Origin of the sequence: Mesorhizobium sp. ESP7-2, from assembly GCF_020164715.1 — a bacterium.
GTDB lineage: Bacteria > Pseudomonadota > Alphaproteobacteria > Rhizobiales > Rhizobiaceae > Mesorhizobium.
The window spans coordinates 1-55,403 of the sequence record NZ_JAIUGQ010000025.1; the positions used below are offsets into that span (position 1 = coordinate 1).

The 55,403-nt window shown below is 63.1% G+C and carries 57 protein-coding genes, 1 tRNA gene and 1 pseudogene (1 of these 59 running past the window's edge); 32 read left to right on the top strand and 27 right to left on the bottom strand.

The genetic code is table 11. The features are described 5' to 3' along the window. On the bottom strand, positions 1-295 hold a 295-nt coding region (locus LB543_RS21605), incomplete at its 3' end, for a transposase family protein (RefSeq protein ID WP_224615490.1). A gap of 127 nt (positions 296-422) precedes the next feature. Between LB543_RS21605 and LB543_RS21610 the strand changes: the two genes are divergently transcribed. Both LB543_RS21610 and LB543_RS21615 read left to right on the top strand, forming a co-directional pair. Next, positions 423-1,577, top strand: a complete 1,155-nt coding sequence (locus LB543_RS21610; protein ID WP_224615491.1) for a helix-turn-helix transcriptional regulator — start codon at positions 423-425, stop codon at positions 1,575-1,577. 146 nt (positions 1,578-1,723) lie between these two features. Next, positions 1,724-2,419, top strand: coding sequence for a DUF1013 domain-containing protein (locus LB543_RS21615; RefSeq protein WP_015315358.1), 696 nt, complete (start codon positions 1,724-1,726; stop codon positions 2,417-2,419). 64 nt (positions 2,420-2,483) lie between these two features. On the opposite strand, the gene LB543_RS21620 is transcribed toward LB543_RS21615, so the two are convergent. From LB543_RS21620 to LB543_RS21635, 4 genes are all read right to left on the bottom strand, one after another. Then, a complete protein-coding gene (locus LB543_RS21620; protein WP_013529238.1) occupies positions 2,484-3,203 on the bottom strand; it encodes a helix-turn-helix transcriptional regulator in 720 nt (239 codons plus the stop codon). Positions 3,204-3,275: 72 nt separating this feature from the next. Then, on the bottom strand, positions 3,276-3,683 hold the full coding sequence (locus LB543_RS21625; RefSeq protein WP_224615492.1) for a hypothetical protein: 408 nt from the start codon (positions 3,681-3,683) through the stop codon (positions 3,276-3,278). Positions 3,684-3,749: 66 nt separating this feature from the next. Beyond that, a complete protein-coding gene (locus LB543_RS21630; RefSeq protein ID WP_224615493.1) occupies positions 3,750-4,340 on the bottom strand; it encodes a DJ-1/PfpI family protein in 591 nt (196 codons plus the stop codon). Positions 4,341-4,424: 84 nt separating this feature from the next. After that, complete coding sequence (locus LB543_RS21635; RefSeq protein WP_224615494.1) at positions 4,425-4,592, bottom strand: hypothetical protein; 168 nt, start codon at positions 4,590-4,592, stop codon at positions 4,425-4,427. 265 nt (positions 4,593-4,857) lie between these two features. Here LB543_RS21635 and LB543_RS21640 point away from each other — a divergent pair, with 265 nt between their 5' ends. Then, entirely contained in the window at positions 4,858-5,811 is a 954-nt protein-coding gene (locus LB543_RS21640; protein ID WP_224615495.1) for a ring-cleaving dioxygenase, read from the top strand. A gap of 116 nt (positions 5,812-5,927) precedes the next feature. After that, positions 5,928-6,089, top strand: a complete 162-nt coding sequence (locus LB543_RS21645) for a hypothetical protein (RefSeq protein WP_140754587.1) — start codon at positions 5,928-5,930, stop codon at positions 6,087-6,089. Between the two features lie 26 nt (positions 6,090-6,115). Here the strand turns inward: LB543_RS21645 and LB543_RS21650 are convergent, their stop codons facing one another. From LB543_RS21650 to tkt, 7 genes are all read right to left on the bottom strand, one after another. Continuing rightward, complete coding sequence (locus tag LB543_RS21650) at positions 6,116-6,832, bottom strand: SGNH/GDSL hydrolase family protein (RefSeq protein ID WP_224591398.1); 717 nt, start codon at positions 6,830-6,832, stop codon at positions 6,116-6,118. Positions 6,833-6,986: 154 nt separating this feature from the next. Beyond that, positions 6,987-7,730: a DUF899 domain-containing protein gene (locus LB543_RS21655; protein WP_140809679.1), complete on the bottom strand. Its 744-nt coding sequence runs from the start codon at positions 7,728-7,730 to the stop codon at positions 6,987-6,989. Positions 7,731-7,908: 178 nt separating this feature from the next. Continuing rightward, on the bottom strand, positions 7,909-8,934 hold the full coding sequence (locus LB543_RS21660) for a class I fructose-bisphosphate aldolase (RefSeq protein WP_224615496.1): 1,026 nt from the start codon (positions 8,932-8,934) through the stop codon (positions 7,909-7,911). Positions 8,935-9,082: 148 nt separating this feature from the next. After that, positions 9,083-10,279, bottom strand: a complete 1,197-nt coding sequence (locus LB543_RS21665) for a phosphoglycerate kinase (protein WP_224615497.1) — start codon at positions 10,277-10,279, stop codon at positions 9,083-9,085. A gap of 156 nt (positions 10,280-10,435) precedes the next feature. Further along, positions 10,436-12,316 carry a potassium/proton antiporter gene (locus LB543_RS21670; RefSeq protein ID WP_224615498.1) on the bottom strand — a complete coding sequence of 627 codons (1,881 nt, stop codon included), beginning with the start codon at positions 12,314-12,316 and terminating at the stop codon, positions 10,436-10,438. 187 nt (positions 12,317-12,503) lie between these two features. Beyond that, positions 12,504-13,514, bottom strand: a complete 1,011-nt coding sequence (gene gap, locus LB543_RS21675) for a type I glyceraldehyde-3-phosphate dehydrogenase (RefSeq protein WP_224615499.1) — start codon at positions 13,512-13,514, stop codon at positions 12,504-12,506. A 213-nt stretch (positions 13,515-13,727) separates the two neighbouring features. Next, positions 13,728-15,719 carry a transketolase gene (tkt, locus tag LB543_RS21680; RefSeq protein ID WP_224615500.1) on the bottom strand — a complete coding sequence of 664 codons (1,992 nt, stop codon included), beginning with the start codon at positions 15,717-15,719 and terminating at the stop codon, positions 13,728-13,730. A gap of 260 nt (positions 15,720-15,979) precedes the next feature. On the opposite strand from tkt, the gene LB543_RS21685 reads away from it, so the two are divergent. The 4 genes from LB543_RS21685 (at position 15,980) to LB543_RS21700 (ending at position 18,512) form a co-directional block, all read left to right on the top strand. Next, positions 15,980-16,252 carry a DUF4164 domain-containing protein gene (locus LB543_RS21685; RefSeq protein WP_224615501.1) on the top strand — a complete coding sequence of 91 codons (273 nt, stop codon included), beginning with the start codon at positions 15,980-15,982 and terminating at the stop codon, positions 16,250-16,252. A gap of 11 nt (positions 16,253-16,263) precedes the next feature. After that, positions 16,264-16,629, top strand: coding sequence for a cell division protein ZapA (locus tag LB543_RS21690; protein WP_140754571.1), 366 nt, complete (start codon positions 16,264-16,266; stop codon positions 16,627-16,629). A 204-nt stretch (positions 16,630-16,833) separates the two neighbouring features. Further along, complete coding sequence (locus LB543_RS21695) at positions 16,834-17,493, top strand: peroxiredoxin (RefSeq protein ID WP_224615502.1); 660 nt, start codon at positions 16,834-16,836, stop codon at positions 17,491-17,493. 146 nt (positions 17,494-17,639) lie between these two features. Then, complete coding sequence (locus tag LB543_RS21700) at positions 17,640-18,512, top strand: MBL fold metallo-hydrolase (RefSeq protein ID WP_224615503.1); 873 nt, start codon at positions 17,640-17,642, stop codon at positions 18,510-18,512. A gap of 84 nt (positions 18,513-18,596) precedes the next feature. On the opposite strand, the gene rpoH is transcribed toward LB543_RS21700, so the two are convergent. Both rpoH and LB543_RS21710 read right to left on the bottom strand, forming a co-directional pair. Then, on the bottom strand, positions 18,597-19,508 hold the full coding sequence (gene rpoH / locus LB543_RS21705; protein WP_015315375.1) for an RNA polymerase sigma factor RpoH: 912 nt from the start codon (positions 19,506-19,508) through the stop codon (positions 18,597-18,599). A gap of 189 nt (positions 19,509-19,697) precedes the next feature. Next, positions 19,698-20,753, bottom strand: a complete 1,056-nt coding sequence (locus LB543_RS21710; protein WP_224615504.1) for an RluA family pseudouridine synthase — start codon at positions 20,751-20,753, stop codon at positions 19,698-19,700. Positions 20,754-20,779: 26 nt separating this feature from the next. Between LB543_RS21710 and LB543_RS21715 the strand changes: the two genes are divergently transcribed. The 4 genes from LB543_RS21715 to LB543_RS21730 all read left to right on the top strand — a co-directional run bounded on the left by LB543_RS21715 (position 20,780) and on the right by LB543_RS21730 (position 22,937). Next, entirely contained in the window at positions 20,780-21,163 is a 384-nt protein-coding gene (locus LB543_RS21715; RefSeq protein ID WP_224591387.1) for a fimbrial protein, read from the top strand. Between the two features lie 36 nt (positions 21,164-21,199). After that, the gene (locus LB543_RS21720) at positions 21,200-21,607 is read left to right on the top strand and encodes a VOC family protein (protein ID WP_224591385.1); all 408 of its coding nucleotides are present in this window, start codon (positions 21,200-21,202) and stop codon (positions 21,605-21,607) included. Between the two features lie 91 nt (positions 21,608-21,698). Continuing rightward, positions 21,699-21,773 (top strand) — tRNA-Glu (locus LB543_RS21725). 798 nt (positions 21,774-22,571) lie between these two features. After that, the gene (locus LB543_RS21730; protein WP_224615505.1) at positions 22,572-22,937 is read left to right on the top strand and encodes a hypothetical protein; all 366 of its coding nucleotides are present in this window, start codon (positions 22,572-22,574) and stop codon (positions 22,935-22,937) included. 105 nt (positions 22,938-23,042) lie between these two features. Here LB543_RS21730 and LB543_RS21735 read toward each other — a convergent pair whose 3' ends face one another. Then, the gene (locus tag LB543_RS21735; RefSeq protein ID WP_224591381.1) at positions 23,043-23,258 is read right to left on the bottom strand and encodes a hypothetical protein; all 216 of its coding nucleotides are present in this window, start codon (positions 23,256-23,258) and stop codon (positions 23,043-23,045) included. 590 nt (positions 23,259-23,848) lie between these two features. Here LB543_RS21735 and LB543_RS21740 point away from each other — a divergent pair. The 9 genes from LB543_RS21740 to phoB all read left to right on the top strand — a co-directional run bounded on the left by LB543_RS21740 (position 23,849) and on the right by phoB (position 35,731). Next, the gene (locus LB543_RS21740) at positions 23,849-24,427 is read left to right on the top strand and encodes a DUF2865 domain-containing protein (protein WP_224615506.1); all 579 of its coding nucleotides are present in this window, start codon (positions 23,849-23,851) and stop codon (positions 24,425-24,427) included. Between the two features lie 194 nt (positions 24,428-24,621). Then, positions 24,622-24,858, top strand: a complete 237-nt coding sequence (locus LB543_RS21745; RefSeq protein ID WP_140754557.1) for a hypothetical protein — start codon at positions 24,622-24,624, stop codon at positions 24,856-24,858. 586 nt (positions 24,859-25,444) lie between these two features. Next, positions 25,445-29,995, top strand: coding sequence for a PAS domain-containing protein (locus LB543_RS21750; protein ID WP_224615507.1), 4,551 nt, complete (start codon positions 25,445-25,447; stop codon positions 29,993-29,995). Between the two features lie 533 nt (positions 29,996-30,528). Further along, positions 30,529-31,584: a phosphate ABC transporter substrate-binding protein PstS gene (pstS, locus tag LB543_RS21755; protein WP_140754551.1), complete on the top strand. Its 1,056-nt coding sequence runs from the start codon at positions 30,529-30,531 to the stop codon at positions 31,582-31,584. A 66-nt stretch (positions 31,585-31,650) separates the two neighbouring features. Beyond that, complete coding sequence (gene pstC / locus LB543_RS21760) at positions 31,651-32,634, top strand: phosphate ABC transporter permease subunit PstC (protein WP_224615508.1); 984 nt, start codon at positions 31,651-31,653, stop codon at positions 32,632-32,634. 3 nt (positions 32,635-32,637) lie between these two features. Next, positions 32,638-33,489: a phosphate ABC transporter permease PstA gene (pstA, locus tag LB543_RS21765; RefSeq protein ID WP_140809652.1), complete on the top strand. Its 852-nt coding sequence runs from the start codon at positions 32,638-32,640 to the stop codon at positions 33,487-33,489. Next, positions 33,486-34,289 (top strand): phosphate ABC transporter ATP-binding protein PstB, encoded by an 804-nt coding sequence (gene pstB, locus LB543_RS21770; protein ID WP_140809650.1) that lies wholly within the window; start codon positions 33,486-33,488, stop codon positions 34,287-34,289. Before pstA ends, pstB begins: the two co-directional genes overlap by 4 nt. A 25-nt stretch (positions 34,290-34,314) precedes the next feature. Further along, entirely contained in the window at positions 34,315-35,022 is a 708-nt protein-coding gene (gene phoU / locus LB543_RS21775) for a phosphate signaling complex protein PhoU (RefSeq protein WP_224615509.1), read from the top strand. A 19-nt stretch (positions 35,023-35,041) separates the two neighbouring features. Beyond that, positions 35,042-35,731 carry a phosphate regulon transcriptional regulator PhoB gene (gene phoB, locus LB543_RS21780; RefSeq protein WP_010911896.1) on the top strand — a complete coding sequence of 230 codons (690 nt, stop codon included), beginning with the start codon at positions 35,042-35,044 and terminating at the stop codon, positions 35,729-35,731. A gap of 284 nt (positions 35,732-36,015) precedes the next feature. On the opposite strand, the pseudogene LB543_RS21785 reads toward phoB, so the two are convergent. Together LB543_RS21785 and LB543_RS21790 are read right to left on the bottom strand one after the other, a co-directional pair. Then, positions 36,016-36,348, bottom strand: a pseudogene (locus LB543_RS21785) (sugar kinase); the annotation flags it as partial. Positions 36,349-36,400: 52 nt separating this feature from the next. Next, positions 36,401-37,372 carry a sterol desaturase family protein gene (locus LB543_RS21790; RefSeq protein ID WP_224615510.1) on the bottom strand — a complete coding sequence of 324 codons (972 nt, stop codon included), beginning with the start codon at positions 37,370-37,372 and terminating at the stop codon, positions 36,401-36,403. A 112-nt stretch (positions 37,373-37,484) separates the two neighbouring features. Here LB543_RS21790 and LB543_RS21795 point away from each other — a divergent pair, with 112 nt between their 5' ends. Next, a complete protein-coding gene (locus LB543_RS21795) occupies positions 37,485-38,366 on the top strand; it encodes a LysR family transcriptional regulator (RefSeq protein ID WP_224615511.1) in 882 nt (293 codons plus the stop codon). 238 nt (positions 38,367-38,604) lie between these two features. On the opposite strand, the gene LB543_RS21800 is transcribed toward LB543_RS21795, so the two are convergent. Next, positions 38,605-39,849, bottom strand: a complete 1,245-nt coding sequence (locus LB543_RS21800) for an ROK family protein (RefSeq protein ID WP_224615512.1) — start codon at positions 39,847-39,849, stop codon at positions 38,605-38,607. A 269-nt stretch (positions 39,850-40,118) separates the two neighbouring features. On the opposite strand from LB543_RS21800, the gene xylF reads away from it, so the two are divergent. The 4 genes from xylF to LB543_RS21820 all read left to right on the top strand — a co-directional run bounded on the left by xylF (position 40,119) and on the right by LB543_RS21820 (position 45,262). Further along, positions 40,119-41,159, top strand: coding sequence for a D-xylose ABC transporter substrate-binding protein (xylF, locus tag LB543_RS21805; protein ID WP_224615513.1), 1,041 nt, complete (start codon positions 40,119-40,121; stop codon positions 41,157-41,159). 143 nt (positions 41,160-41,302) lie between these two features. Further along, complete coding sequence (locus LB543_RS21810) at positions 41,303-42,655, top strand: sugar ABC transporter permease (RefSeq protein ID WP_224615514.1); 1,353 nt, start codon at positions 41,303-41,305, stop codon at positions 42,653-42,655. Positions 42,656-42,665: 10 nt separating this feature from the next. Then, a complete protein-coding gene (locus LB543_RS21815; protein WP_224615515.1) occupies positions 42,666-43,490 on the top strand; it encodes an ATP-binding cassette domain-containing protein in 825 nt (274 codons plus the stop codon). A 149-nt stretch (positions 43,491-43,639) separates the two neighbouring features. After that, on the top strand, positions 43,640-45,262 hold the full coding sequence (locus LB543_RS21820) for a CHASE domain-containing protein (protein WP_224615516.1): 1,623 nt from the start codon (positions 43,640-43,642) through the stop codon (positions 45,260-45,262). A gap of 127 nt (positions 45,263-45,389) precedes the next feature. Here the strand turns inward: LB543_RS21820 and LB543_RS21825 are convergent, their stop codons facing one another. From LB543_RS21825 to LB543_RS21850, 6 genes are all read right to left on the bottom strand, one after another. Then, positions 45,390-45,635, bottom strand: coding sequence for a YMGG-like glycine zipper-containing protein (locus LB543_RS21825; RefSeq protein ID WP_140754527.1), 246 nt, complete (start codon positions 45,633-45,635; stop codon positions 45,390-45,392). 82 nt (positions 45,636-45,717) lie between these two features. Next, positions 45,718-46,044 carry a hypothetical protein gene (locus LB543_RS21830; RefSeq protein WP_140754525.1) on the bottom strand — a complete coding sequence of 109 codons (327 nt, stop codon included), beginning with the start codon at positions 46,042-46,044 and terminating at the stop codon, positions 45,718-45,720. A 150-nt stretch (positions 46,045-46,194) separates the two neighbouring features. After that, positions 46,195-46,371, bottom strand: coding sequence for a hypothetical protein (locus LB543_RS21835; protein WP_224591354.1), 177 nt, complete (start codon positions 46,369-46,371; stop codon positions 46,195-46,197). A gap of 134 nt (positions 46,372-46,505) precedes the next feature. Beyond that, positions 46,506-47,540: a sensor histidine kinase gene (locus LB543_RS21840; protein ID WP_140754523.1), complete on the bottom strand. Its 1,035-nt coding sequence runs from the start codon at positions 47,538-47,540 to the stop codon at positions 46,506-46,508. Between the two features lie 161 nt (positions 47,541-47,701). Further along, positions 47,702-47,866: a DUF1328 domain-containing protein gene (locus LB543_RS21845; RefSeq protein ID WP_006203859.1), complete on the bottom strand. Its 165-nt coding sequence runs from the start codon at positions 47,864-47,866 to the stop codon at positions 47,702-47,704. Between the two features lie 209 nt (positions 47,867-48,075). Next, positions 48,076-48,870, bottom strand: a complete 795-nt coding sequence (locus tag LB543_RS21850; RefSeq protein WP_140754521.1) for a response regulator — start codon at positions 48,868-48,870, stop codon at positions 48,076-48,078. A 221-nt stretch (positions 48,871-49,091) separates the two neighbouring features. Here LB543_RS21850 and LB543_RS21855 point away from each other — a divergent pair, with 221 nt between their 5' ends. Both LB543_RS21855 and LB543_RS21860 read left to right on the top strand, forming a co-directional pair. After that, on the top strand, positions 49,092-49,295 hold the full coding sequence (locus LB543_RS21855) for a NepR family anti-sigma factor (protein ID WP_140755009.1): 204 nt from the start codon (positions 49,092-49,094) through the stop codon (positions 49,293-49,295). Between the two features lie 3 nt (positions 49,296-49,298). After that, on the top strand, positions 49,299-49,850 hold the full coding sequence (locus tag LB543_RS21860) for an RNA polymerase sigma factor (protein WP_010911883.1): 552 nt from the start codon (positions 49,299-49,301) through the stop codon (positions 49,848-49,850). Positions 49,851-49,894: 44 nt separating this feature from the next. Here the strand turns inward: LB543_RS21860 and LB543_RS21865 are convergent, their stop codons facing one another. Further along, the gene (locus LB543_RS21865; protein WP_224591352.1) at positions 49,895-50,275 is read right to left on the bottom strand and encodes a response regulator; all 381 of its coding nucleotides are present in this window, start codon (positions 50,273-50,275) and stop codon (positions 49,895-49,897) included. Positions 50,276-50,679: 404 nt separating this feature from the next. Here LB543_RS21865 and LB543_RS21870 point away from each other — a divergent pair, with 404 nt between their 5' ends. The 3 genes from LB543_RS21870 to LB543_RS21880 all read left to right on the top strand — a co-directional run bounded on the left by LB543_RS21870 (position 50,680) and on the right by LB543_RS21880 (position 51,810). Continuing rightward, on the top strand, positions 50,680-51,006 hold the full coding sequence (locus LB543_RS21870) for a YqjD family protein (protein ID WP_140754519.1): 327 nt from the start codon (positions 50,680-50,682) through the stop codon (positions 51,004-51,006). Positions 51,007-51,016: 10 nt separating this feature from the next. Then, the gene (locus LB543_RS21875; RefSeq protein WP_224615517.1) at positions 51,017-51,478 is read left to right on the top strand and encodes a hypothetical protein; all 462 of its coding nucleotides are present in this window, start codon (positions 51,017-51,019) and stop codon (positions 51,476-51,478) included. Between the two features lie 155 nt (positions 51,479-51,633). Then, on the top strand, positions 51,634-51,810 hold the full coding sequence (locus LB543_RS21880) for a hypothetical protein (RefSeq protein ID WP_224615518.1): 177 nt from the start codon (positions 51,634-51,636) through the stop codon (positions 51,808-51,810). A gap of 65 nt (positions 51,811-51,875) precedes the next feature. Here the strand turns inward: LB543_RS21880 and LB543_RS21885 are convergent, their stop codons facing one another. Further along, positions 51,876-52,796, bottom strand: a complete 921-nt coding sequence (locus LB543_RS21885) for a diacylglycerol/lipid kinase family protein (protein ID WP_140809632.1) — start codon at positions 52,794-52,796, stop codon at positions 51,876-51,878. Between the two features lie 300 nt (positions 52,797-53,096). Between LB543_RS21885 and LB543_RS21890 the strand changes: the two genes are divergently transcribed. Then, complete coding sequence (locus LB543_RS21890; RefSeq protein ID WP_140754513.1) at positions 53,097-54,401, top strand: PRC-barrel domain-containing protein; 1,305 nt, start codon at positions 53,097-53,099, stop codon at positions 54,399-54,401. 46 nt (positions 54,402-54,447) lie between these two features. Here LB543_RS21890 and LB543_RS21895 read toward each other — a convergent pair whose 3' ends face one another. Continuing rightward, positions 54,448-55,403, bottom strand: partial view of an alkaline phosphatase family protein gene (locus LB543_RS21895; protein WP_224615519.1) — the 3' portion only. It continues 604 nt past the right edge of the window; the window shows 956 of its 1,560 coding nt (coding positions 605-1,560); its start codon lies beyond the right edge, outside the window; it ends in the stop codon at positions 54,448-54,450.

Here is a 55,403-nt window from a genome sequence, read left to right on the forward strand (position 1 = left end):
CGGCAAACAGCGCCGGATCGATGCGGTTCATGAGCAAAGTCAGCCAGCGGCCGCCCGGCACGCCGTGATGGTAGGGCAGATAGCGGCGCAGGAAGTCAAGATGGGCATTTCCCCACGCTGCTATCAGGTCGTAATCCTCGCAGTCGCAGATCGTGCCGCAGACGACCAGAAGCAGCACCTCGGGCAGCGGATGGGCAACCCGCCACGGCTCACGCGGGTCTTCGATCTCGCCAAAATGCTCGAGAAGCGACCTCAGGCGGGACTTTTCGAATCCTTCAAGGGCGACAGTGGTCATGGCGAGGCTCCGAATCATGGGACCCCCATGGAATCAGATCAGCCGCAATCCCCAAAGCGCGTTAACCCGAGTTCGCAGCCCTGATCGGTCGCCGAGCAGGCTTGACCTCTATTTTCGGCATGGCATCTTGACGGATGGGGACCGGTTGCCGCGTGAGCGCGTGGCCGGCAGGACAGGCATCGACGAAGGCTTCCACGCCGTGTTGGACGATCTTACCGACAAGATCTACGAGGCTGCTTTCGTTCCGGACCTATGGCCGGAGGTGCTGGAAGGCATCAATGCCGCCTCCGCCTCGGTGGGCGCCGCGGTGTTCCTGTTTGCCGACGAGCAGCCGGTGCGCGGAAGGACGGTGCCGCTGCTGCAGGACTTGTTGAGCGAATTCCTTCTGGGCGATACGCTGCAGTTCTCCACGGCGGTCTCGCGCATGTGCGCGGTGCAGCCGGCGAGCTTCGTCGATGTCGAGAGCTTCCTGACAGCCGAGGAAATCGAGAATGATCCGATCCGGGTCCGCCTGCGGGCGCTCGGGATCGGCGCGCATACCTGTACCGCCATCCCGATGCCTAGCGGCGAATTGGCTATCTTTGTCTTCCAGCGAAGGCTTGGTGAAGGCGGCTACGACGCGCGGAGCTTCGACATTCTCGACGGTTTGCGGCCGGCAATGGCGCGCGCAAGCCTGATCGCCGCACGGCTTGGCCTGGAGCGCGCCAAGGGAACCGTGGCCGTCATGACGGCCATGGGACTGCCGGCGGCAATTCTCTCGTCGAGGGGACGTGTGCTTGCCGCCAATCCGTTGTTCGAGAGCATGGGCTCGATCTTCCTGCCGGTCGCCTTTGGTGGCATGGCAATAGCCGATGCGGACGCCAATCGCCTGTTTCAGCAGGCCGTCGTCGCCGCGCGCGGGGATACCGAACCCTCGGTCCGATCCATCCCGGTTCCGGCTGCCGCCCAAAGGTCGCCACTGATCCTTCATGTCCTGCCCCTGCGCCGTTCCGCCCACGAGATATTCTCGGGCGCCGACATTCTGATCGCGGCGACGGCAGTGAATGCCAGCGCCATGGTTCCGTCGCCAACGCTGCTTGCCGGCTTGTTCGACCTGACGCCGGCCGAAGCGCGCCTGGCCTCGGCACTTTCGCAAGGACGAACCCTGATGGAGGCGGCGGCAAGCGCCAACATCACCGTGAAGACCGGACGAACCTATCTCGAACGGATATTCGCCAAGACCGGAACACGCCAACAGAGCCAGCTTGTCGCGTTGCTCAAGGGCACGGAACCGTTCCGGTAACTGCCGGTTCGCGGTTTCCGGTGGGCTTCTCCAAAGACATTGCGAAACAGGCAGGGAACGGTTATACAGGCCCCGAATTTCCCATTTTGGTGGCTCTAAACCACCGCCCGCGCGGGAACGCGGGCGAACGAGAAGGATTTTTAAAAATGGCCAATACGCTGCTGATGCCCAAGGCGACCGCCGTCTGGCTGGTCGACAACACCGCGCTTTCCTTCGAGCAGATCGCGCAGTTCTGCGGGCTGCATCCGCTCGAGGTCAAGGCGATCGCCGACGGCGAATCGGCGCAAGGCATCAAGGGCATGGACCCGATCATGACCGGTCAGCTGACCCGCGACGAGATCGCGCGCGCCGAGAAAGACCCGAACCAGCGCCTGAAGCTTTCCGACCCCAAGGTGCGGGTGCCGGAATCCAAGCGCAAGGGTCCGCGCTACACGCCGCTGTCGAAGCGCCAGGACCGGCCGAACGCCATCCTGTGGCTGGTGCGCAATCATCCCGAACTCAAGGACGCGCAGATTTCGCGCCTCGTCGGCACCACCAAGTCGACGATCGAGCAGATCCGCGAACGCAAGCACTGGAATTCGGCCAATCTGCAGCCGATGGACCCGGTGACGCTGGGCCTCGCCTCGCAGATCGACCTCGACATGGAAGTCAACCGCGCCTCGCGGGGCCGCGAACAGGCGCAGCCGGTCGGCGACACGCTGCTGCCGGCGGCATTGACCGAGCGGCTGGTACCAGCGCCGGAGAAGCCGAAGGACGAGGATGCGGAGCTCGACGCCAATGCGGTCTTCGCCAAGCTGTCGGCGCTGAAGTCGAAGGATACCGACACGGACGACGAGGAATAGGCCTTTCGCCTACGCAACAAAAAAGCCCGCTTCGAGCGGACTTTTTTGTGCGGTCGGGCAAATCTCAGCTTCGCGCCGCGCGGTCCGGCGCCATGCCGTAATCCTCGCTGCGCTCCACCGCCCGGTAGAAATCGGCAAGCTGCTTGCCGCGTTCCGGCTTGAAGATGCGCCCTGCGATGACCACCGAGGCGATGCGGTCGATGCGGAAGGCACGGAAATCATCGCGCATCTCACACCAGGCGACCAGCGTCCACACCTTGCCCCAGAACCACAGGCCGAGCGGCCTGATATCGCGCGCGGTGCCGCGGCCGGCTTCGTCCGAGTAGTCGATGGTCAGCACCTGGCGCTTTTCGACCGCGCGTTCGATCAGATCGATCGCCTCGCGGGCGGCGTCGCTGACCACCCACATCGGCGTATGGATCTCGGTGCGGGCGATGCGGTCCTTTTCTGCATCGGGCAACACGGCACCGATCTTGACCAGCGCCTCGTCGGCGGCCCGCGCCATCGCGGCGCCGCCAAAGGCACGCACCATTCGCGCGCCGGCGACCAGCGCCACGATCTCGTCACGCGTGAACATCAGCGGTGGAAGGTCGAAACCCTCCCTCATCATGTAGCCAACGCCGGCCTCGCCGTCGATCGGCACGCCCGTCGACTGCAGGTCGGCTATGTCGCGATAGATGGTTCGCTCGGAAACCTCGAGCCACGTGCCGAGCTTCTGGGCGGTGACCAGACGGCCACCACGCAGATGCTGCACGATCTGAAAGAGCCTGTCGGCGCGGCGCATCGTTTGCTTCCCCAGTATCGTTCCCATGCATGCCGTGGCTCCCGGACCGGATCCACTTCCACATGGCATGCATTACGGTTTCAGCCCTTCGCGCTTGCGCTGCGCGGCGACGAAATCCGCGCCGAAGGACAGTTTACTCGTTGTCGGCGTCGTCGCATCGAGCACGCGCCAGAAGGGTGCGATGTCGCGGAGAGTCATGCCGCGCTCAAGGTCCTCATTGGCGGCTTCGGCGACCGTGCGCAGATGATAACCCATGGTGACCGGGCATGTCACTTCGGCGCCGTGCTCGATGGCAAGGGCCGTGCGCAACGCGCGGACATCCATCTCGACGCCTTCGGGAATCGAGCGGATGAAATCGTCGACCTGGCGCGCGGTCGGCACCAGCATCGGCTGGCCTTCGAGGACGTCCCCCACCGTGCGCGGCGTTGGTTTCACGCCGCTGATGCCTGGTGTGTTCAGCCTGTCGTTCCAACTCTTCATCGATCGTCCTTTCGGCCGGCCAGGCGCATCATCCCACCATCGCACGCACCTCCTGACAGCATACTGTCAGGAGGCTTCAGCATACTCCTTGGCGAACAGCGTCCGCATCTGCGCGAGTTGGCTGCCTTTCTCGGGATAGAGCGTCTGCAGGAAGGCAAGGGCGAAGGTGCCCGGTGCCGAACCCGGCGCGGACACGATCTTGCCGTCAGCCACGGCATGCGGCACATCCTGATAGTTCAGGTCGCCGGCATAGCCGGCTTCGTGACCGTTGATCCAGTCACGGCCATTGCTGGTGTGCCTAGCGTTCTCGAACATGCCGGCGCGGGCCAGCGCAAGCGTTCCCGCACAGATGCCGCCAACGACACCGCCGCGCCTGGCGACGGCCGTCAGCAGTTCGGAAGCATCCGGCGGCGCCTTGCCCGCCCACTGGTCGGAACCGATGACGGCCACGGCATCGAGATCGGTATTCTCATCGACGCTGGCTGACCGGTCTGGCGTCAGCCGAAAACCGCTGATTCCGGTCACCGGCTTGCCTTCGGGCGTAATCGACACGGCGCGAGCGCGGAACCATTCGACCGCCGAGGCTGCCAGCAGCCCGTATTCCCAGTCGGCAAAACCTTCGATGAACAGAAAGCCGATTATCTTCTGATCGGGCATGAACTCGCTCCATCCCTCGCGCGCCGGACCTGATATCTGGGTGCCGATGGGTCAGCATCCAACTGCTGCGCTGAAAATTTCGTCTCAATTGCCGTGACGGCGACGCTCGGCATACATGTCAGGCCAGCCGATATCCTTGCGAATGTCGGCGGGCAGCGCATTCATGAACCGCTGGGTCCGGATCTCGTTGCGCATCGTGCGGATCTTACCGACATAGTGCTGCATGCCGCGCAGAATGGTAAAACCGTTCATGACCAATCTCCTCTCTCTGACTGGGAACAGTATCGCACACCCCTCCTGACAGCAGTCTGTCAGGAGGATGGCAGGTCGTGCGACGACGGTTCCGTTCTTGCCGTGACGGGTCAGGCGGGCGCGGATTGTTCACCGGAGGGCAGCTAATCGGGGCAGTATTGTTCATCGCGTGGTGACGGACTGTCGGGATAGGCGGCCTTCAGCGGCGTGACGGGAGTTCTGATATGAAGGGAGAAAATCCTTCCCCAAAAACAGGGAGACGACTATGAGCTTGCAACTGACGGGAATTCACCATCTGACCGCCATCACCGCCAATGCGCCCGGTAATCTTCACTTCTACACGAGGGTGCTGGGGCTGCGGCTGGTCAAGAAGACGGTGAACCAGGACGACACATCGGCCTACCACCTCTTTTATGCCGACGGCGAGGCAACGCCGGGTACCGACCTCACCTTCTTCGACTGGCCGGTCGGCCGCGAACGGCGCGGCACGCACAGCATCGCGCGGACCAGCCTCAGGGTCGGCAGCCGGGAGAGCCTTGCCTGGTGGAAGCAGCACCTTGCCAGCGAAGGCATCGTGACAGGAGAGATTGCCGATATCGGCGGCTACTCCAGCCTGGATTTCGAAGATCCCGAGGGCCAGCGTCTGCGGCTCGTCAGCGATGGCGGCAAGGGCGGCAGCCATCCCTGGGCGCAGAGCCCGGTGCCGGCGGAGCATCAGATCCGCGGGCTCGGGCCGATCGTCATCAGTGTTCCCGACATCACCAACACCGAGGCGGTGCTGACCAGCGTGATGAACATGCGTAAGGCCCGCGACTATGCTTCGCCGGACGGTGAGGGCCAGGTCCACGTCTTCGAAATGGGCGCGGGCGGGCCGGCGGCGGAGCTTCATGTAGCCGTGCAGCCTGGGATTGCGCCGGCTAGGCAAGGCGCCGGTGCGGTTCATCATGTTGCCTTCAGGGCGCCCGACCAGGAGACGTTGCATCAATGGACGGCACGCCTGGCCGAATTCCGGCTTCCATCGAGCGGCGAGGTCGAGCGCTACTACTTCCGCTCGCTCTATTTCCGTGAGCCGAACGGCATCCTGTTCGAGATCGCCACCGACGGACCGGGGTTCACCGCCGACGAGCCGCTGGAAACGCTCGGCGAAAGCCTCGCCCTGCCGCCGTTCCTGGAGGCAAAGCGCGCTTCGATCGAGGCTGGCCTCAAGCCGCTGAAGTAGATCGCTGCGCGGTCAAGGCGGGCGCCGCGTTCCGGTTCGGGATCGCGACGCCCTTTCTTTCCCGGAGACGGAACGAACCGCTTTGACAGGTGACAGCGTTGCTGGTCAAAGGCGGCATGACCAAACTCCTCGCCCTTGTCATTGTCGGGTTCATGGTGATCCAGATCATCAAGCCGGTCGGTTGGCCCGGGCTCAAGCGCCGCGCCGATTTCTGGAAATTGGCATTGCTCGCCATGGCGGCAATCTCGCTGGCGGCCGTGCTCGGGCATTTGACATAGGCCCTCGCGACACCTGTCGTCGGCTTTCAGTCCGCAAGCACAGGGCCGACGAGATGTTCCGCCCAGGCCCGGTAGCCGGCCTCCGAGGCATGGAACCCGTCGGAGGCAAAACCGGCCTCGGGATTGGTGATCGGCAGGCGCGGCGCCGGCACCGCGCCGCGTTCCAGGCAGAGGCGTTCGCCCATCCGGTTCATCGCGGTGGCGCGGATCTCGAGGATCTTGCCGAGCAGCGACGGCATGGCCGGCGCACGCGTGAACTCCAGCACCGGTGACCATACCACGCGCGCCTCCGGCCATTTGGCGCGCAGCGCATAGAGCAGGCCGCCGAACTCCTTCTTGAAACGCGGTACTGAATGGAAGTTCTTGGTATCGTTGGTGCCGATGGCGAGCACGATGTGCGTCCACGGATCGGCCGACAGATTGGGCAGGACATGGTCGCGAATCTGGCCCGATGTCGCCGAATTGAAGCCGGCTGCACGCCAGCGCACAGCGCTGCCGGTGCGCTGTGCAATCAGGACGGCGAGCTGCGCGGCAAGTCCGTTTTCGGAATTGCCGATGCCGACCGACGCGGCTGAGGAATCGCCCAGCACCAGCAGCGAGATCACCGGCGGGTTGCCGGCGAGATCGTGCATGACCGGGCCTCGCGCCGGCAGCATGCGCGAGGTGCGGCGGCGCACGCCCAGCCCCTGCCAGACATAGACAGGGAAGGCGAGCCAGGTGAGAATGGTCGGAAAGCGTCGCATCGCTGGTCCATTGAGCTGGTTTGCGACCAGCATCTAATGCATGTCACGGGCGAGGTGAACGAGCATTTCCGGCGAAAACAGAATCGCCTCGAACGCTCTACCCCTTTGCTTTACGCTATTCCGAACGCAAAACCGCTCCGCACTTCGGTGGACTCTAGCCGTCGTGGCGATCGCGCTCCGCTTGCGGCTCGCCTGCATATTCGTCGTGCAGCCGCACCCAATCCATCAGGTTGCGATAGAGGCCGGTCTCATCGCGGCCCTTCGGCGTCAGGTCCAGATAGTGGTAGGCGCCGATCAGTTGTTCGCCGCCGCGGGCACGCGAAACGAATGTCAGGAAGGTGTCGCCGTTCTCGTCCCTGTAGAAAACGCTGATGCCGGGGAGCTCCTTCGATGTCCGGGGACGGGTTTCGAAATTATAGGTGGTGTCGCCAGCCGCGATCTGCCTGTCGGTGAAGGAAACCTGCATGTCAAAGTTGAAATCCGACGCATAGGACGACACCCAGTCGAACTTCCAGCCCATGCGCTGCTTGTAGGGCAGCAGTTCCGCCAGCGGCGCGCGTGAAACCACGACCACCGACACATCGTGATGCCTCAGATGCTGATTGGCTCCGTCTATATGGTCGGCAAGGAACGAGCAGCCCTCGCAATGATGCGTACATCCCGGTCCAAACATGAAGTGGTAGACGATCAGCTGGCTGTTGGCGCCGAACAGGTCGGAAAGTTTCTTCGGCCCCTGTTCGGTTTCGAAGACATAGTCCTTGCGGATTTTCAACCAGGGCAGTTCGCGCCGCTCGGCCGCAACGCGCTCGCGTAACCGTGTCAGTTCCTTCTCGCGGGCCAGATGTGCCTTATGAGCCTCGAACCAGTCTTCGCGCGAAACGACCTTGTTGCGATGCATGAACTTCTCCCTGTCTGCATCCCAAGGACGTACGGGATGGGCGCAAGCCGACATCGCCGCTGCCAGGAATGCCCAGAGCAAATAAGAATGCGAACGCCTTGCCCCAAGGCCGGTGCGCCAAAACAAAAAACCCGGGCATGTCGGCCCGGGTTTGAAGGAAAGGAATAGCAGGGGGTCTTCAGGCAGCCTGTTCCAGGCTCGCCTTCCATTTACCCAGTGCCGCCAGGTGATTCATGTGGGCACGGTGGGTGAAGGCGGCCTGGCCGGCGGCGACGTTCGAGGCCTTGCCGCTCCAGGCCTTCTGCGGCGCGGCCTGCAGCGCGCGGCCATAGGAGAAGGTCAGCTTCCACGGATGCGGGCCGATGGCGTTGATGGCATTGAGGTTGGCGGTCGCCTCCTCGTCCTCCTGGCCGCCGGAGAGGAAGGCGATGCCCGGCACCGCCGCCGGCACCGTCTCGCGGAACAGTTTTATGGTTTTTTCGGCTACTTGCTCGGGGCTGTCCACCGTGCCTGATTTTTTTCCCGAGAGCACCATGTTGGGCTTCAGGATCGTGCCTTCGAGCACGACACGGGCGGCGTAGAGTTCGTCGTAGAGCTTCGTCAGCGTCGCCTTGGAAACCTCGTAGCAGGTGTCGATGTCGTGGGCGCCGTCCATCAGCACTTCAGGCTCGACGATCGGCACGATGCCGGCTTCCTGGCAAAGGGCCGCATAGCGGGCGAGGGCATGGGTGTTCGCGCCGATCGACGTGACCGAGGGCACGCCCCTGGTCGTGTCGATGTCGATCACCGCGCGCCATTTGGCGAAGCGGGCGCCGAGCTTGTAATAGTCGGCAAGGCGCTCGCGCAACCCGTCGAGGCCTTCGGTAATGGTGTCGCCGGGAAAGCCGGCCAGCGGCTTGGCACCGGCATCGACCTTGATGCCGGGAATGGCGCCTGATGCCTTGATGATGTCGACCAGCGGCGTCCCGTCGGCGGCCTTCTGGCGGATGGTCTCGTCATAAAGGATGACGCCGGAAATGTACCGGGTCATCGCGTCCTTGGTGCGGAACATCATCTCGCGGTAGTCGCGGCGGCTGTCGGCGGTCGATTCGACACCGATGACATCGAAGCGCTTCTTGATGGTGCCGGAGCTTTCATCGGCGGCCAAAAGGCCCTTGCCGTTGGCCACGATCGCGGCGGCAATGTCTTCGAGACGTTCGCTCATGGTTGCTCTCCTTGACGGTATCGTTCGCGTTTAACGGAACTCTACCGCCAAAGGAATGATGCCGGAAAGCTCGAATCGATTGAAAGTCGCCGGCGCTGCCGCCGGCTCCCCTCGAGTTGATCGGATTGTCGGCGAGCCGACGAACGCCTCAGCGCTTGAGCACGTCGACGCCGGGCAAGGGCTTGCCTTCCATCCACTCCAGGAAGGCGCCGCCGGCGGTCGAGACATAGGTGAAGTCGTCGGCGACACCGGCGTGGTTGAGCGCGGCCACCGTGTCGCCGCCGCCAGCGACCGAAACCAGCTTGCCGGACTTTGTACGCGCGGCCGCATGCTTGGCTGCAGCCACCGTGGCGTGATCGAACGGCTCGATCTCGAAGGCGCCGAGCGGACCGTTCCAGACCAGCGTCGCCGCGCGATCGATCCACTCGCCGATCGTCGTCACGGTTCTGGCGCCGACATCGAGGATCATGCCATCGGCTGGCACGTCCGAGATGGCGACGGTCTCGCAGGCCGCACCCGCCTTGAATTCCTTGGCGACGACGCCGTCGACCGGCAGGATGATGGCGCAGCCGGCCTCGGCGGCCTCGATCATGATCTGCTTGGCGGTCGGGGCGAGATCGTGCTCGCACAGCGACTTGCCGACATCGGTGCCGCGCGCGGCGAGGAAGGTGTTGGCCATGCCGCCGCCGATGACCAGCGCGTCGACTTTCTTCACCAGGTTCATCAACAGGTCGATCTTGGTCGAGACCTTGGCGCCGCCGACGATGGCGACGACCGGACGCACCGGATTGCCCAGGCCCTTCTCCAGTGCCTCGAGTTCGGCCTGCATGGTGCGGCCGGCAAAGGAAGGCAAGAGATGCGCCAGCCCTTCGGTCGAGGCATGGGCGCGGTGGGCGGCGGAAAAGGCATCGTTGACGAAGATGTCGCCATTGGCGGCGAGCCGTTCGGCAAAGGCCGGGTCGTTCTTCTCCTCGGCCTTGTAGAAGCGGGTGTTTTCCAGGAGCAGCACGTCGCCCTTGTCCATGGCGGCGATAGCGCTGCCTGCCGTGTCGCCGACGCAATCGCTGGCGAAGCCGACGGGGCGGCCGAGCACCTCAGCGGTTGCCCTGGCGATAGGCTCCAGCGAGAATTCGGGCGAGGGGCCATCCTTGGGCCGGCCGAAATGGGCGAGCAGGATGACCTTGGCGCCCTTCCCGGACAATTCGGCGATGGTCGGTGCGATGCGCTCGATGCGGGTGGCGTCGGTGACCTTGCCGTCTGCGACGGGAACGTTGAGATCGACGCGCACCAGCACGCGCTTGCCGCTGATGTTGCCGATATCGTCCAGTGTCTTGAAGGCAGCCATGCCGGTCCCTTTCGTCTGAAAATCGCCGGGACCATACCCCGCATCGGCGGCGATGCAAGGCTTTGGCCGGGGTCGGATGCGAAATTTTGAGACGGGCGGGGACATAGTCCGTGAAGACGCCCGGCTTATGTCGGGGTGGTGCAACGATCGCCCGCGTCAGCTTTCGGCCGATGCCTTCTCGACCGGCGGCTCAGGGCCGTCATCCGCCTGTGCCGTTACCTGCGCCCCGGCCGGCTTGCGCCACTTGCGGATAAAGGCACCGAGACGGTCGCCGATCTCGCCGGCGCTCAGGAAGACAGGCACGCGCGCCACCGGTGCGGTCGGCTCGAAAGAGAGGCCGAGACCTGTGATCCTGCCCTTGTCGTCGACATCCCTGACGATCAGCTCGATCGGGCCAAGCAGAACCCGGTCGGCATATTCGGCATGGCCGCCGAGCCGCGCCGTGACCAGGGCGCCGACTGTTTGCTTCTGCTCGGCCTCGGTGAGACCGGGCGCATAGGCGACTTCCAGTTCGGCGGCGGAGCGTTCGGGGTCGACGGCGAAGGCGCCGAAAAAATCGGCATCGTCCGGATCGACCACGGCGCGGCTGGCGAACAGCTTGTCGAGCAGGCGCGGATAGCGGTCGGGCACGAAGATGTAGACCTGATCGCCGGCAGCGAGCCGGCCCATGTCCTGGAAACGCATCGAGCGGCCGTCACGCAGCACCAGCGAGGGCCGCGCCCAGCGCGGGATGCGCTCGCCGCGCGCCACCGGGCTGCCTGGCGCCACACGATAGGCAAGGAGTTCGTGATGCGCGGAGCCGGGCAGCTCCAGTTCGACCTTGTCCAGAGGTCCGAGCCGCGCCGGCACGATCAGGCCCAGGCGACGCGCCAGCGGACCGACGGTCCAGCCCTGGATGACCAGCGACACCAGAACGATGATGAAGGCGGCGTTGAAGATGGTGCGGCCGTTCTCCAGCCCGCCGAGCAGCGGTGTGATGGCGAGCAGGATGGATACGGCACCGCGCAGCCCGACCCAGGAGACGAAAGCGACTTCGGGACGCGGCAGGCGGAACGGGACCAGGCAAAGCCACACGGCGACAGGTCTGGCAATGAACATCAGGAACAGGCCAAGGGCTATCGCAGGCACCATGATCGCCGGAAATTGCGAGGGCGTCGCGAACAGGCCGAGGATGAGGAACATGATGATCTGCGCCAGCCACGACATGCCATCCTGGAAACGCTTCAGGATGGTGACGGCGCGGATGTCGGAATTGCCTGCGATGAGCCCGGCGATATAGACGGCCAGGAAGCCCGACCCGCCAATCGCGCCGGCGGCGGCGAAGACCATCAGCGACAGGGTCAGCACGAAGATCGGCAGCAGGCCATGGTCGAGGTTGAGCCGATCGACTAGGCGCACGATGGCGAGGCCGCCAAGCACGCCGACGATGGCGCCGAGGCCCATGTTGACGAGGAAGCCGAGGATCAGATTGGTGACCAGGACATTGGCTTCGGGATTGGCATGGGCGGCAATGACCTCGACCAGCGTGATGGTCAGGAAGATGGCGATCGGATCGTTGGTGCCCGATTCCACCTCGAGCGTGGAGCGCACGCGCTCGCGCAGATTGATCTCGCCGGCGCGCAGCAGGAAGAACACCGCGGCCGCGTCGGTCGAGGCGACGGCGGCACCGAGCAGGAAGGATTCCAGCCAGCTGAGGTCGAGCAGGTAGTAGGCGGCGGCGCCGAACAGGCCGGTGGTGAGAAGCACGCCGAAGGTCGCCAGCGACAGGGCTGGTCCTGCCGCCTGCCGCAAGGCGTTGAGCGGCGTGCCGAAACCGGAATCGAACAGGATGACGGCGAGCGCCAGTGAGCCGGCAAAATAGGCGATACGGGCGTTGTCGAACTGGATGCCGAGGCCGTCGGTTCCGGTGGCGAGCCCGATGCACAGAAACAGGAGCAGGAGCGGGGCGCCGAAGCGGAAGGCGATCAGGCTCGAAAACGCGGCGGCGACGACAAGCGCTGTGCCAACCAGCGTGACGAGATAGATCGCATGCTCCATCCGTGATTTGCCCCTCGAATTCCTCTGCCTCCTGGCTTTACGGCAGAGTGGGGCGAAGGCGTGACCAGTGCAAGGCGGGAGGGTGGTTTTTTGCCCAGCGCCACTGATTTTCGCGCTGCTGCTCCGGTAAACGAAAAACGCCCGGACGAAGCCGGGCGTTTCGAGTGTCGAGAAGACGGATCTTCGATCAGGCGATGGTCTTGCCGAAAGCGACGGCGGTGTCGCCCATGCGGTTGGAGAAGCCCCATTCATTGTCGTACCACGACAACACCGAAACGAAGTTGCCGTCCATCACCTTGGTCTGGTCGAGCGCCATGATCGAGGAGCGCGGATCGTGGTTGAAGTCGATCGACACGTTCGGGTGATGGGTGACGCCGAGGATGCCCTTCAGCCTGCCGTTGGAGGCGGCGATCACCGCCTCGTTGATTTCCTGTACCGTGGTCGAACGCTTGGCGATGAACTTGAAGTCGACGACCGAGACATTCGGCGTCGGCACGCGGATCGAGATGCCGTCGAGCTTACCCTTGAGGTCGGGCAGGACGAGGCCGATGGCCTTGGCGGCACCGGTCGAGGTCGGGATCTGCGACAGGGCGGCGGCGCGGGCGCGGTAGAGATCCTTGTGCATGGTGTCCAGCGTCGGCTGGTCGCCAGTGTAGGAATGGATCGTCGTCATCATGCCCTTTTCGATGCCGACCGTCTCGTGCAGGACGGCCGCGAGCGGCGCCAGGCAATTGGTGGTGCAGGACGCATTCGAGATGACGATGTGGTCCTTGGTCAGCTTGTCGTGGTTGATGCCGTAGACGACGGTCAGATCAGCGCCGTCGGCAGGCGCCGAGACCAGCACGCGCTTGGCGCCGGCGGTCAGGTGCGCGGCGGCCTTGTCGCGGGCGGTGAAGATGCCGGTGCATTCGAGCGCGATGTCGACGCCGAGTTCCTTCCACGGCAACTGCGTCGGGTCCTTGATCGCGGTGACCTTGAACTTCTCCCTGCCGACGGTGATCTGGTCGCCGTCGACCGACACTTCATGGGGGAAACGGCCGTGCACGCTGTCAAAGCGCAGCAGGTGGGCATTGGTCTCGACCGGGCCGAGATCGTTGACGGCGACGACATCGATGTCCCTGCGGCCGGACTCATGGATGGCACGCAGGATGTTGCGGCCGATGCGGCCAAATCCGTTGATGGCAACTCTGACGGTCATTGTTCTCTCCCTGGGAGCTGGAAGGCAGACGATTGGTCCGCAGCTTCATAGCGGCGGACGGGCGAAGAATCCAGCCGCAGCGGGCTGGATTTAAATCGATTAGGTTAGGCCAGTCCGGCGAAACCGCTTTTCACGCGATCTCGCCGGTAATTTTGTTTCGTGCATGTCGTTATCCCAAAACCGCTATACACTTTTGGGCGACATGCCCGGGCCTCATTTGCCGTGCAGGCGGGCTTCCGCTGCCTTGGCAGCCGCATCGGCGGTGATACCGAAATGCGGATAGAGCTGCTCGATGGTGCCCGAGGCACCGAAGCTGGTCATGCCGATGAAGATGCCATCGGATCCGATGAGATGATCCCAGCCCTGGCGGATGCCGGCCTCGATCGCCATCTTGATCGGTGCCGAACCGATCGTCTTCTTGCGATAGGCGTCGCTCTGCTTGTCGAACAGTTCGAAGCAAGGCACCGAGACGACACGGGTCGGGTGGCCATGCTTTTCCAGAAGGTCGCGGGCGCCGAGCGCGATCTCGACCTCGGAGCCAGTGGCGAAGATCGTCACCGCGGCTTCACCGCTGGCGGCGGCGAGTTCATAGGCCCCCAGGCTGCTCAGGTTGTTTTCGGTGAACTCGGTGCGCACGGTCGGCAGGTTCTGACGGGTCAGCGCCAGCGTCGACGGCGTCTTTTCGGATTCGAGCGCGATCTGCCAGCATTCAGCGGTTTCGACCGCGTCGGCCGGACGGAACACATTGTGATTGGGAATGGCGCGAAGGGCCGCCATGTGCTCGACCGGCTGGTGGGTCGGGCCGTCTTCGCCCAGACCAATGGAATCATGGGTCATGACGAAGATCGAGCGGATGCCCATCAGCGAGGCAAGCCGCATCGACGGGCGGGCATAGTCGGAGAAGCACAGGAAGGTGCCGCCATAGGCGATGAGGCCGCCATGCAGCGTCAAACCGTTGATGGCCGCGGCCATGCCATGCTCGCGAATGCCGTAGTGAACATAGCGCTGGCCGTAATCGTCCGGCGTGATGTTCTTGGTCTGGCTGGTCTTGGTGTTGTTGGAGCCGGTCAGATCGGCCGAACCGCCGATGGTTTCCGGTACCGCGCCGTTGATGACTTCCAGCGCCATCTCCGAGGATTTGCGGGTGGCGACCTTCGGCTTGTCGGCCGTAAGCTTCTTCTTGTAGTCGACGATGACGGCGTCGAAGTTCGCCGGCAGCTTGCCCGCGGTGCGGCGCTCGAACTCTGCCTTCAGCTTCGGATCGGCCTTGGCGAGGCGGCCTTCCCAGTCTGTGCGCGCCTTGACGCCGGCCTTGCCGGCGGTGCGCCAGGCATCGAGGATGTCGGCCGGGATTTCGAAGGGCGGAGAATCCCAGTTGAAGAACTTGCGCGCGCCGGCGATCTCGTCGGCACCGAGCGGCGAGCCGTGCGCCTTGTTGGTGCCGGCCTTGGTCGGCGCGCCGAAGCCGATGGTCGTCTTGCAGGCGATCATCGTCGGCTTGTCGGAATGGCGGGCGGCCTCGATGGCATAGGCGATCGCTTCGGGATCGGTGCCATCAATGTGGCTGGCGTTCCAGCCGGAGGCCTGGAAGCGCGCGACCTGGTCGGTGTTGTCGGCGAGCGAGACCGGGCCGTCGATCGAGATGTTGTTGTTGTCCCAGAAGACGATCAGCTTGTTGAGCTTGAGGTGACCGGCAAGCGCGATGGCTTCCTGGGAAACACCTTCCATCAGGCAGCCGTCGCCGGCCAGCACGTAGGTGTAATGGTCGACGAGGTCGTTGCCGAAGGCGGCGTTCATGATGCGCTCGCCGAGCGCGAAGCCGACCGAATTGGCGAGGCCCTGGCCGAGCGGGCCGGTCGTGGTTTCGATGCCGGTGGCATGACCGTATTCGGGATGGCCGGCCGTTTTCGAACCCAGCTGGCGGAAGTGCTTGATCTGATCGATGGTCATGTCTTCGTAGCCGGTCAGATGCAGCAACGAGTAGAGCAGCATCGAGCCATGGCCGGCCGACAGGATGAAGCGGTCGCGGTCGGCCCAGTGCGGGGCCTTGGGGTCATATTTCAGGAAGCGGGTGAACAGCACCGTGGCGACGTCGGCGCAGCCCATGGGCAGGCCGGGATGGCCGGAATTCGCCTTCTCGACGGCGTCCATGGAGAGGAAACGGATCGCATTGGCCATCCGGTCATGTTGTTCACGCGACGTCATGGTACCTCCAGGGTGGGGGTTTGGGGGCTTGGGAGAGCCCTTGAAAAGGGTGCGCGACACATAGCAGGCGCGGGCTTTTAGTCAACAAATCGGGTGCAGATTTGCCGGTCTTGTGATGCCGCAGGCAGGCCTACTTTAGCGTTAGCGGGGGACAGTCGCGAGAGCTTTGTTGACGTTGCCTTCACCCGGTGCCTAATGTTTCCTGGATAACGCGTTCTGAACGCGAACGATTCGGTGATGGGCAGGGCAGGACGAAGGCCATGACCGGGGAAACCACGCTCAAGGAAGTAATCGTCAGGCTGGGTAAGGCCATAGAAGGGCTGGAAAACGCCGTCGCGGCCAAGCTCGAGCATGAGCGGGACTATTCGGAAGCCGAGGCCGAAGTGCAGCGGATGAATGCCGATCGCTCCCGGCTGGCGCAGGAGCTCGACAATTCCGAAGCGCGCGCCGAACGGCTGGAAGACGCCAACAAGGAAGTATCGCGACGGCTGGTGACCGCGATGGAAACCATCCGCGCCGTGTTGGACAGATAGGAGCTGGCCCGATGGCACAGGTCACGGTTTCAATCGACGGCAAGCAGTACCGCATGGCCTGCGACGAGGGCCAGGAAGAGCATCTGATCGACCTCGCCGAACGCTTCGACCGTTATGTCTCGCATCTGAAGGATTCTTTTGGCGAGATCGGCGACCAGCGGCTGACCGTCATGGCCGGCATCATGGTGATGGACGAGCTCTCCGAGCTGCAGAAGCGCGTCAAGGGCATGGAGAGCGAGGTGCTGACCTTGCGCAAGACGCGCGACGAGGCGCTGACCAAGGCCGACAAGAGCGACAGCGTGCTGACCAACGCTCTCGGGGCCCTGGCGCAGCGCATGGAAGATCTGGCGACGTCGCTGGCGATCAACAAGGCCTGAGGCGCGCCTCCCCGATCCCTGACGTCTGTCTCATGCCCGATGTCACGCTCTATTTTTCGCCCCGCAGGCGCGGAAAAATTTTGCCCGTCGGGCGATAGCCGTCATCTCCGGCGTTTAATCAGTCACGCTGCGGTGGTACGATTAGGTGCCGGCGCCGGCCGGCAAAAGAATGCCGGCTATATTTCACAAGGGTAGGGATAGGTCATGAGTCTTCGTATCAACGACATCGCGCCGGACTTCACCGCCGAGACCACGCAAGGGACCATCAAGTTCCATGACTGGATCGACGACGGTTGGGCGATCCTGTTCAGCCATCCGAAGAATTTCACGCCGGTCTGCACGACCGAGCTTGGCACGATGGCGGGGCTCGAGGGCGAGTTCAAGAAGCGCAACGTCAAGATCATCGGCATTTCGGTCGACCCGGTCGAAAGCCACGGTAAATGGCAGGACGACATCAAGACGGCGACCGGCCATTCGGTGCATTATCCGCTGATCGGCGACAAGGACCTCAAGGTCGCCAAGCTCTATGACATGCTGCCAGGCGGCGCCGGCGAAACCTCGGAAGGCCGCACGCCCGCCGACAATGCTACCGTGCGCTCGGTCTACGTCATCGGACCGGACAAGAAGATCAAGCTGGTGCTGACCTACCCGATGACGACGGGGCGCAACTTCGACGAGATCCTGCGCGCGGTCGATTCCATGCAGCTCACCGCCAAGCACCAGGTGGCGACGCCGGCGAACTGGAAGCAGGGCGAGGACGTCATCATCACGGCCGCCGTTTCCAACGAGGATGCAACCAAGCGCTTCGGCGCCTACGAGACCATCCTGCCCTATCTCAGGAAGACCAAGCAGCCTTCCGCCTGAAGCCAGCGTGTCGGAACAGTTTTTGGCTTTTCCGCTCCTGCGAGCCAAGTCATGCTTGACTGGCCCGCAGGAGCGGACAACGATGCTCCCAATGGGTTCCGGTAGAGAAAATCGTTCCTGCCGGCCTTGGGGTAAGGGAGCCGGATGTGGATGTAGCTTTGGCCAGGCCTTTGGTCAGCGGCTTCTATGACAAGCCGACCGGGGCCATCCAGTATGTCGTCGCGGACCCCGCGACGAAGCGATGCGCCATCATCGATCCGATCCTTGATTTCGACGAGAAATCCGGCGCAACTGGTACGAGGAGCGCGGATGCCCTGCTCGATTTCGTCGGGGAAAATGGGCTGGAGCTCGAATGGATCCTCGATACCCATCCGCACGCCGACCATTTCTCGGCGGCGCATTACCTGAAACAGAAGACCGGAGCGCCGATGGCGATCGGCGACAGGATCGTCGACGTCCAGGCGCTGTGGAAGGTCATCTACAACTGGCCGGATTTTCCCGCCGACGGAACGCAGTGGGACAGGCTGTTCGCGGAGGGCGAGACGTTCCGGATCGGGACCCTTCCGGTCAAGGTGCTGTTCTCACCCGGACATACGCTGGCGTCGATCACCTATGTGGTGGGGGATGCGGCCTTCGTGCATGACACGATGTTCATGCCCGACAGCGGCACGGCGAGGACGGATTTCCCCGGCGGCAGCGCCGCGCGGCTCTGGCGCTCGATCCAGGGCATCCTGGCGATGCCGGACGAGACGCGCGTCTTCGTCGGCCATGATTATCAGGCCGGTGGCCGCGAGCCCCTGTGGGAAAGCACCGTGGCAGCGCAGAGGGCCACCAACATCCATCTTGTCGCCGCGCGCACAGAGGCTGAGTTCGTCGCGCTGCGCGAGGCGCGCGACCGCACATTGCCGATGCCGCGACTGATCCTGCATGCGCTGCAGGTCAACATGAACGGCGGGCGGCTGCCGGAACCTGAAGCCAATGGCCGGCGGTACCTCAAGTTTCCGCTGGATGGGCTTTGAGGCAACCGTGGCTCCGGCTGCGGCGTACAAAAAGGCGGCGCCAGTTTCCTGACGCCGCCGTTTGTTTCGTAGCCGATCCCGGCTTTACGCCGCTGGCTGTGCCTCGATGGTGCGCAGCGCCTGCATCTGGCGCTTGGCGGCGGCCTTGACGGCATCCTGCACCTTTTCGAAGGCGCGCACCTCGATCTGGCGAACGCGCTCGCGGCTGATGTCGAACTCGGCCGACAGTTCCTCAAGCGTCAGCGGCTCCTCGGCGAGGCGACGCGCCTCGAAGATGCGCCGCTCGCGATCGTTGAGCACGGCCAGCGCGCCCGACAGCATGCCGCGCCGGTTTTCCAACTCGTCCTGCTCGATCAGCATTTCTTCCTGGCTTTCGTGGTCGTCGACCAGCCAGTCCTGCCATTCGCCGGACTCGCCTTCCGTCGCCCGGATCGGCGCGTTGAGTGACGCGTCGCCGGACAGGCGGCGGTTCATCGACACCACTTCGGCCTCGGAAACGTTCAGCCGCGTGGCGATCTCGGCGATCTGGTCGGGCTTGAGGTCGCCATCGTCCAGCGCCTGGATCTTGCCCTTCACCTTGCGGAGATTGAAGAACAGACGCTTCTGGTTGGCGGTCGTGCCCATCTTGACCAGGCTCCACGAGCGCAGGATGTATTCCTGGATCGAGGCCTTGATCCACCACATGGCGTAGGTGGCGAGGCGGAAACCGCGCTCGGGTTCGAATTTCTTGACGGCCTGCATGAGGCCGACATTGCCTTCCGAGATCACTTCGCCGATCGGCAGGCCATAGCCGCGATAGCCCATGGCGATCTTGGCGACGAGCCTGAGATGGCTGGTGACGAGCTTGTGCGCGGCCGTGGTGTCTTCATGCTCGGCATAACGCTTGGCGAGCATGTACTCTTCCTGCGGCTGAAGCATGGGAAAGCGGCGGATTTCTTCGAGATAGCGGCTGAGGCCGCCTTCGCCGGAAACGATACTGGGTAATGACTGGGCCATGATAGCGCCCCCTCTCTATTGGAGTGATGCCCCCGAAACGCGGCGGGCATGTGACGCGAGCACCAAAGGCTCGCCCGCGACAACAGATCCTATACAGGAACAAAACCAGAAAAGACAGGCATTTGTTCAACACGAAACAGTGTGTCACGCTGAAGTGAACAATGACAGTCAGGTTTTTTGATGGTCGGTTCAGAGTTTGCTGAAGCCGTCGACGAGTTTCTCCATATCCCTCGGCATCGGTGCCTCGAACCTCATCGTTAGATGGGTAGTGGGATGCCGAAATGCAAGGAGCCAGGCATGCAAAGCTTGCCGGGAAAATGCCTTGACCTGACTTTTCAAGAGCTCCGGCAGCCGATTGGCCTTGGTGCGGAATGCCAGGCCGTAATCGGGGTCGCCGATGACGGGATGGCCGATATGGGCCATGTGAACGCGGATCTGGTGGGTGCGGCCGGTTTCCAGTCGGCATTCGACGAGGCTTGCGGTGGCGAATTCCCGCTGGTCCTCGCCGAAACGCTCCTGCACGGCAAAGCGGGTGACGGCGTGGCGCGCGTCGTCGCGGCCTTCCGGCACGACAGCGCGGCGCACCCGGTCGGCGGCGCGGCCAAGCGGCGCATCGATCGTTCCGGTCGGCCTCTGCGGTATGCCCCAGACCAGCGCCAGATAGGCGCGTTCGAGGTCGCCCGTCAGGCCGTGGTCGGCAAAGGCTTCCGACAGGGCCTTGTGGGCGCGGTCGGTCTTGGCGACCACCATTACGCCGCTGGTCTCCTTGTCGAGGCGGTGGACGATGCCCGGCCGGCGCACCCCGCCAATGCCCGACAGGCTGTCGCCGCAATGGTGGATCAGCGCATTGACCAGGGTGCCGGTCCAGTTGCCGGCGCCGGGGTGCACGACGAGCCCCGCCGGCTTGTTGATGACGATCAACTCGTCGTCTTCGTAGAGCACGTCGAGCGCTATGTTCTCGCCCCGCGGCTGCGCCGGTTCCGGTTCCGGCATGGCGACCGACACATTTTCGCCCGCGCTCATCTTGCGTTTGGTTTCGTCGACCGGCTTGCCGTCGATGACGACGGCGCCTTGCCTGATCAGCATCTGTACGCGACTGCGTGACATGTCCGGGCCAAGGGCGGCTGCCAGCCACTGGTCCAGGCGTTGGCCCGCCGCATCCGCGCCCGCGACCAGCAAGGTGGGCGCGGCCTCCATCAACAGGTCCTCTATCAATTCGGGGGCCTCTTCGCTATGAGCGCTCATCGAAAAACCATTCCGGAATATTTGCCATGGCCCGGCCCGATGCCGACGAAGACCAGGAAAAGCCGCTTGACCCCGAGGTCGACAAGCTGCGCGGCAAGCTCATCCGCTTCATGGTCATCAATCTCGGCCTCTTGTTTGTTGCTCTTATGGTGGTGATCGGCGCCCTTGTCTACAAAGCCCGCAAGGCGCCATCGGCCAACCCGCCGCTGTCCGGCGACGTCCAGACGCCGGCTGGCGAGCCGGCCAGCGGCGATATCGTGCTGCCGGTGGGCGCCAGGGTGGTCAGCCAGTCCTTGTCGGGCGATCGTCTCTCTGTCGATGCCGAGCTTGCCGACGGCAGCCGTGCGATCTTCGTCTATGATATCGCCGAGCGCCGCCTGATCGGCCGTTTTGCAATCCGCAACAAATAGGCAGGCAGCAATGCCGCAAACGAGCTTGCCGCAGACATGACCGGATTCGCCGAACATCGCCGTGTCGCGACCGTGACGCTGGTCGTCGCCGATTATGACGAAGCGATCGCATGGTATGTCGGGCGGTTGGGCTTTCTGCTGCTCGAGGATGTCGATCTCGGCGGCGGCAAGCGCTGGGTGATCGTCGCGCCGACCAACGGGCAGGGCGCCAGGCTGCTGCTCGCCGAGGCGTCCGACGAGAGGCAGAGGAATAGCATCGGCAACCAGACCGGCGGCCGGGTCTTCCTCTTCCTCGAAACCGACGACTTTGCCCGCGACCATGCCGCCATGCTGGACAAAGGCGTCGAATTCCGCGAGGCGCCGCGTTTCGAACCCTATGGTACCGTGGCCGTTTTCGCCGATCTCCATGGCAATCTCTGGGACCTGATCGAGCCCAGGCGGTAACGCGGAGGACCGCTTTTTACTCGATGCGGTAAAGCCGCCGAACCCCAGTTGCTTTTTCCTGGCCGTCAGCCTATATCGCCGGTTCTTGAACGCGCCCATCGTCTAGCGGTCAGGACACCGCCCTCTCACGGCGGGAACAGGGGTTCGATTCCCCTTGGGCGTACCAAGCAACGGCGCGGTCGTTGATCTCCAGACAATCCAACGATTTCGGACCAGTCCCGCATGGGCTCTGCATACGTCCAAAGAGCGCGCAATGCCCGGCGAGAGTCCGGGAATTTCCCATGCCCGAATCCACCCAATTTAAGTCAGGCCGCGGCGCTTGAAAGCACTGCGATCTCTGATACTTGCGTGCGGGGGGTAGCTTTCGCGGCAACGCGGATTTTGGGTTCGGGTAGAGTTTGGAATGACTTCCGTGAAGATGACATGCGCGCACTGCCATGGCGGCGGCAAGGTTTTCGATTGCTCCAGATGGCATGCGTCAAAAGGGCATTGCTGCCCGCATGGGACGCATCAAAGCGGTTGTCCCGGAAAGACCGTGGTGTGCGCGGAGTGCGCCGGGCTCGGGACGATGCCGGAAGCCGAGTTCAGGGCGGTCGCATAGGCCATCCTACCGCAAAGAGGCGATCTTCGCGGCTATCGATTCGTGCTTGGTGCGTGAGACGGTCGGCACGTTAAGGTTTGGTTTACCAATAGCCTGTCTACTGGAAACAATTCGCTTTCGGCCCGCGACCACGGATGTACTGGCGCAACCGTCGAGGCGGAAAGGAAAGGTCGGCTCAGTGCCGGCCTTTTTGCTTTCGGCATTGGCTCGCATCGGCCACGGTCAGGCGCCCCGGCGGCTTCGCGGTAGGCTCTCTCCGAACAACTTTTTGGCAAGGGATATTGCCATCGCCTCAATCGGCCCTACCATCGATTCCGGCAGTCCGACGCGGATTGCCGGCTGGTCGTGACGATGAGGCTTGCGATGAAAAGCATTGCAAAGCTGGTGATTGCGGGTGTGCTGTCGGCAGGTGTCGTATGCACATCGGTTGCCGCAACGCTCCACACCATGGACGATGTCGGGGCCGCGATCCAGTCGTGCTGGACGCCGCCTGGCGACGCCGGGAATTCGACTGTAACCCTGAGCTTCAGTTTCAAGCGCGACGGTACTCTGATCGGACAGCCGCGACCAACCGCCGTCAAGGTGGCCGGCGACGACAAGGCGCGTCAGTCGTTCATCGATGCGGCAATAACTGCGGTGAAGAATTGCACGCCGCTGAGTTTATCGCCGGAACTGTCGCAAGGAATTGCCGGCAACGTGTTCACGCAGCAATTCGTTTCGCCCAAGTAGCGGCACACCCAAAAAAGCCTGCGATGGAGTGGGCATCAGCGTGGGGCGTGGCTGGTTCGTCTGAATCGGAGAGCGGGGTCGAACGTCTTTCCCCCGATCGCCGGATCAACGGCTCAGGCGCCGTACTTCGGCATGCCGTGCCAGATCCGGAGTCTCGAAGACATAGTCGCTCCAGGCCGATTCCGGAATCTGCCCGGCCAGATAGCACTCAAGCAACAGGTTTTGCTCGGGATTGAGCGGCCGCGGGGCACGTTCGTGATCCAGCCCGAGAGAATGAAAAAGATTTCTCGTCAGTTCCGATACCGTGAAGTGGATCGACATCTGCGTTCTCCTTCGCGCTTCAACGCAGCAATGCGGGCAAAGGTTTCAAGGCCAGACACCGGTAACGCCTGATTGATCGCATGGCTCGACGCATCGGTCTGCCGACGGCCGCAGGTCTGTCTCCGTTGTTTTCCGATTCGTCTCAATCTTGAAATAAAAATGTAATGTCGAATTTATAGGCAGGATTATATTGCACTAGATGAAGCTCTTCTCGGTCAGAAGTCTTGTAATATTAGGTATATCTCATTTATTGGTAATTTACCCAAGTCGAAAGAGCGTGGTTCCGGACCATCGGCGACAAGGACCGTGGCATTCAGATGACCCGTTTCTGTCTTTTCATGATGATCGCGCTGGTATCGATCGTTGCGTTTGGGTTCGGCACAACATCTTCCTACGCGGACAGTTGTGGTGCGATCAGAAATCAGTTGCTGTCCGCTGGCCGCGGCGGAGGCGCGAGCCCGGCACTGGCTTAGCTTCGTCGCCAGCTCGCGGCAATTCAGGGCCTGGAGAGGCAGCGCAAGTGTACCGCGCAAAGTGCCGCGGGCAGCTTCTTCAACGCCTGCGCCGACCTGGCTCGAAACCGGACGGAGGTGCAGCGCCAGATTGCGGCTGCGTCCAATTCCGGGCGTGACAATTCCGGCCCGCAGGCGCGGTTCGCAGCGCTCGGCTGTCCGTCGGGGGCAAAGCAGGAGCGCCCGGCGCCGAAGGCCCAATCCGAGACGGCGGCGGCCGGGGCCACGACCGGCGGCAATGCGATGCTGCTTTGCGTCCGCCTTTCGGACGGGTATTTCTTCCCCGCGCCAAAGTCGCAATTCGCCGGCAGCGGCGATCTCAAGGAAATGGCCGATCAATGCCGTTACATCTGCGACGATCCGGCGGTCGATCTCTACACGCTGAGCGATATCAGCCAGGAAACCGACAGCATGGTGGCGCTCGACACGCGCAAACCATACACCGAGTTGCCGGCAGCTTTCCGGTATCGTGACGATGCCAATTTCAAGGCCTGTGACGTCAAGCGTTATTATCAGCGGGTTGCCGAACCGAGGGCCAGGACGGTGACGCCCACGAACATGACCAATGCCATCATCCCTTTGCCTCAGGCAAAGTCGGACCTCGGCAGCGTCGCGGCAATTCCAGAATCCGATATCGAGGCTCCGGGTGCCGCCTAGCCGCAGTCGATAGGGGCCGGCAAGCGGACCGTGCGTGTGGTCAGTCCCGCCTTCTTTCCGGCTGAATGACCACAGGCGTTTTCGAGCGCGTAGCCGTCTCCGATGAGCCTGCCGCGTGTCCGCTGGAACCAAGATCCGGCTGGAACAGGGACCTGCTCCCGGCGTTGTGGTCGGTATCAGGCAGGAGGAACGCCATGGCCACGTTCAGGGAAATGAGGATACTGGAGATCGTCGAAGACGGCTCCCTGACTTCCGACCAGAAGATCGCTGAATTGCGCAAGATCGAATCCGAGGCGCGCGGGCTGCAGCGGGCGGCGACGGAGGGCCCGATGGGCGACGACGACGGCTGGCAGGACGATCTGCGCCAGGTTCGGCTTGCGCTCGACAGACTGGGGGCCAAGGAACCGAGGAAGGGCGCGGCATCGCTGTAGACGCTGTCCGCTGGAGCAGTTCGGCGATCCTGTCAAATGCAAAGCTGTCCTAGTCGCAGACCATGCGAACCCTATGGCCGGGTGCGCTCACGTTCCGGCATGCGAGTTGTTTTTCGGGACCCGATGACGGGGGAGGCGGCGGCGACGCCCTGGTCGGATGCCGTCTATGCGGCGCAGGTTTCAGGACCTTGCGCTCGGAAACCCGTCCGGGTGGCTGGGGTGGCCCCGGAAAGGCGCCATTGTCCACCTGAGGCTGGTAATCGACATTGGGCGGCGGCCGGTCCCAGATCCGCCGGGCGTCGAGCGGCCGCGGGATAATGACCGTGCCGTCATAGCTGCGCGAGCAGCCGCCGCTGAAAAGCAGCGCCACGCCCAGCAAGAAAGGCACAATCCGTCCATACATTAGCAACACCCCTGCACATGCTTATAGCGCGGCCTCGCTGCGCGCCACAACCGGACGGAATAACGCAGAAGGAACCGGCCCGTTGCGCCGTTAAGGTTAGCGGATCGTTAATGCTTCTGCGGCACATTTCGCCGACGAACCGCGGAGGGAAGGTTCGACCTTGATTTTCGGGGTGGGGACAGCATGGCGGAATCGGACGAAGCAATCGGCGCGCGCGGCAAGCGCGAGCCCGGCAAGGCAGCCGCGCATGGCGGCGATGGATCGTCCGGCGTCGACATGGATTGCGCCGGCGCGCTTCGCCAGCTCGTCGAAGCGGCTTCGGACTGGACCTGGGAAACCGACGCGGAACTTCGCTTTTCCTGGCTTTCACAAGACTACCAGGCGGCGACTGGTATCGATCCGGCTGATGTGCTTGGCCGGTTCCGCTTCGATTTTCTCAATCAGGTCCTGAAGGGCAACCGCAGCGCGGCAGCGCATCTGGAGGATTTGCAGGCGCACCGGCCGTTCCGCGACTTCGTCTACGAACTGAAGGGTGGCCGCCCCGACTGCCGCTGGGTGCTGACGTCAGGCTTCCCGCGTTTCGACAGCGACGGAAAATTCGCCGGCTATCGCGGCATAGGCCGCAACGTCACCGCGCTGGCCAGCGCCTTCGAGGCCATGGAACCGCCAGCTGACGGCGAGTCCGTCCAGCATCTTGGCGATCTCGAGCGGACGATGGATGCCATGCATATGGGCGTCGTACTTCTGGATGCCAGGCTCGACACGCTGATCGTCAACAAGGCTTATCGCGATCTCTCCGGGATTCCGGATGGGGCCGTGACCGTCGGCGCTCCGTTCAGTCTGTTGATGGAACTCAACCGCCGCAATGGCATCTATGGCGACATCGACGAAGAGCAATGGCGGCGCTACCTCGCCACCCGCGTCGAGGAGATCAGGGCCGGTACCGTCGCACCTCGGGAGTTTGTCCGCGCCGACGGACGGACCATGATGTTCTCCGTCACCGCTCTGTCGGGAGGCAAACGCCTGCTGACCTACTATGAGGTCACCGAAATCAAGCGCCGTGACGCCGAGATCGAGAACGCCAACGCCAAGATCGCCGAGACGTTTGCCAACCTCCGCACCATGGTCGATCAGATGCCGATCGGCGTTCTCGTCCTCGATGCCGCCATGCGTGTCGAGGTCATCAACCGCGCCTTCTACGATTTCTGGCAGATCGACGCCCAGGACGCCGAGACCGGCTGCAGCTTCCGCGATCTGATGAACGCGAGCCGCGACACCGACCCCTATGGCTCGGACGACGCGACATGGCAGCGGCATGTCGCCGAGCGCGAGGCCGAAATCAGAGCCGGCACCGCCGGATCGTGGCAGTTCCCGCGCAAAGACGGCGGGACGCTGATCGCGTCGATGGCGCCGCTGGCCGGCGGCAAGCTGCTCATTTGCTATGTCGATGTCACCGACATGAAGGACCGCGAGGCCGAACTTGCCGAAGCGCTGGAAAAGGCGCGGCTGGCGGAGACCGTGATCAACGCCGTCGAGGATCCGATCTTCGTCAAGGACGACAATTTGCGCTTCGTCTTCGTCAACGAGGCCTTCGCGGCGCTGTTCAAGCAGGCGCCGCAAGCCATGCTTGGCAAACCGGGGAGCGATTTCCTCGGGCCGGCCGACGTCGCGTTGTTCGAAAGCAGCGAACGTGAGGTGCTGGCCAGCGGGCGGCAATATGAAGTGGAGGAAAACTTCGAGGCGGGCGGCGCCAGCCGTTCGCGCATCGTCAGGAAGAACCGCGTCCGCATGGCAAGCGGCCGCGACTATGTAGCCGGCTTTCTCTTCGACATCTCCGACATGAAGCGGCGCGAGACCGAAGCGCAGGAAGCGCGGAAGCATCTCGCCAACGTGCTTGAATCGCTGCCGGCCGGCGTTATCATCTACGATCGGGACGACAAGTTCGTCTTCGCCAACCACAGGCTGCAGAATACGCTGCCGGCGCTGAAGCCCTTCTGGCAGCCCGGCCGCACTATCCGCGAAGCGCTGGAGTTCGGCCATTCGGTCGGCTATTTCCGTTCGAGCGGCGATCCTGGGATCGACAGCCTGTACGAAGTCGATTCCGAACGCTGGCTTGACGGCATCCTGGCCCGTTACCGTCTGCCGAATTCCTCCTATGAGCGCCTCAATTCGGATGGACGCTGGTACCAGGTCTATGACATGCGCACCGACGACGGCACGTTCATCGGCGTGCGCGTCGACATCACCGACCTGAAGAGTCGCGAGGCTGCGCTTCATCACTCGATGCGCCAGATCGATCTCTTCCGGCATGTCATGGACGAGTTGCCGGTAGCCGCCTTCATCAAGGCGCAGGACCTGAGCATCGAATTCGTCAACAAGGCCTGGTGCGCGCTGACCGGTCTCGCCAAGGACGATGTCATCGGCCGGACCGACCGCCAGTTGTTCAGCGGCGAGGAAGCAGAGGGCTTCAGCCAGGACGACACCGATGTCGTGACGAACGGCAGTGTGCGTGAGGTCGAGGAGCCCGTCACCCATCGTGACGGAACCGTGCGGCAGTTGATGACGCGCAAGAGCCGTCTGGTGGCCACGGACGGATCGGTGCATCTGGTCGGCTCCAGCACCGACATCACCGACGTCAAGGCACGCGAGCAAGCTCTGGAAGAGAGCATGCGCGAGAACGAGGTGTTCCGCAGCCTGATCGACAATGTACCGGTGTCGATCTACGCCAAGCGCTCCGATCTCAGGCAGTTCTATGTCAACAAGGGCTGGTGCGACCTCACCGGCTTCAGCAAGCAGGAGGCGATCGGCAAGACCGACGTCGAAATCTTCGGGCCGGATGGCGAGGCCTTCGTGGCCAGCGATCTCGCCGTGCTGCGTACCGGCGAGACCCAGGAGATCGAGGAGACGGTGCGCCTTCCCGACGGCAGCGTCAGGCATCAGTTCGCCCGCAAGGGCGCTATGATCGCCTCGGACGGTTCGCTCTACCTGATCGGTTCGACCACGGACATCACGGAGCTCAAGCAGCGCGAGGCGGAGCTCAGCGAGGCGCGCCAGCGCGCCGTGCTCGCCGACCGCGCCAAGTCGGAATTCCTCGCCAATATGAGCCACGAGATCCGCACGCCGATGAACGGCGTGCTGGGCATGGCTGAACTCCTGGCCAAATCCAATCTCGACCCGAAACAGAAGACATTCACCGACATCATCGTCAAATCGGGCAATGCGCTCCTGACCATCATCAACGACATCCTGGATTTCTCCAAGATCGATGCCGGCCAGCTGGTGCTCGACCCGGCGCCTTTCAATCTCGCCGAGGCGATCGAGGACGTGGCGACGCTGGTGTCGACACGGGCCAAGGAAAAGGATCTCGAGCTCATCGTGCGCATCGAGCCGCGGCTCGAAAGCCTGTTCATCGGCGATGTCGGCCGGATCCGGCAAATCGTCACCAACCTGCTCGGCAATGCGGTGAAGTTCACAGAAGAAGGCCACGTGTTGGTCGATGTGACAGGCGAACGGGTTCCGGCGGGAACCAGGCTGACGATCTCGGTCACCGATACCGGCATCGGCATCCCCGAGGAAAAACTGAAACTGGTGTTCGAGAAATTCAGCCAGGTCGACACGTCGTCGACACGGCGCCACGAGGGCACCGGGCTTGGCCTTGCCATCACCTCGCGGCTGGTCGACCTGATGGGTGGCGACATCGGCGTCGAGAGCGCCGAAGGCAAGGGGTCGACCTTCTGGTTCACGGTGACGCTGCCTGGGGCCGGGCAACAGAACGGACAGCGCATCACGCCGGTGGACGTGACGGGCGCACGCGTGCTGATCGTCGACGACAATGCCGTCAACCGCGCCATCCTGACCGAGCAGATGACCTCGTGGACGTTCGATTCCTGCGCGGCCGAAAGCGGTGCAGAAGGCCTCAAGGTGCTGATCGCCGCGGCGGCCTATGGCGTGGCGGTCGATTGCGTCGTGCTCGACTATCAGATGCCTGAAATGAGCGGCGCCGAAATGGCGCGCATCGTGCGCAACACCGAGGGCCTCGCGGATACGCCGATCATCATGCTGACCTCGGTCGACCAGTCGCTTGCCAACACCAGCTACCGCGATCTCGGCATCGACGCGCAGCTGATCAAGCCGGCGCGCTCTTCGGCGCTCCTGGAAACCCTGGTCGCGACCATCCAGCGCCATCGCCACGCCACCAGCGGCCAGGCCGTTCAGCCACTAGCGGGCGAGACGCTCGAGATTGCCCCGCGGGCCCCTCTGGCGATAGCCGAGCAGCGTGCGCAGCTGCAGCTGCCGCCGGTTCGTCCCAGGCTGCCTGCCACCGGCGGCGGGCAAAGGCTGGATATCCTCGTGGCCGAGGACAATGAGGTGAACCAGATGGTCTTCACCCAGATCCTCGGCGAGACCGGCTACGGTTTCGAGATCGTCGCCAATGGCCGCAAGGCGCTCGACGCCTTCGGCACGCTCAATCCGTGCATGATCCTTATGGACGTCTCCATGCCGGAGATGAGCGGTCTCGAAGCGACGGCCGCGATCCGCCTGCTGGAGCAGGAGACCGGCACGCATGTGCCGATCGTCGGCGTCACCGCGCATGCGCTCAAGGGCGACCGCGAACGCTGCCTGGAGGCGGGCATGGACGACTATCTGCCCAAGCCGATCAGCCCCAGGGCTCTGCTCGAGAAGGTCGAGCGCTGGGTCGGCGCCGGCCGTCAGGTCCATCGCAACGCGGGCTAGCACCCGCGTCGCCGGGATTGCAGGATCCGGCGAGACAAAATCGAGGGAATCAGCTGCAGATTTGCTGCCACCCCTGCGTGCAATGGATATGGTGCGATCGCACCATATCCAAGGCGATGCCGAGCCGGGACAATAGCAAAATCGAATTCCGCCCTTCTCGGTTACGGGCGGGAGCAGCGACCGCCTGCAAGAAACAGCGTCACTCTACCCCAACGGACCTGTTTTTGGCGATGGCCCGGCCATGACACGCTCTGGCTGCGAGCAACGCGCTCCCGTCCGGATTTTTTTCACTTGGGAACGCCCGGTCGAATCCCGGGTCATTCCAGCCGTCGGACGGCTCAAGCCCCTGATTCCGGCGGTAAACCCGGACCGCGCCGCGGGCGCCCGACATCGGCGCCTTTCTCGGTCCGGGCGACGCGTTACCGGGCTGACATGAAACTGTCATGCGACTGTTATAATCGAAGGCTATTGGCCTCAGCGGGCGCCGGAGGAAATGGCGCCGAGAGACCATCTTCCGAACAGGAGCAGGCCACATGAGACATTTCATCCGCTCGGCGGCCGTTGCGATTGCAATGGCTGCGGCGTCCACCATCACCCTTTCCGCGGCAATGGCAGCTGACCTTTCCGGCGCCGGTTCCACTTTCATCTATCCGGTGTTCGCCAAGTGGGCCGACACCTACAAGAAGGACACCGGCATCGGCCTCAACTATCAGTCGATCGGTTCCGGCGGCGGCATCAAGCAGGTCATCGCCAAGACCGTGACCTTCGGCGCCACCGACAAGCCGATGTCCGACGCCGACCTCCAAAAGAACGGCCTCGTGCAGTTCCCGATGGTGATGGGCGGCATCGTGCCGATCGTCAACCTCACCGGCATCAAGCCGGGCGAACTGGTGCTTGACGGCAAGGCGCTGGCCGACATCTACATGGGCAAGATCACCACCTGGGACGACGCCGCGATCAAGGCGCTGAACCCCTCGCTCACCCTGCCGTCGACCGCGATCGCCGTCGTGCATCGTTCGGACGGCTCGGGCACCACCTTCAACTTCACCGACTACCTGGTGAAGCTCTCGCCCGACTGGAAGGACAAGGTTGGTTCGGACACTGCCGTGGAATGGCCCACCGGCGTCGGCGCCAAGGGCAGCGAAGGCGTTGCCAACACCGTCAAGCAGACCGACGGCGGCATCGGCTACGTCGAGTACGCCTATGCCAAGCAGAACAACCTCTCCTACTCCAAGATGCTGAATGCAGCCGGCAAGGTCGTCGAGCCGTCGCTCGAATCCTTCGGCGCCGCCGCTTCGAATGCCGACTTCAAGGGCGCGAAGAACTTCAACGTCATCATCACCAACGAGCCTGGCGACACCACCTGGCCGATCGCGGCTTCCACCTGGGTTCTGATCCACAAGACTCCGAGCGATGCCGCCGCCACCGGCGAAGCGCTGAAGTTCTTTGCCTGGGCCTATAAGGACGGCAAGGAAACCGCCAAGGCGCTCGACTACGTGTCGATCCCCGACAGCGTCGTCGACCTGATCAAGGCTTCGTGGAAGGCCGACATCCAGGCCGACGGCAAGCCGGTCTACGCAGGCGAGTAACATCACCCGAAGGAGCGCCGCTTCACGCGGCGCTCCTTTTTCTCAACACAAAGAGCCGAGCTTGACATGAGTGCTGTCCAGGAAGCCTTGCCAGCCATCAAGGGCTCGCGCGACGCCATCGTCAGACGTTTCGCGTTAACCGATTCGATCTTCCATGGGCTGACCCGCGCCGCCGCCATTCTCGTGCTGGTGCTGCTTGGCGGCGTTGCCATCTCGTTGTTTGCCGGTTCCTGGCAGGCACTGTCGACCTTCGGCTTCTCGTTTCTGACCAGCGAGAGCTGGAACCCGGTGACGGAAAAATTCGGCGCCCTGGCGCCTATCTATGGGACCATTGTCACATCGGCCATCGCCATCCTGATCGCCGTGCCGCTCGGCATCGGCATTGCCATTTTTCTCACCGAGCTTTGCCCGCGCCCCCTTCGGCGCCCAATCGGCATGGCGGTGGAATTGCTGGCCGGCATTCCTTCGATCATCTATGGTATCTGGGGCCTGTTCGTCCTGGCGCCGTTCCTGCAGACGACAGTGCAGCCCTTCACCATCAGCGTTTTCCATGGCATTCCCGGCCTTGGCAGCCTGTTTGCCGGTCCGCCCTACGGCATCGGCCTGCTGACCTCGTCGCTGATCCTCGCCATCATGGTGCTGCCCTTCATCACTTCGATCACCAAGGACGTGTTCGACACGGTGCCGCCGGTGCTGAAGGAGTCCGCCTACGGCATTGGCTGCACGACCTGGGAAGTGACACGTCGCGTCGTCATCCCTTACACCCGAATCGGCATCATGGGCGGCGTCATGCTCGGCCTTGGCCGCGCGCTTGGCGAAACCATGGCGGTGACGTTCGTGATCGGCAACGCGCACCGCATCTCGACCTCGCTGTTCGCGCCGGCAACGACAATCTCCGCGACCATCGCCAATGAATTCACCGAAGCCGTTGGCGACCTCTACACGTCCTCGCTGGTGGCGCTCGGCCTGATCCTGTTCGTCATCACCTTCCTCATCCTTGCGATCGCACGCTACATGCTGATGCGCATCGACGCCCGCACCGGAGCCTGACCGATGTCGACAGCCTCGTCGCTTCACAGCCGCCGCAAGGCCAGAAACTCGGTGATGATGACGCTGTGCGTCGCCGCCGCGGGCATCGGGCTTGCCTGGCTGGCACTGATCCTCGGCGCGTTGATCTACAAAGGCGCGGCCGGGCTCTCGCTTGATGTGTTCACGCAGATGACGCCGCCGCCCGGCGATGCCGGCGGCCTGCTGAACGCTATCTATGGCAGCGTGGTGATGACGGTCATCGCCGTTATCGTCGGCACGCCAATCGGTGTTCTGGCCGGCACCTACATGGCCGAATACGGCCGCTTCTCGAAACTCACCACCGTGGTGCGCTTCATCAACGACATCCTGCTGTCGGCGCCGTCGATCATCATCGGCCTGTTCGTCTACGAATTGATGGTGCGGCCGATGGGGCATTTCTCGGCGATCGCCGGCGCCGTCGCGCTGGCCATCCTGGTCATCCCTGTGGTCGTGCGCACCACCGAGGACATGCTCAACCTGGTGCCGAACGCCTTGCGCGAAGCCGGCACCGCGATCGGCGCGCCGCGCTGGGTGGTCATCAAATCAGTGGCTTACCGTGCCGCACTTTCCGGCATCGTCACCGGCATATTGCTGTCGATCGCCCGCATCTCCGGCGAGACGGCGCCGCTGCTCTTCACCGCGCTGAACAACCAGTTCTGGTCGAGCAATCTCAACGCGCCGATGGCCAGCCTGCCGGTCACCATCTTCCAGTTCGCTCTCAGCCCCTATGAGGAATGGCAGCAGCTGGCCTGGACCGGCGCACTCATAATCACATTGACGGTTCTCGCGCTCAGCATCTTTGCGCGCAGCCTGACCGGACGCAGAGAGGACAAATGAGCCAGATGTTGTCTCCAGACATGACGATTGCCACCGAGGCAGCCGCCAAGGCGAAGATCGAGGTCAAGAACCTCAATTTCTACTACGGCCAGTCGAAGGCGCTGAAGGACATCACGTTGTCGCTGCCCGAGCGCAGCGTGACGGCCTTCATCGGACCGTCGGGTTGCGGAAAGTCGACGCTGCTGCGCGTCTTCAACCGCATCTACGAGCTCTACCCCAAGCAGACCGCCGAGGGTCAGGTGCTGCTCGACGGCCAAAACGTTCTCGACCGCTCGCAGGATCTCAACCTGCTGCGCACCAAGATCGGCATGGTATTCCAGAAGCCGACGCCATTCCCGATGTCGATCTATGAGAACATCGCCTTCGGCGTCAGGCTCTATGAGAAGATCAGCAAGGCCGAGATGGACGGCCGTGTCGAACAGGCGCTGAAGCGCGCGGCACTGTGGACCGAGGTCAAGGACAAGCTGAACGCCAGCGGCCTCAGCCTGTCGGGCGGCCAGCAGCAGCGGCTTTGCATCGCCCGCACCGTGGCGGTGAAGCCGGAAGTCATCCTGCTCGACGAGCCGGCCTCGGCGCTCGACCCATTGTCCACCGCCAAGATCGAGGAACTGATCGACGAGTTGCAGGCCGACTACACGATCGTCATCGTCACCCACAACATGCAGCAGGCCGCGCGCGTCTCGAAGCAGACGGCTTTCATGTATCTGGGCGAACTGGTCGAATTCGACAAGACCGAGAAGATCTTCACGTCGCCTCGCGAGAAGCGCACGCAGGACTACATCACCGGCCGTTTCGGCTGATCTCACGCATACGAGGACCAGGATCATGGCCGAACACACAGTCGCAGCCTTCGACGAGGATCTCGGACAGATCAGCAGGCTGATCAGCGACATGGGCGATCTCGCCGGCACGATGGTCGGTGGCGCCACCAAGGCGCTGCTGAATTCGGACAACGCGCTGGCACAGCGCGTCGTCTCCGACGACGCCATCATGGACGCGCGCCAGCGCGAACTCGACGACCGCGCCATCACCCTGATCGCCAAGCGCCAGCCGATGGCCGACGATCTGCGCCATGTCGTCGGCTCGATCCGCATGGCGGGCGATCTCGAGCGCATCGGCGACCTTGCCAAGAACATCGCCAAGCGCGTCGGCTCCGTCGGCCTCACCGCCACGCCGCGCGACCTGTCGCACTCGATCGACTCCATGGCGCAGCTGGTGCTGATCCAGGTGCAGGGCATGGTCGAGGAATATGCGGCCGGCGATGCCGCCGCACTCGCCAAGCTCAGGAACGACGACGAACGCATCGACGTCAAATACACCTCGGTGTTCCGCGAACTCCTGACCTACATGATGGAGGATCCGCGCAACATCACGGCTTGCACGCATCTCTTGTTCTGCGCCAAGAACCTCGAACGCATCGGCGACCATGTGACCAACATCGCCGAGAATGCGTATTATGTGCTGACCGGCACGCAACTGCCCGCCAACCGTCCGAAGCAGGACGAGACGGCGATGTCGGTGCCGGCGGCTTGACGGCAGGGATGATCAATCGATGATCGCGCCACGCATCATGGTGGTGGAGGATGAGGAGCCGCTCGGCGTGCTCCTCCGCTACAATCTGGAATCGGAAGGTTACCAGGTCGAGGTGGTGACACGCGGCGACGAAGCCGAGATCCGCCTCCAGGAGAACGTGCCCGACCTCCTGGTGCTCGACTGGATGGTGCCGGCGGTTTCCGGCATCGAGCTCTGTCGGCGCCTGCGAATGCGGCCCGAGACCGAGAGGCTGCCGATCATCATGCTGACGGCGCGCGGCGAGGAGAGCGACCGCGTGCGCGGCCTTTCGACCGGTGCCGACGATTATCTGGTCAAGCCGTTCTCGACGCCGGAATTCATGGCCCGGGTCAAGGCGCTGCTGCGCCGCGCCAAGCCGGAAGTGCTGTCCAGCGTGCTCAAGGTCGGCGACATCGTGCTCGACCGCGAATCGCACCGGGTCTATCGCAAGAAGAGCGAGATCCGGCTCGGACCGACCGAGTTCCGGCTGTTGGAATTCATGATGCGCCATCCCGGCCGGGTGTTCTCGCGCAGCCAGCTGCTCGACAATGTCTGGGGCGAGACGATCTACATCGACGAGCGCACCGTGGACGTGCATGTCGGTCGGCTGCGCAAGGCGGTCAACAATGGCCGCATGCCGGACGTCATCCGCACCATCCGCGGCGCGGGCTACGCGATCCGCGAGGATTAAAGCGCCGCTCAGCCAGCGCGAGTGCAGCGAAACATGCCTCGCCTCGCGGAAATGGCCATTCAACTCGCTGTGCCGTTGCCATGTCGAGCGTGCTGTCGGGTTTGCGCATCTGAACCGGTGTCGAACTTTCCACTCCCCCCAGCGTCGGCGTCACACCGATCGCACGGCATGGGTGTCACTGTCATCGAAGCCGTCAATAGCTTGGGACGCCCAGTCAAGCAGTTGGGACGCGCAGTCATGGCGTCCGGCCATGCGTTTCCCGGAGTGCAAGGCGTTGCGCGGTTTCAGGCAACGCTCTTCCCGGCACTCCCTCTCACTTGCACGCTCAGCGCGAAAATCTCCTGGTCGACGAAAGTCAATGCGCGCATGGCGCAGCCTTCGCGAATGAGCGGCAGCTCGTTCGGCTCGGTGTCGAAGGAAATCGATTCCGAATGCTGGCCGCCGGCGGTCTGGGCGATGGCCTCGCGCAACGCCGGCTCGATCAGGTCGAAGGCGGCGGCGCTGACGCCGACCATGGCGACCGGTGCGGGATCGATCAGCGCGAACAGGCTGCCCAGCCCATAACCCAGCGCCTCGCCGGCCTTGCGGTAAAGAGATCGGGGGCTAGGGCGGTCTGCGGCGTAAACCTGCCTGAGGACTTATATCACGTGCCCCTTCCGCCGGCGTGACCTATAGCCGGCGCCGCGCGGCAAGACGCGCCTTCATCCGTGCCTTTGCCGATTCAGTGCCATCGTGGAAGGTGTCGAACCACTTGTCCCATGGCACTTCCAGCGTGCCGTAGTTCACCTCAAAGTAGCGATGATGAAGCTGGTGGTGGAAGGTGCCCAGGTCGACGCGCTTGCGCCCGGCCAGCCAGAGCCCTTCGAACCCGGTATGGGTGGTAATGGCGTAAAGGCCATAGAACATCAGGTGGCAGATAAGATGCACCGGGCTGGACGGAACAACGAAATGGACCAGCGCGGTTCCGAAATAGAAAATGTGTTCAACCGGGTGCATCGCAAGGCCCGACCACGGCCCCACATCAATATTGCGGTGATGCAGCGCGTGGATGCGGTAAAGGAGCTTCGTATGGAGCAGCCGGTGAATCCAGTAGAAGTAGAAACTCTCCCAGATCGGGATCAACAGGAAGAGGCCGACGAACCAGACCGGGTGGCCGGACCATGTTAGAGTCGGCGCATAGCCATTGGCCATCGCCCACCAGACCAGCGCCTCGTATGCCGACCAGATCGTTACGCCCGAAGCCAGCGACCAGAACACGTTGTCGGCCAGTTGGCTGTCGAAACTGAAGGCGCGCCCCTTGCGCGGGTAGGGGCGCGGATCAAACTTCTTGTCGGTGCCCTGCAACTGGTGGCGGTGAAAAACAAGATGCAGCCCCTGCGCTACAACTACCGTCAGGCCGAAGTTTCGTAGCCAGATCAACACGATCCATAGCCCGGGCTCCTTCGCCTGGGCAAGCGTGGGGCTGGCCAAGGCATAAGCCGCGAAGGCCAGCCCCACGATGACGAGATTGATTGAGACAGGCAGCCAGCTTCCGACATACCAGCGAAAGATCGCTGCGAGGTTCAGCGGCCAGCGCCAGACCGGCGCAATCTCAATGGGCAGGCTGTCGGGGACGTGGTTCCATTCCTTCCGGTCTGACATCGATGTCGCTCTTTTCCGGCCGTGGTTCATGCGCAGGGTATTGCTCGGAAATTGACAACACAAAGAATATCTTTTCAGGTATTGGGGTCATTTTAATTGACGGTAAGATCTCATGAAAACACCGCACCCGACCTGGCTGCTCGCCTTCGAGGCGGCGGCGCGGTATGGCAGTTTCACCGCCGCGGCCGCTGAGCTGAACCTGACCGCAGCGGCCGTCAGCCAGCATATCCGCCTGCTGGAAAAGCATGTCGGCGCGCGGCTGTTCGAGCGGCTGCCGCGCGGCGTTGCGCTGACGGATATCGGCCAGGCCTATGCCCAGCCGGTGCGTCAGTCCTTCGCCGAGTTGCAGCGGGCGACGGACGGTCTCTTCGCGCGCCCATCGCGGCGGGTGGTGCGGGTGCGCGCCTCGATCACTTGGGCGGCGTTGATCCTCGCGCCCCGGCTGGCCGATTTTCGGCAGGCCCATCCAGAGATCGACATCCAACTCTCCACCTTCGTCTGGTCCGATCGTTTTGAAGCCGGCAACAGCGATGTCGACATCCGCTGGGGGCACGGCGACTGGCCCGAGGGTGCGGTTCAACTGCTGGCCCATGAATCCGCGATCGTCGTCTGCCATCCTGCCGACACCGCCTGGTTGGCGGGGCGCCGGGACATCCGCGACTTCCCCTTTGCCTGCCTGCACCATGTGATCGGGTTTGAGACCGAGTGGCAGCGCCTGTCGGATCATTTCGGCCTCGCCCTCCCGGCCCCGCCGCAGCGTGCCCGCTACGATTCATCGCTGCTCGCGCTCTGGGCGATGACCACGGGCGGCGGCGCCATGATCGTTCTGGAGAGTTTCGCCAGGCCGTTTCTCGATTCCGGCCAACTGGTAGCGCCCTTGCCGCACCGCTTGCCCATAAGTGGCGCGCATTACATGGTGCAGGCCGACGGGGCGGGACGCAATGACGCGGTGCAGACCTTCTGCCGCTGGGCTGCGGCGCTCTACCCGGCCTGAACGCGGTTGTGGGTACTGGCGCACGGCGGACCGCACCGCCGCCCGACGGGGGCTTAGAGCCGGATGATTTTAGGTCGAATCGACCTGAAATCTGAATCCTTCTCTAAATCGAAGAGATAGAGCATGATGTCGTCCGAAAACCGCTTCACACTTTTCGACATCATGCTCTAGCAGGAGGCCCGAAATCTGGCGGGTAGTATGTCATGCCCCGTCGGAGTGATTGGGTTCGATCTTGGTCTCAGGCAACGTTCTTTCCCGCGCCCGCCCTTGCCTGCACGCCAGGCGCGAAAATCTCCTGGTCGACGAAGGTCAATGCGCGCATGGCGCAGCCTTCGCGGATGAGCGGCAGCTCGTTCGGCTCGGTGTCGAAGGAAATCGATTCCGAATGCTGGCCGCCGGCAGTCTGGGCGATGGCCTCGCGCAAGGCCGGCTCGATCAGGTCGAAGGCGGCGGCGCTGACGCCGACCATCGCAACCGGTGCCGGATCGATCAGCGCGAAAAGACTACCGAGGCCATAGCCCAGCGCCTCGCCGGCCTTGCGATAGGCTTCGCGCTCCGGTCCGTCCTTCTCCCTTGCCGTCGCGGCGAGTGTCCGCATTTGCGCGTCGCTGACATCGGCGACCGGCTCGGTGTCCTCACCAAGCTGCCTGGCGTTACGCCAGATGGCGTAGTTGCCGGCATAGGCCTCGACGCAGCCGCGCCGCCCGCAGCGGCAGAGCGCGCCGCCCGGGCGATGGATCATGTGGCCGAACTCGCCACCCGACGAATGCGTGCCGGTGAACAGCTCGCCCTTCAGCACAAGGCCCATGCCGATGCCGTGCGAGAGCAGGATGGCGATGAAGTCGTCGCGGTAGCGTTCGGGGTCGCGCCAGCGCAGCGCCACCGCCATCATGTTGCAGTCGTTCTCCATGGTGGCGGGGATGCCGAATTCGGCTTCGAGTATGTCGGCGAAGGCTATGTCCGTCTGCTGCGTGATCGGCGACCACAGCATGGCGCGCGCCTTGGTGTCGGTGATGCCCTGGATCGCCAGCGCGATGCGGGCGATGCTGCCGACATCGAGATCGGGATCCTCGAGGCGACGTCGCACTATTGCCGTGCATTCGCCGATCAGCGCCTCGCGCGACATGGTCAGCGTGTCCAGCCGGCGCTGTTCCTCGGCGACCACCTGGCCGGCATAATCGATGACGGCTACGGACAGGAAATTCAGCGACAGCACCACGGTCATCACAGCCGCGGCCTCGGGGTTGAGGCCAAGGCCGACCTGTGGCCGGCCGCGTTTCAGTGAGCCGGCCTCGTTGGGCTTGCCTTCGGTCAGGATACCCTCTGCGATCAGGTCGGCTGATATCGCCGATATGGTCGAGTGGCTGAGGCCGGTGGTGGCGGCGATCTCGGTGCGCGAGGGCTGGCCACCCTGGCGCACGGCTGCAATCACCAGCGCGCGGTTGCGCCGGCGCAGATCGTCGTGGCGGATTCCGACCGACATGCTTTCCCACATCCTCCCAGTCGCCGTGGCTCTTGACTGCCCCTCGACACCTCCGGCAACGGGTCGAATACTGGCAGAAGCGGCTGGTGCTGTCATTTATTTATTGCGGGACTCGAAAAAAGGCTCCCGGCACCTCAAAATCCATCAGAATCGATGTTGACAGCGTTCCGGCGATGGACCAGTGTTTTTTCGAGGCTCGAAAAAATAGAGCCTTTGTGCCGGCCTTAGGGCCAGTTTGGTCGCGCCATACGCGGCGCAGGGAGGATAACATGAAGAGATTCACAGCCGCCATTCTGGCGGGTGTCGCCATGTCGCTGACACTGGCATCGGTCGCGCAGGCGAAGGACAAGGTCATCGGCGTGTCGTGGTCCAACTTCCAGGAGGAGCGCTGGAAGACCGACGAGGCCGCCATGAAGAAGGCGATCGAGGCCGCGGGCGACAAGTACATTTCCGCCGACGCGCAATCCAATCCCGGCAAGCAGCTGACCGATGTCGAAAGCCTGATTTCGCAGGGCGCCAATTCGCTGATCATCCTGGCGCAGGATGCTTCGGCCATCGGCCCGGCGGTACAGAAGGCGCTCGACGAGGGCATTCCGGTCGTCGGCTATGACCGCCTGATCGAGAACAAGGACGTCTTCTACCTGACCTTCGACAACAAGGAAGTCGGCCGCATGCAGGCCCGCGAGGTGTTCAAGGTGAAGCCTGAAGGCAATTACGTCTTCATCAAGGGCTCGGGCGCCGACCCGAACGCCGACTTCCTGTTCTCGGGCTCGATGGAAGTGCTGAAGGAAGCCATCGACAGCGGCAAGATCAAGAATGTTGGCGAAGCCTATACGGACGGCTGGCTGCCCGCCAACGCCCAGAAGAACATGGAGCAGTTCCTCACCGCCAACGACAACAAGGTCGACGCGGTGGTCGCGGCCAATGACGGCACCGCCGGCGGCGTCGTCGCGGCGCTGACGGCGCAGGGGCTCGCCGGCACCGTGCCGGTCTCTGGCCAGGACGGCGACCACGCCGCGCTCAACCGCATCGCGCTCGGCACCCAGACAGTGTCGGTGTGGAAGGACGCGCGTGAACTCGGCAAGAACGCCGCCGAGATCGCCTCGCAGCTTGCCGACGGTAAGAAGATGACCGACATCGCCGGCGCGAAGGATTTCACGACGCCTGGCGGCAACACCGTCAAGTCGCTGTTCCTGACCCCGGTCGCCATCACCAAGGACAATCTCAACCTCGTCATCGACGCCGGCTGGATCAAGAAGGACGAAGTCTGCGCTGGCGTCGCCGCCGGCAGCGTCGCGGCCTGCAACTGAGTTTGACCGCTTGCAGAAGTGAAGGCGCCGCGGCCCCAAAGCCGCGGCGTTTTCTCAAAAAGATTTGTGTTTCCGCGTCGCGCGGATAGCTTCTAGGCTGGGTTCGGCATCCGCGTCAGACGGCCAGCCGGTTGGAGGAAATCATGACCGACACGACGTCCGACCTGCAGGCCGACACCGCGCGAGCCTCGGAACTCGGCGCGGTCGCCCGGTTCCTGAAAGCGACCGAGATCGACACCCGCATGCTGGGCATGATCGGCGCCCTGCTGCTGATCTGGATCGCGCTGCATGTGATTTCGAGCCTGCGTCTTGGCGTCAATCCGCTCGATTTCGACAGCCGCACGTTTCTCACGCCGCGCAACCTGTGGAACCTGTCGGTGCAAACGTCGGCGGTCGCCATCATGGCCTGCGGCATGGTGCTGGTCATCGTCATGCGCAACATCGACCTGTCCGTCGGTTCCGCCGAGGGCTTGATCGGCATGGTCATGGGCTTTGCCCAGGTGCATTTCCTGGTCCGGTTCGTGGGGCTTGAACTCGGCAATCCGTGGATCTGGGTGCTGGCGCTGGTCATCGGCCTGGCGCTCGGCCTTTTGATCGGCGCGTTCCAGGGCTTCGTGATCGCCTATCTCGAAGTGCCGGCCTTCATCGTCACGCTGGGCGGCCTGCTGGTCTGGCGCGGTGCCGCCTGGTGGGTCACGTCAGGCCAGACGGTGGCACCGCTCGACGCCACCTTCCAGCTGATGGGCGGCGGACCGGCCGGATCGATCGGCGCCACCTGGAGCTGGGTCGTGGGCATCGTTGCCTGCCTGGCCGTCGTGTTTGCGCTGTTCAACGGAAGGGTGCAGCGCAAGCGTTTCCGGTTCCCGCTGCGCCCGATCTGGGCCGAGACGCTGCTCGGCGTCGTCACCTGCGCCGTCATCATGGGCGCGGTGTGGCTCGCCAACTCCTATCCGTGGCCGATCGGCATCGTGAAGCGCTACGCGGCCGCCAACAACATCATCGTGCCCGAGGGCGGCCTGTTCATCGCCCACGGCATCGCCATACCGGTACTGATGGCGGTCGCCGTCGGTCTGGTCATGACCTTCATCACCAAACGCACCCGTTTCGGCCGTTATGTCTTTGCCATCGGCGGCAATCCGGAAGCGGCCAACCTCGCCGGCATCAACACGCGCTGGATCACCATGAAGGTGTTCATGATCATGGGCGTGCTGGCCACGATCGCAGCCGCCATTTCGTCGGCACGGCAGAACTCGGCAACCAATGTGCTTGGCACATTGGACGAGCTGCTCGTCATTGCCGCGGCCGTCATCGGCGGCACGTCGCTCGCCGGCGGCTCGGGAACGATCATCGGCGCCATGCTTGGCGCGTTGCTGATGCAGTCGCTGCAGTCGGGCATGGTGCTGCTCGGTGTCGACTCGCCGCTGCAGAGCATCGTCGTCGGCGCCGTGCTGGTCATCGCGGTGTGGCTCGACACAGTCTATCGCAAGCGGGTTTAGGGGTACGATCATGGCTGACAAGACCGCTCCCGCAACTGCTCCCACAACTGCCCCCATGGGCACGTCGCTGGTCGACATGCGCAACATCTCGATCGCCTTCGGCGGCATCCGCGCCGTCGACGACGCCTCGATCGATCTTTTCCCCGGCGAGGTCGTGGCGCTGCTCGGCCACAACGGCGCCGGCAAGTCGACGCTGATCAAGATCCTGTCCGGCGCCTACAAGCGCGACTCGGGCCAGATCTTCGTCAATGGCGAGGAGGCAGCGATCTCCAACCCGCGCGACGCCAAGAAATACGGCATCGAGACGATCTACCAGACGCTGGCGCTGGCCGACAATGTCGATGCGGCCGCCAATCTGTTCCTCGGCCGCGAGCTGATGACCGCCTGGGGCACGCTCGACGACGTCGCCATGGAGGCCGAGGCGCGCAAGGTGATGGGGCGGCTCAATCCCCGCTTCCAGCGCTTCAAGGAGCCGGTGATCAAACTGTCGGGCGGACAGCGGCAATCGGTGGCGATCGCACGCGCCATCCTGTTCAACGCCCGTATCCTCATCATGGACGAGCCGACGGCGGCTCTCGGACCCCAGGAAACGGCGCAGGTCGGCGAACTGGTCAGGCAGCTCAAGTCCGACGGCATCGGCATCTTCCTGATCAGCCACGACATCCACGACGTGTTCGAGCTGGCCGACCGGGTCTGCGTGATGAAGAACGGCCAGGTCGTCGGCACGGCACGCACCACGGATGTCACCCAGGACGAGGTGCTGGGCATGATCATTCTGGGCAAATGTCCCCCAGGTGCCATACCGGGGCCGGGTGCGCTGAAGATCGCCGCCTGAGGCCAGGCGCAGGCCGGCCAGGCTGATCGGACACGCCCCGTTGCCGTCCACGTGATATGCCAGTGATCACGATGGCTTGGCCTGACCATTGTGTTGGCCCGGCGACTTGCCCATAAAGGTCCTGTTTTGCTCAGGGACCGCATCATCCGTTGAAGAAGCTTTTTCCAATCGTCGCGTTCATTGCCGTTGCATTGATCAGCATGACCATGGCGGGATTCGCTTATTTCGCGACGCAGGAAGCCGCCCGCATCAAGTTCGAAGGGGCGGCCGATGACGCCCTTAACCGGATCGAGAGCCGTATCGACCTGCATCTGTCGCTGCTGCGCTCCATGCAGGCCCTGTTCGACGCGCGCAACGGCGATATTTCCCAGAACGAGTTCAAGGCCTTCTTCAAGGCCCTGGATGTCGACAACAATTTCGCCGGCCTGCGCGGCATCGGCTTCCTGCGGCTGGTCAAGACGGGCGACGAGGCAGCGGTCGAACGCGACATCCTCCACGATTTCGGCGCCAGCCACCCGGTCTATCCCGCTACGACGCAGCCCTGGCGCACGCCAATAGCGCTTTTCGAGCCGCTGGATCCGTCCAGCCAGGCCAGCATCGGTTACGACATGTTCAGCGAGCCGGTGCGGCGCGCGGCAATCGAAAAGGCGATGGCCGACGACCAGCAGCATGCAAGCGGGCTGGTGCAGCTCGGCCAGCACACGGGCGCCGCGCAGACCTTCACCGGCTTCCTGGTCTTCGTGCGGCTCAACGTCGAAACCGCGCCGGAGGTCATCAACGCCTCGCGATCCTCGACCGCCGGCTTCCTCTATGCGGCCTTCCGGACCCGGGACCTGTTCCAGATCGCGCTGAGCCGTGCGCCGCTGCTGCCGGTCAACACAGAGATCTATGATGGAGCGGTGAACGGCGACAATCTGTTGTTCCGCTCGGAGACGCCACCGGCTTCATCCCTGGGAGACCAGCTGCTGGTCACCCGCAAGATGACCGTGGCGGGACGCCCTTGGACCGTGTTGTTCAGGCCGACCAGCGCCTTCTCGCAACCCTCGTCGCGCGCCATCCCCGTAATGCTGGGGCTGTTCGGCCTGCTCCTGGCCGGCGCCATCGCGCTGGTGGCGCGCTATCAGGAGCGAGCCTATGACGCGGTGTCGGCCTTGCACGAAACGACGGAAAAGAGCCTGCTCGAAAAGGACCTGATGCTGCAGGAGATGAAGCATCGCATCAAGAACTCGATCACCAGGGTGCTGGCGATCGCGCGGCAGACGGCCTCACGGGCGACCGACGTCAGCGAGTTCTCCGCCTCCTTCTCGGCCAGGCTGCAGGCGATGGCCGCTTCGCAAGACATGTTGACGCGCTCACGCTGGCAGAAAGCCGACCTTGCCGATCTGCTGCGCATCGAGCTCGGCCAGGTGTTCGGCAAGGAGCTGCCGGAGGGGCTGCTGTCAGGCCCAGAGGTGCTGCTTGACGAAACCACGACGCAGGCGCTTGGCCTGACCTTCCACGAACTGGCAACCAATGCGCTGAAATACGGCGAGGCCGGCAATTTCGTCGGCGCGCTGAAGGTGGACTGGTCGCTGGTAGGGCGCGGGCGCGAGCGGATGTTGGCGCTGAACTGGCGGGAAGCCGGAAAAAACAAGGTCGAGGCGCCGGCCGTGACCGGATTTGGCACCAAACTGATCGACCTCAATGTCACGCGCGAATTGCGCGGCACGATCAAGCGCGATTTCCAGGCTGACGGCCTGAAGGTGGAAATCAGAATTCCGTTGGTCGGCTGAAATCCTGCCGATCGGCAACCAAGAAAATCCGGAGGTCGCACATGGCCCCCGGATCTGTATTCCATTAGAACGGTTCAGCGTTTGATAGAAATTGCCGAGCCGATCCTGGATTGCTCCAATCGCTGAATTAGTTGCAGCGGGCCGTGTAGATCCGGCCGCGATGATCGCGATACTGGCAGTAGCCGTTCTGCAACTTGCGAACCAGCAGGCCGGATCCGGCGCCGACAGCCGCACCGACCAGCGCGCCCTTGCCGCCGCCGACCAAGCCGCCGATACCGGCGCCGATCAAGCCGCCGCCGACGACGTCCTTCTCCGTGCTGGTGCAGCCGCTGACAGCAACCACCGCAACCATGGCAATAAGTATTTTCCGCATAGAGTCGCTCCTCACTTGTGTCCACACTTTAGTAAGCTCCAACCGCCATTTAGCATGAAACGACGGCCTTTGCTGCTGCAATTTATTGTTGACTAAGGTCGTCTTTTTCTGGGCGGATCGTGTTCGATGCCATGACGAGGTTGGAAATGGCCAACGAAGCGTCAAGGTTACCGTCTGGCCGCACCTTCCAGACAATCTGATCGTAGTCGTCCTCCAAGGCGGGATCGACCGCGAGGCATTCGGCGACGACATGCTGCGCCTGCCCCTGCACGTGGCCCATCGCGAAGGGGCGCTCGGCGGTACACTCGTCGGCAGTCGCAAAAACACTGACTGGGACCTGCAATTCCCGGCATTCGGCCATCGTGTTCGAGCAGCCGATCACCAGCAACAACGCGGCTATGTGTTCCATGACGGATGTCCTCTGGCCGCAATAACGGCCGACATCGCCAAAAAGTTCCTGTCATTTCCAACGGGTTACGCAAAAAAACTGCGGCCCCTCGCGATCGGAGGCGCGGCGGCGTTGATCGACCGGCGATTTCAACGGAGAGCAGGACCCAAGTCAGGTCAGCTGCCAAAGAACGGCCAGCAACATGATCGCGGCCAAGGCAAGAATGAGCCCCTTCATCGAACCCCTGCCTGCCTCAGGGTGTGTTTCCGCGGAGGATTCGGATTCCAGAAATTCGCCCATCGAAATCCGGGCGGCTTGTTCCAATCTGTTCATGTCGGCAACCGTCAAGACATTCCTCCCGTATCGCGCTGCAAGCCTGCCAACAATGTCCGAAAGCGGGGCAGGTTCCGGCGGTATCTGGGAAAAAAAGCATCCGCCCTCATGGTGAACAGCCGGTTAAGAATCGCTGCTTGCCGAGGCTTTCACTGCGTCTCGAAATTGTTGTGCGGAACGACAAGGCGGTATTCGAGATGGCCGTCGCCGATATCGAGGTTCGCGGTTCCGTTCAGGGACGCTGGCACCACCCGCTCCAACGCGACGCTGCCGAATCGCTTCTGACCGCCCCCATCGTCTTTGGTCCCTATCGTTTCGGCCCATGTCAAGGACAGGGTGACCTCCCCCGTGTCGGCGGCGTTGAGGTCGGCGGTGACCTCGACGAAACCATCCGGCCGGGACAGGGCGCCGTAGCTGACGGAGTTGACGGCGAGTTCATGCATCGCCAGGCCAATATGCAGCGCGGCGTTGGGATTGAGGTAGGGATTGGCGCCACGGAAGCGAAGGCTATGTGACGGATTCGCTCCGTAGCGGCCGACCTGGCTCGCCACCAGCTCATGAAGGGCTGCCCCTCGCCAGTTGGAGGATGTCACCAGATCCTGGGAGGACGCCAGCGACTGCAGCCGGCCGCGGAAGCGCTTCAGGAAGTCGCCGACGCCGTCGGAATAACGACCGGTCTGGGTCGCGATGCTCTGGATGATCGCCAGCAGGTTCTTCGAGCGGTGGCTGACTTCACGCAGCAGCGTCGTCAATGTCTGTTCGCGCCGCTTCTGCTCGGTCGTCTCGACCATGGTGGTGACGACGCCTTGGACATCGCCATTGTCGCCTCGGTCGGCATCGACCCAGATCTGAAACCAGCGAACGCCATTCTCGACTGGAACACTGATTTCAAGGCGCTGAGGATCGCCGGTCGCAACCACATCGCGCTTGGCGGCGCCGATGCGGTCGGCCTGCGCCGTTGGCAGGATGCCGTTCCCGTCGACATCGTCGGAGGCCCAGGGCGCGCGCATGTTGCGGGCCCATACGGTCTTCATTTCGCGATCCTGATAGAGGACGGAAATGCCGGCATTGTGCAATGCGTGGAGAAGGGCTCGGCCAAGCTGCATGCCGCTTTCGGCGGGGTGCATGGCGATGACTTCATCGCGCGGTGCGCCTTCCGTTCTGTCTGAAGTCCTGGAGCGCATCGGTCAATTCGTCCATCCAACTCGGGCTGAACGGCTCACTGTCGAATGGGTTCCCCTGAAAGCGGTCCGCCGGACGGTATCCTTGAAGGACGCCGCCCGGCGGTGGCTGGAAACCGTTTGAGGGGTGCGGCTTCCAGTGTTCGCCTCATGAGCCGCCAGGCTCACGCCCGCCTGAACAGGCCGGCCAGAAGCGAAATAATCAGGAAAGCCAGGAAGATGAAGAACAATATCTGCGCGATACCGGCGGATGTGCCGGCAATGCCGCCGAAACCAAGCGCGCCGGCAATAATCGCCACGACGAGAAATACGAGCGCCCAGTAAAGCATGGTCCATCTCCTTCGAATGATACGGCAAAAACGTGGGTGGATGCGGTTTGTTCCACCATTCGCCGAAAAAGACGGTGCTTGCAAATCGTTCCGGGCAGCGCGGGCTGGGAAATTCGCCAGTGGCCGATCCGGCTTGTCAAAAGGGCCGCCGGATGAATCGCATCCAACGGCCTTTTGATGTCCCTCGTCCGGCTTCCGGAGCCCGCGATCTATGCGGCAGCCTTGGCCTGCCGGTCGAAGAACAGAGCCTGGCTGATCAGCGCCTTCACCATGTCGGGATTGAACGGCTTGGTCACGAGAAAGGCGGGCTCGGGGCGCTCTCCGGTCAGGAGACGCTCGGGGAAGGCGGTGATGAAGATTACCGGCACGGATGTCGACGACAAGATTTCGTTCACGGCCTCGATGCCCGAGCTGCCGTCGGCGAGCTGAATGTCTGCGAGCACCATCTTCGGTCGGGTCTTGCCGAACATCGTCACCGCTTCGGCATGGGTGCGCGCCGTTCCCACGACCCGATGACCGAGGCTCTCGACCATCTCCTCTATATCCATGGCGATCAGCGGTTCATCCTCGATGATCAGCACGTCGGTCGCCACCTGACGGGAAATCTCATTGCTTGCCTCGGCGAGCAACTCAGAGAACTCCTGGTCGCCGACATCGAGGATTTCGGCTGCCTCGTCCTCGCTGAAACCTTCGACGGCAACCAGCAGGAAGGCCTGGCGGGGAAGCGGCGCGATCGCATTGAGATTTGCGGCGGCGCGCTGCTCCCAGGCCGATTGCGTTTGCTCCTGCGGAACGCGGATGGCAACGGATGTGAAGAGCTTGGCGAAAACCTTGTACAAGGCGATCCGGTCACTCGACGCCTCCGGGAAGATGTCGACATCGGCGATGATGGCCTCAAGCATCGCGGCGACCAGCGCGTCGCCGCTCTCCTGCGATCCCGAGACGGCACGCGAGAAGCGCCGCAAGAACGGCAGATGCGGAGCGATGGTGGCGGACAAGCTCATGATGGACGTCTCCCTCAGATGACGCGGTTGGACGGATTGCAGCTCACGCCGATTGCGCGCCCCGCGGAAATAACGGCGCTTTTCCGAAAAAGTTCCACCGATATGGAACAAATCCGTGGCAATGGCGTTTGGGCGTCGGGATGGGCAACCAGACGAGGGTGCCGTTTGCCTTGTGTTGCGTTGGATACGAGCGGCTTGAGTTCTGGGAATATAAGGGCGAAATGAAGGACATGACGAAAGATATTCTGGCTGGTGCCGCGGGCAGGCGCCGGAATGGCGTCGGCGACCCTCTGGGGCCGAACTCCGAAATCGGACGCAAACTCAAACAATATTATGACGAGCTGGTCTCCGACAATGTGCCGGATCGCTTCGCCCAGTTGCTCAGACAACTGGAACAGGCCGAACCCGCACAGAAGAAGGACTGAGGCATGGCAGCGGTCTCCCAAGGCTTCAAGACCGATCTGCTTGGGGCAATCCCGAGCTTGCGGGCTTTTGCCGTTTCGCTGACACAGAATGCCGACAAGGCCGACGACCTCGTGCAGGAGACGCTGGTCAAGGCCTGGGACAAGCATGAGAGCTTTCAGCCCGGCACCAATCTCAAGGCATGGCTTTTCACGATCCTGCGCAACGAGTTCTATTCGCAGATGCGCAAGCGCGGCCGCGAGGTGCAGGACAGCGACGGCATCATGACGGCCCGGCTTGCGGTGCATCCGGCCCAGCATGGCCAGCTCGACCTCAAGGATTTTCGTGGCGCTCTCGAGCAATTGCCGGAGGACCAGCGCGAAGCCATCATCCTGATCGGTGCATCGGGCTTCTCCTATGAGGAGGCCGCCGAAATCTGCGGTTGCGCGGTCGGAACGATCAAGAGTCGGGTCAGCAGGGCCCGCACACGCCTGCAGGAAATCCTGAAAATCTCCGGCGAGGACGAGTATGGTCCCGATGCGATCTCGGCCCAGGTCACAGGGACGGCGGCGCATTGAAATGCGGGCCGGATAACGGCAATTCGAATGTCGTTGCGTCGGTCTCAGCCAAGGGAGCCGCGACCGTAGGCCAGCGCCACGGCTTCGACGAGGTCTTCGCCTGAATAGGGCTTGGTAACCAGCCTCACTCCGGGGAAGGACGCCTTGATCTCGCCCGCATCAGAATGACCGGACGCAAACACGAACGGGACGCCGGTCTCACGCAGGCCCGCGGCGAATTCGAGCGTCGAGGCGCCGCCCAGCATCAGATCGACAATGGCCGCGTCGAAATGCGTCGCGATCTTCCGGCCATCAATTTCGGCCAGGTCGCGGGCAACCACCACCTCGCCCGCACCGTGGTCGCGGCAGAGTTGCTCGACATCCATGGCTATGAGGAATTCATCCTCCAAGACAAGAATGCGCAATCCGTCAAGTAATTGGGGCACGGGCGATTGCTCCTTGAAACGTCGGGAGTCATGATCGCAATTTGGTGTGTTGTCATTTAAAAAAGCCGTGCGCCGGCGATAAAAGGCCGACCTTGGACAAGCGCGTAAAGCGGACCTGCTGGCGGCAGGCCTTTGCAAGGAGGAAATGCCAAGCCAGATCGGGCGTGTGCTTTTTCAAGCCGGCAATACCCCAGCGAGCAATGTCGTTGCGGCTCCTGCCGGTGTTGCGGGGTTTCGAGAGACCGGAGCTTCTGGGCGAACGCCGCCACCCGCCGATCTGACGCGGCGCTTCTCGCCAGGGCGCCGAGGATGCACGTAACCGGGTTTTGGGGTAGTTTGTCCCCGCATCGGAACCTTGAGACACACGGCGCGTTTGAAATCGAGCAATCACAAGGAGTTAAGCAATGGCAACCGCCGCAGGGAAAACCGCCAACGAAGCCCGGACGAATTCGGATCTTGAAGCCGATATCAGGCAGTTGAAGGCCGATATCGACAAGCTCACCAAGCAGCTGGCCAAGACCGGTGAACACGGCTACGGCACAGCGCGCCGGGCGGCGGCCGAAGGCGTCGAGCAGTTGCGCGCCCAAGGGGAAGCAGCCTTCGACAGCCTGCGCGGCAATGCCAGGGATATCGAGGCGCAGATGGTGGCAAGTGTACGCGAAAAGCCGGTGACGTCGCTGGCAATCGCCGCTGGCGTCGGCTTCCTGTTCGCGCTGCTCGCGCGTCGCTAGTTCCGCCGAGATGGGATTGCTGGCTTCCCTGCTCTCGGGTTTTGCCTCGGGTGAAACAATGGCTGTGGTGCGGCGCGCACGCACGGCAGCCATCGTCTACGCGCTTGCCGCGCTGGCGGCATTCTGCGGCTTCGGCTTCCTTGTCGGGGCAGCCTATATCTGGACATCGGCGCGCTATGGATCGCTGGCTGCCGCGGTTGGTTTCGGTGTCGGCTTCCTAGTGATCGCGGGCCTTGTTCTTTTGACCCACAGGCTGATGTCGGGCGCCCGGGTCCGCCGCGAGGCAAGGCGGCGCAAGGCCGACATGAAGGCGATCGGCATTACGGCCGCGCTCGCTGTACTACCGACATTGCTCAAGGGAAAAGGTGGGCTGGGGGTTATTCTCGGTCCGGCCGTGGCACTCGCGGCCTACGCCATCTACCGCGAGAACGTGAAGTCCGACACCGACCATCCGGATGCCGGCGAGGGGTAGCAGAGCCGGGGCGGCCCGCCTCGTGTCACTTCGACAGATCTTCCAGCGCCATCCTTCCGGACCCGGCTCCCCGGAACCATCCTAGCAAGGAACCCGTTACCCGACCGTGATTTATCGAGTGCGCGGGTTGGCGCAGAACGAGACGAGGGCCGACCATGCCCAAGATCATTCCTGAAAACAAAGCACGCCAGGGGCGTTGGGGTTGGCACGGGTTGCGCATCCTGATCGCGGCGCTGCTTCTGGCATTCGTGGCATGGGGTGTCGCCGAAATATATGGCGAAACGGCCAAGACTCCAGCCACGGAGCAAGGAAGTGGGGCGAGCGGCGGTTAGAGTTTGGGCCGCCATCGCCAGAGATTGCGTCATCGCCAAAGACCGCGTCAGGGCCCGGGGCCACATCAGGCAGCCTTTGCCTTGGCGATGCTGGCCGGCACCAGGACGTTGAGCGCTCCGGGCCGGATTTCGATGGTCGTCTCCCGATCGAGCCTGACCAGTTCGCCATCCATGACAGCGCGAAACTTTCTGCCGCCGGAATGGATTTTCAGCACCGCACGGTCGGCCTGGTGGATTTCGACATGCTCATTGTCGCGCCACTTGCCGCGCGCCATGTTGAAGAAGAACTTGACCAGTTCGGCGCGCTGCTGCGCCACCGTGACATAGACGCCTAGCACGCCGCCCGCAGGGTTGTCGGCATAAGGCAAATGGCCTTCGCCGAACAGATTGTTGGTGACGCCGATGCCCGATATGCGCGCCGTCACCTCGGCGTCGCCAATGCCGAGCGTGACGTTCATCGCCGGCGGGTTCTTGATCGTCGCCCAAGCGGCCTTGGCCGAAGCACCGATCTTGCCCAGGCGCGATCCGAATTCCATCCCCTGGCGTAGCTGCACCATCTTGGCATGCATGCCGATCGAGAACTGATGGACGAATGGCTGGCCATTGGCCGTGGCCATGTCGACCGCGATGATTTCGCCGTCGGCGAAGGCGTCCAACGCGGCATCGAGCGACTGCGGAATGCCCAGACCGCGCGCGAACAGGTTCATCGTGCCGGCCGGCAATATGGCAAGCGCCTTTTTCTTGCCCATCAGCCTTGCGGCCGCGGCTGAGATGGTTCCGTCACCGCCGCCGGCAAGCACAACATCGACGGCGCGGCGCGACGCGGCGCTGTCGAGGGTTTCCACGATGTCCTTGCCAGCAACGATGTCGATGCTGAGAGAGTGGCCCGCCGATTCCAGCGTCTGACGCATCCGGTCCGAAAAAGCCGCGAGATCGACGGTGCGCAAGGTGCCACCGTCTCGGTTCAGCACCGCTGCAAACTTCATGCCCCGCTCCGCTCAAAACCTGGCCCGGGCGCCCAAGCCGGAGGCTGGAACGCAGCGGACCAGGAAAAGGTTCCCGTCGCGCCGGAATCCAAGGCCAGGATCCAAGACAAGAATCAAAGGTTGCGTCGGGCTGGCGATTACCGCATCCGCTTGATGGTTTTGGTCTCGAACGTCGCGGTTTTTTGTCGGAACAACAGCATGGTCACGACGTTGTGAACCTGTAGAGATGCCGCGTCCAATCTCCCCCGATGGGTCGACCGCACGCGGCGCGCACGAAATCAGGCACGAGGAGAGATTATCATGATCCGGACCCTTTTAGCGACGACTGCCCTTGCGACAATGGTCGCAACCGGGGCCTTCGCGCAGAGCGCTGCAACCCCAGCCCCGGCTAACCCGCCAGCCGCCCAGCAACCGGCTGCGCCGGTGGTGCGGGCGGAAGGTAGCATCGTCACCAATATTATCGGTGCATCGGTCTATAATGGCACTGGCGACAATGCCGAGAATATCGGCAAGGTCACAGACGTCGTCTTTGACAAGGACGGCATGGCGAAATCCGTCGTCATCGGCGTCGGCGGCTTCCTTGGCGTCGGAACCAAAAACGTCGCCTTCGACTATGACAAGCTGCAATGGGCCGAGAAGAACGGTAACCGCTGGCTGGTGGCGCAGACGACCAAGGACGAGCTGAAGGCGCATCCGGCGTTTGACAGCAAGGCTTATGCGCCGGCCCCGGCGGCATCGACAACTGCCCAGGCGCCAGCCACGTCGACCGACACCGCGCAGAAGCCCGCCGACATGAATGCGCAGCCGGTGAAACAGGCTGATGGCAATCTGGCTACGAACATCATCGGTGAAAATGTCTACAACGGGACAGGCGATGACGCCCAGAAGATCGGCGACGTTAACGACATCGTGCTGACCAAGGAAGGCAAGGCGCAATCGCTGATTATAGGCGTCGGCGGCTTCCTTGGCATGGGCGAGAAGAACGTCGCCTATGATTTCGCCAAGGCGAAGTGGGCGCAGAAGAACGGCAACCGCTGGCTGGTGGCGCAGACCACCAAGGAAGAACTACAGGCGCAGCCGGACTTCAACCGCAAGGCCTATGATCCGGTGCCGGCGACGACGGCATCCAACGCGCCGGCGGCAACCGCGCCAGCCGCGGCACCTTCCGCCACGACAGCTCCCGCCGCCGCTCCGGCAGACAAGACGGCGGCGGCGCCAGCTGACGCCACGGCTCCCGACCAGACAAAGACCTCAGCCATCGATAAGTCGAAGCTGACGGAGATGCCGATTGGCGAGATCAGGGCTAACGATCTGAAGGGCACGACAGTCTATGGCGCCAATGACGCCAAGGTTGGCGAGATCGGCGATGTCGTGCTGACGCCCGACAAGAAAACCGATGCCGTGATCGTCGATGTCGGCGGCTTCCTCGGCATCGGCTCGAAGGAGGTCGCGGTCGGCATGGATAATTTGAAGTTCATGACCGACAAGAGCGGCAAGAAGTACCTTTATACGACCTTCACCAAGGAGCAGCTCGAGAAGCAAGCAGCTTACGACAAGGGCACCTACGCCCAGAAGCGCGACGAGCAGCGTCTGATGGTTCGGTAGGCAAGGATACTTCGACAGCTAAGGAAATGGGGCGGTAGGGAAATCCCTACCGCCCCGTATGCGACCTGGCATATCCAACCAATCCATTGTCCGTCAGCTCCGAGAGGGCAAGCGACTGGTCGAGATGTTCGGCCCGCCAGGCAAGCAGCCTTTCGGCGAATTCCAGCCGGGTGGAACGATGTGCCGGACTGTTGGCGAGGTTCTTCAATTCGCCAGGGTCGTCCTCCATGTCGAAAAGCAGAGGCGGCAAGCCGCCGCCAAAATGCACGTATTTGAATTTCCGTGTGCGGATGACGGCGAGGTTGCACTGGCGCGAGGTAATGCCGAAGTGCCGTTCGGCTTCTCCGTCCGCGATCGAGCGAAAGTCGAACTCCCAGTGCGCGGCGTCGCGCCAGACGGCGGGAGTTCCGCCGCTCAGGAAGGGTTTCAGCGAGCACCCGTCAAGATGCGGTTCGGGAGCCGCGCCGAGCAGGTCGATGAGCGTAGGCAAAATGTCGACCGCTTCGGTGAAGCAATCGACAGTGCTGCCGGCGGGCTTGCGATGGCGTGGGTCGCGGACGACCAGCGGGATGTGGTAGCTGCCGTCGAAATAGCCGCCTTTGCCCAGCATGAAATGGTCTCCCATCATTTCGGCGTGGTCGGAGGTGAGCACGATGAAGGTGTTGTCCCAAGCGCCTTCGGCCTTCAGCGCTTGCCAGAGGCGGCCGAGCTGCGCGTCGACCTCCGAGATCATGCCGTAGTAGATTGCTCGGATGCGGCGGAAATCATCCTCGCTCCAGTCCTGTACCTTGCCCGTGGCACCGGGGCGGAACTTCGCGCGGTTTTGCCGACCGAGATCATAGGCGATGTAGGGGTGGCCCTGAGATTCGGCTCGCCAACTTTCCGCACGGTGAAAAGCGGGGCCGTCCGCCGGATCGTATTGGGTGTTGTACGGTTCCGGCACGATGAAGGGCGGATGCGGGCTGATAAAGGAAAGATGCGCAAACCATGGCGCGGCCTCCT

Excerpts from the sequence above, each read along its gene's own strand:
- gap (WP_224615499.1), bottom strand. The coding sequence starts at position 13,514 with ATGACCGTCAGAGTTGCCATCAACGGATTTGGCCGCATCGGCCGCAAC.
- LB543_RS21655 (WP_140809679.1), bottom strand. The coding sequence starts at position 7,730 with ATGCATCGCAACAAGGTCGTTTCGCGCGAAGACTGGTTCGAGGCTCAT.
- LB543_RS21670 (WP_224615498.1), bottom strand. The coding sequence starts at position 12,316 with ATGGAGCATGCGATCTATCTCGTCACGCTGGTTGGCACAGCGCTTGTC.
- pstC (WP_224615508.1), top strand. The coding sequence starts at position 31,651 with ATGAGTGCTGTCCAGGAAGCCTTGCCAGCCATCAAGGGCTCGCGCGAC.
- LB543_RS21855 (WP_140755009.1), top strand. The coding sequence starts at position 49,092 with ATGAAGGACATGACGAAAGATATTCTGGCTGGTGCCGCGGGCAGGCGC.
- xylF (WP_224615513.1), top strand. The coding sequence starts at position 40,119 with ATGAAGAGATTCACAGCCGCCATTCTGGCGGGTGTCGCCATGTCGCTG.
- LB543_RS21850 (WP_140754521.1), bottom strand. The coding sequence starts at position 48,870 with ATGAGCTTGTCCGCCACCATCGCTCCGCATCTGCCGTTCTTGCGGCGC.
- LB543_RS21625 (WP_224615492.1), bottom strand. The coding sequence starts at position 3,683 with ATGAAGAGTTGGAACGACAGGCTGAACACACCAGGCATCAGCGGCGTG.
- LB543_RS21750 (WP_224615507.1), top strand. The coding sequence starts at position 25,445 with ATGGCGGAATCGGACGAAGCAATCGGCGCGCGCGGCAAGCGCGAGCCC.
- LB543_RS21790 (WP_224615510.1), bottom strand. The coding sequence starts at position 37,372 with ATGTCAGACCGGAAGGAATGGAACCACGTCCCCGACAGCCTGCCCATT.
- LB543_RS21845 (WP_006203859.1), bottom strand. The coding sequence starts at position 47,866 with ATGCTTTACTGGGCGCTCGTATTTCTCGTCGTGGCGATTATTGCCGGC.
- LB543_RS21730 (WP_224615505.1), top strand. The coding sequence starts at position 22,572 with ATGAAAAGCATTGCAAAGCTGGTGATTGCGGGTGTGCTGTCGGCAGGT.
- LB543_RS21690 (WP_140754571.1), top strand. The coding sequence starts at position 16,264 with ATGGCACAGGTCACGGTTTCAATCGACGGCAAGCAGTACCGCATGGCC.
- LB543_RS21745 (WP_140754557.1), top strand. The coding sequence starts at position 24,622 with ATGGCCACGTTCAGGGAAATGAGGATACTGGAGATCGTCGAAGACGGC.
- LB543_RS21650 (WP_224591398.1), bottom strand. The coding sequence starts at position 6,832 with ATGCGACGCTTTCCGACCATTCTCACCTGGCTCGCCTTCCCTGTCTAT.
- pstA (WP_140809652.1), top strand. The coding sequence starts at position 32,638 with ATGTCGACAGCCTCGTCGCTTCACAGCCGCCGCAAGGCCAGAAACTCG.
- LB543_RS21615 (WP_015315358.1), top strand. The coding sequence starts at position 1,724 with ATGGCCAATACGCTGCTGATGCCCAAGGCGACCGCCGTCTGGCTGGTC.
- LB543_RS21685 (WP_224615501.1), top strand. The coding sequence starts at position 15,980 with ATGACCGGGGAAACCACGCTCAAGGAAGTAATCGTCAGGCTGGGTAAG.
- LB543_RS21830 (WP_140754525.1), bottom strand. The coding sequence starts at position 46,044 with ATGGAACACATAGCCGCGTTGTTGCTGGTGATCGGCTGCTCGAACACG.
- LB543_RS21715 (WP_224591387.1), top strand. The coding sequence starts at position 20,780 with ATGGCCCGGCCCGATGCCGACGAAGACCAGGAAAAGCCGCTTGACCCC.
- LB543_RS21710 (WP_224615504.1), bottom strand. The coding sequence starts at position 20,753 with ATGAGCGCTCATAGCGAAGAGGCCCCCGAATTGATAGAGGACCTGTTG.
- LB543_RS21720 (WP_224591385.1), top strand. The coding sequence starts at position 21,200 with ATGACCGGATTCGCCGAACATCGCCGTGTCGCGACCGTGACGCTGGTC.
- LB543_RS21870 (WP_140754519.1), top strand. The coding sequence starts at position 50,680 with ATGGCAACCGCCGCAGGGAAAACCGCCAACGAAGCCCGGACGAATTCG.
- LB543_RS21840 (WP_140754523.1), bottom strand. The coding sequence starts at position 47,540 with ATGCGCTCCAGGACTTCAGACAGAACGGAAGGCGCACCGCGCGATGAA.
- LB543_RS21875 (WP_224615517.1), top strand. The coding sequence starts at position 51,017 with ATGGGATTGCTGGCTTCCCTGCTCTCGGGTTTTGCCTCGGGTGAAACA.
- LB543_RS21885 (WP_140809632.1), bottom strand. The coding sequence starts at position 52,796 with ATGAAGTTTGCAGCGGTGCTGAACCGAGACGGTGGCACCTTGCGCACC.
- LB543_RS21735 (WP_224591381.1), bottom strand. The coding sequence starts at position 23,258 with ATGTCGATCCACTTCACGGTATCGGAACTGACGAGAAATCTTTTTCAT.
- LB543_RS21815 (WP_224615515.1), top strand. The coding sequence starts at position 42,666 with ATGGCTGACAAGACCGCTCCCGCAACTGCTCCCACAACTGCCCCCATG.
- tkt (WP_224615500.1), bottom strand. The coding sequence starts at position 15,719 with ATGACGTCGCGTGAACAACATGACCGGATGGCCAATGCGATCCGTTTC.
- pstS (WP_140754551.1), top strand. The coding sequence starts at position 30,529 with ATGAGACATTTCATCCGCTCGGCGGCCGTTGCGATTGCAATGGCTGCG.
- rpoH (WP_015315375.1), bottom strand. The coding sequence starts at position 19,508 with ATGGCCCAGTCATTACCCAGTATCGTTTCCGGCGAAGGCGGCCTCAGC.
- LB543_RS21890 (WP_140754513.1), top strand. The coding sequence starts at position 53,097 with ATGATCCGGACCCTTTTAGCGACGACTGCCCTTGCGACAATGGTCGCA.
- LB543_RS21695 (WP_224615502.1), top strand. The coding sequence starts at position 16,834 with ATGAGTCTTCGTATCAACGACATCGCGCCGGACTTCACCGCCGAGACC.
- LB543_RS21860 (WP_010911883.1), top strand. The coding sequence starts at position 49,299 with ATGGCAGCGGTCTCCCAAGGCTTCAAGACCGATCTGCTTGGGGCAATC.
- LB543_RS21660 (WP_224615496.1), bottom strand. The coding sequence starts at position 8,934 with ATGAGCGAACGTCTCGAAGACATTGCCGCCGCGATCGTGGCCAACGGC.
- LB543_RS21810 (WP_224615514.1), top strand. The coding sequence starts at position 41,303 with ATGACCGACACGACGTCCGACCTGCAGGCCGACACCGCGCGAGCCTCG.
- LB543_RS21880 (WP_224615518.1), top strand. The coding sequence starts at position 51,634 with ATGCCCAAGATCATTCCTGAAAACAAAGCACGCCAGGGGCGTTGGGGT.
- LB543_RS21640 (WP_224615495.1), top strand. The coding sequence starts at position 4,858 with ATGAGCTTGCAACTGACGGGAATTCACCATCTGACCGCCATCACCGCC.
- phoB (WP_010911896.1), top strand. The coding sequence starts at position 35,042 with ATGATCGCGCCACGCATCATGGTGGTGGAGGATGAGGAGCCGCTCGGC.
- LB543_RS21665 (WP_224615497.1), bottom strand. The coding sequence starts at position 10,279 with ATGGCTGCCTTCAAGACACTGGACGATATCGGCAACATCAGCGGCAAG.
- phoU (WP_224615509.1), top strand. The coding sequence starts at position 34,315 with ATGGCCGAACACACAGTCGCAGCCTTCGACGAGGATCTCGGACAGATC.
- LB543_RS21645 (WP_140754587.1), top strand. The coding sequence starts at position 5,928 with ATGACCAAACTCCTCGCCCTTGTCATTGTCGGGTTCATGGTGATCCAG.
- LB543_RS21630 (WP_224615493.1), bottom strand. The coding sequence starts at position 4,340 with ATGCCCGATCAGAAGATAATCGGCTTTCTGTTCATCGAAGGTTTTGCC.
- LB543_RS21795 (WP_224615511.1), top strand. The coding sequence starts at position 37,485 with ATGAAAACACCGCACCCGACCTGGCTGCTCGCCTTCGAGGCGGCGGCG.
- LB543_RS21825 (WP_140754527.1), bottom strand. The coding sequence starts at position 45,635 with ATGCGGAAAATACTTATTGCCATGGTTGCGGTGGTTGCTGTCAGCGGC.
- LB543_RS21635 (WP_224615494.1), bottom strand. The coding sequence starts at position 4,592 with ATGAACGGTTTTACCATTCTGCGCGGCATGCAGCACTATGTCGGTAAG.
- LB543_RS21620 (WP_013529238.1), bottom strand. The coding sequence starts at position 3,203 with ATGCGCCGCGCCGACAGGCTCTTTCAGATCGTGCAGCATCTGCGTGGT.
- LB543_RS21800 (WP_224615512.1), bottom strand. The coding sequence starts at position 39,849 with ATGTCGGTCGGAATCCGCCACGACGATCTGCGCCGGCGCAACCGCGCG.
- pstB (WP_140809650.1), top strand. The coding sequence starts at position 33,486 with ATGAGCCAGATGTTGTCTCCAGACATGACGATTGCCACCGAGGCAGCC.